We start from the raw sequence: 57,671 nt of genomic DNA, 5'->3' as shown, positions 1-57,671 counted from the left end.
TCTCAGCCTGGCAACTTCATGATGATATTAATATTTCAATGATGGTGCAGGCTGTCCAATCTATTGTTGAAGCAATACCGGATTTGAACGTACGTTATGAGCTAAATGATGACGGTGAATTGTATAAAACCCGAGCAGTTAGCTGGCAGTCGTGCCTTGAGTTTTTCCATGCCAATTCACATTCAGACATGCTCAAGAAAATGCTAACTGTGCAAGCATCTGTCTGGCTCCCTGAACAAAATCCACCCTTCAATGTATTGATAATACAAAGAAATGAGAAAGTTGTTTTAGCTCTGATCTTGCACGAAATACTGGCACAAACTTGCCATGAAACCGAAATTCTCGAAATGCTGATCCGCGCTTATGCCGGTCACTTAGTAAAACTTCCACCGCTAAAACGCGTTTCTTTATTACCTTACGATGGAAAGGCAACTTCTGTTGTTTCCTGGCTATGTTGCCGCAACAATGAGAATGCCACCATTCACTCCTCTTTTGGTAAGGAAACTGACCTGAATAAAGACAGGCTCGCACTGCGTTGGAAAACCGGGCTTAAAATTAATGAACTGGAAAAATCTCTTCCTAGCAACAGATTACCTCACTATGTGCCAGCTCTTATTTCTGCCCGATTTGCCCAGTTCATCGCTCTGCTTGGAAGCCAGAAAAAGCTAACACTGTGTCTGTTACAGTCGGACGGGTTCCGTCGCCTTGTTATCGAACCTGACATGGCGGAAACCCAAATTATCAGCTCCATCATGGATAAACTTCAGGCTCAACCAAACGAAGACCATTTTCTCTCCGATGCTCCGGTAACAGGGAGTGATGAACCGGAGGTATATGTTCGGTTGTTATCTCGCCCGAACGATCTGATTGAACAACAGAGATTACTGAGTCAGTCAATACTGTTACCCACCTATGAAATGCGACCCGATTTTGAGCTGGCAATGGAGTATGAAAGTACAGAGGAAATTAGTCTTATATTAACAACCGGCCAGTCGGTTTCCAGCCATGCCGGAGAGTTCTTGATGAGCCGTTTTGTATCTTTTCTTAAAGGTACTGAAGATGCCATGATGAGCTTAGCCGTGAAATCTGTGTCGGACTCAGAGATACCTTCTACGCATGATGCCACCAGCAAAGAAATCTCCGTTGGCACTGACGAAATAGCAACAATAATCCTGTCGGAATTCCGTGAAGCGTTGGCGATTAAAGATATGGCACTGGAGGATGATTTTTTTGATTGTGGCGGTCATTCCCTGCTGGCAACACGTATTATCGGTAAATTGCTTGGTACGCACGGTCTGGAAGTACACTTTGGTGATTTCTTCAGCCATCCTTCAGCTACTGCTTTGGCATCCCGTGCAATCAGAAAAAATCAGCATAAAAGCGCCATCTGTTCGGCACAGAATGATCATTTAACCGCGCCATTGGCACTTGCACAAACCTCGCTCTGGAATGCCTATAAGGCCTATGAGTTTGGCACTATCTTTAATCTACCATTTGCTCTGGATTTTCTTGATGAGGTTGATGAAACAATCCTTGAACAGGTTTTTTCTGATCTTATAGAACGCCATTCCAGTCTGCGTACCCTGTTCTATGTTCAAAATGGAGAGGTTTATCAGCAGATTGTCACGATGTCGGACATGAGTGATTATAAATGGTTCTGGTTCAGTCACGAAAATCAGGGTGTACACCTTGATGATGAAGCGGCTTATACGTTCGATCTTTCCCGTGAATTGCCAATCAGAATACGACTACTCCGCAATGCAGAAACCGGACGTCAGATATTATCGCTTCTGGTCCACCATATGGTTATTGATGAATGGTCGCTGAATGTTCTGATGGATGAACTCTCCCAGGCTTACTTATCACGCTCTTCCGGTGTGGCCCCTAGCTGGAAAAAAACCGTATTATCATTCCATCAATTTGCTCTGCAACAGCAAGCAAACGGTTTTAATCAAAAGCATCTCGATTACTGGACGAACATGCTGCGTGATGCAACTCGCGGATTAGAACTCACCTTATCTGACAACCAGAAAACGGTTGCAGCGCATGAAAGTTCATCGAAAGCTGGCTGGATCGAGTACAAACCCAGACCTGAAATCACTCATCATCTCTATTCCTTTGCCCGGCAAAATAACGCATCCCTGTTCAGTGTCGTCTACGCTGCAATTGCGCTTTCGTTGCATAAGCTCGGTAATCTGAAGGATATCGTAATCGGTACTTCTGCATCGGGCCGAACCGAACACGATACTTATGAAACAGTCGGCTATTTCACCACCATGGTTGCACACCGGCTGCAATTCTATCCGGAGAAACCCGTCGGTACACTGATCGAAGACACCAGAGATACAATCAATAATTCAATGCCGTATGCAGATGTACCGCTTGATCTTATTCAACAATCGTTGGGGATGACGCCTGAGGAGGGACTGATCTTCGATGTTTATATTCAGATCCATGCCAATAATGCACTGAATGGTGTACTTAAAACCCCGCTTGGTCACAATATACGCTATCGACAAATCGATCCCGATAAAAAGGAATCCATGTTCGGTCTTCAATTCGAAATTATGGAAGATGTCATTGATGGTGAAAGAATCATGCGGTTGGTCATCACTTACCGTGAAGAGCGTTACCCTGAAGAACTTATCCAACGTCTCTGTAAAACAATAGAGAAAGTTTTCTCATTCTTCACCACACCTGGGGCCTTAAGCCTTCCCCTTGCTCAAGTTACTGTGTGATATCTATAACAACCATGATTAACGTGAGTCGGTCAGTGTTTGCTGACTGACTCATATAACCCTGATCCGTTCTGAAAGAGAAAACATTATGCGATCTGCTATTACTGTAATATTAATGTGCCTAATGGGAACATCGGCCTTTGCCGCATCACGGCAGGTTACGGATACCTTAGGGCGGGATGTCGTTATTCCTGAGGAGCCACAGCGTATTGTGGTTATGAGCGAGCCAGCTATCGGCCTGCCCTTAATGGAGCTGGGTGTTGAACCTGTAGGCAGTTACGGGCGCACGGAAGATGGTATCTACCAGCTTGGAACAGATTTCGTCGATACTGTACTGGGTGAAGGGCGTACAAAACCAAAAGGCATCGGTGCTGGCCGGGAGATTGATCTGGAAAAACTCTACGCGCTGAAGCCCGACCTGATTATCGGAACAGAATTTGATATCGACAAGGTAAAACAACTTTCAACGATCGCCCCTGTCTATCTGCAAAATTTCCTTTCTGGAAAATCCCACAATTTTCATATTGAAGAAAATCTGGCTCAACTGACCGGACGTGAGCAGAGCTTTCAAAAACGACGGGATATATATTTGCAACGCGTTGCCGCAACGCGCGCTCTCTTGCCGGAAAATCCGGCTAAACAGACTTATCTGCCGATCCTTGTCACAGATCAGATCAATGTCGTTGGCGAAGCAACCGGTTTCACTCAGGCATTGGAAGATCTGGGTTTCACCCGTCTGAACCTCTCGAAACAAAGCGGCCTTTCTGCCAATTCATCCCAACTGCTTCTACAGTTGAGTGCAGATAAATTAGGCGAGCTTAACCCGGACGTTCTGGTCGTTCTCAACAGTTGGGGCAGTAAGGAACACGATGAGAAGGCCATTCGCTCCGCGCTTGATCGGGTTGTCCCCGGATGGGCGCACTATATGAAACCCGCCCGCGAAAAACGGATTGTTTTCCTTAATGCAGGTGAAGTCTTTACCCCCACGTTTGCCAGTGCGGAGCATACGCTTAAAGCCGTGGAAGAATGGGCTAAGTCGAAGCAATAAAATGATCTTGCTCGCCAGAGGCTGCTCGCATTCAACCTATTTTTATACTTGTACCTATTAACAGCATTTTTCAACCACGTGAATAAACTATGAGAGAATTAACGTCAATGCAGGCAGCCTACTGGGTCGGGCGTCATGTTCAGGCCGATCTGGGAGGCGTTGCCGCGCACCTTTATGCTGAGTTCGATGGCGATGACATTGAAGTGAGTCGATTTAAACAGGCTCTGGAACGCGTTTGTTCTCTACACCCTATGCTAAGACTCTGTGTCGATGCTGAGGGTCTTCAGTCTGTGACTTCATTCAGTGAATCGTTATTGCCGGAGGTCGAAGATTTTCGCGGATTATCAGAACAAGAAGCGGAGAAGTTACTTCTCGTTAAACGTACGAAGTGGACGCATCAGAAACTTGATCTTTCTTCTGGTCAGGCATCGAGATTCTCGCTCAGTCTGCTAAATGACGGAAAATTTCGCCTGCATATTGATACAGATATGATAGCTGTCGATCCTTCCAGTTTCCGGGTATTAATGGAGGATCTGGCGATATTTTATGATAATCCAGACCAGCCAGCTCCGGTAGTCGCATCATATTTCGAATGGTGCGATCAACTGCGCACCGATCCCCACCTGAAAGCGGCCCGTGAAAGGGATAGAATCTGGTGGCGTTCACGTATTCCACATATTCCACCAGCCCCTGCTCTGCCTATTAACAAAACTCCGCCCGATCAGGTTCACAGCCACCGCTTAGCGGCATGGCTCCAGCCAGACGAACGTCAGGCGCTGAAAAGACTTGCCCGTATACATAAGATAACTATGTCGAGCCTGATGTTGGGGCTTTTCTCCATTATTCTTGGAAAGCATACCGGAGATAAGCGGTTTCGTCTCAATGTGCCGATGTTCTGGCGCTCTCCCCATGTAGATAATGTAGAAAGAATTGTCGGCGATTTCTCTAATGTGCTTATCCTCGGCGTTGATATCAATGGAGCTGAAAGTCCTGCTGATCTTAGTCAACAGCTTAGCGAGCAACTGACAGATTTGCTCGCTCACTCGGCTTATCCGGGTGTGAATCTGATGCGTGACCTTTCCCGGCATCATGGTGCAACGCAATTAACTCCAGTCGTCTTCACCGCAGCTTTGGATATGCCGGGGGAAGAACTTCTCTCAGATCGCGTCAAGCAGGCATTTGGTTCTATGAACTGGGTTATCTCACAAGGCCCGCAAGTTGCCCTTGATGCGCAAGTGGCATCTGCCGATGGCGGTATTCTCATCAATTGGGACATTCGTCTGGATATACTGCCAGAAGCATGGATAACCTCAATGTTTGACAATTTTGTCAGTTTCGTCCGTGAAATCGCTACACACCCACAACAATTCGATGAAGCAATACAATTTTCATCCAATAACGTCGCAGCCCTATCATCAATAATCAGGAGCAAACCCGCTGATTCTACCGCGCAAATTGATCTGAAAAACAATATTGGCCTGAAAAACAATATGGAAAAGATAGATAACACGGAAAAACCATTAACCGCTCTTCAACTGGCGTATCTGCTTGGGCGACGAGCAGAATTACCGCTTGGTGGCGTCGCAATGCAAGAATTTCGTGAATACCGCGGAAGCATGGAATTAGCGCGTTTGCGAAATAATCTGGAGGATATGGTTCAGCGTCATGAAAGCTTGCGCACCCGAATCGATGCCAAGAGACTTGTCCAATATGTTTGTGCAGATGCAGATATCAATTTACACCAAGTCGACCTGAGCGCTATGTCACGGGAAGATGCTCTCCGCCATGTAGAAAACCACCGTGAAGAATATGCCCATGCACTTTGCAATTTAGAGCGCTCTCCGTGGGATATAACATTATTTCGTTTACCAGAATGCCGTTTACCAAAGAATCAATCAGAAAAGGAAGAGCTAGTCGCGTTTATTCGTTTCGACGCGCTGATCCTTGATGGGCGTTCGATAGCTGCTCTGATGGTAGAACTTTTCGAGGGCAAAGTATCACTTGTCGCGGATACCAGTGCCTCCTTAAATGATGACGATATCTCTGAAAAGCGCAAAATAGATGAAGCGTATTGGAAAGCAAAGCTTGAAGCCGTCAGTAGCGCCCCAAGACTTCCGTGGATAAAACCATTGGTGCAAATTGGCACATCCCGCTATGCACGACAAAGCTTGATTGTAGCCCGGGAAGATTATGCCGCAGTATCAAAAGCCGGTACTAAGCAAACGCTTTTTAAGAATTCCACTATTATGGCACTGGTGCTTGAAGTTCTGTCTCATTGGAGCGAAGAGAAGAATCTATCTATCGGTATTCCCGTAGCACCGCAGATCTCTGGTGTTTTGTGTAATCGTTCAAGTTTTATTGTGGTCAACTGGAATGCTGAGCAAGGCAACCTTTCTGAACGGGCCAGTACCTTACAGAACGATGTGATGGAAGGGATTGAACACCTTGCATTTTCAGGTATAGACATTACCCGCATGCTGGTTGAAAAAAATGGGGCTAGCCCTGTTTTACCTGTCGTCATTACCAACGGACTTTCATGGCCGGTATCAGGTCAGGATAGTGGTATGCAGTTGCATCGCGGTTTGACTCAGACACCACAAGTCGCAATGGATATCCGTTTTTCAACTAATGCGGATAAAGAGCTTGTTTTTGACATCGATTATGCAACTGCCGCGATTGAATCCACTTTCATTCAGGACATTTTACAGGCTCTAAGCAAGGCGATACAGGCCATCGTATCATCAGGCGTATTCACCCTTTCAGCGCAGAATATTATCGATACAGACCACTATCGATTAAACGGTGTCGAAGCTGATTTTCACTGCGGACAATTTCTCAGCCGGATAGCCGCCAATATTTTCGACAACAAAAACACCAAAACGGCACTCATCTGTGGCGACAGACATATCAGCTACGCTGATCTGGGGCATGATGTACGTCGAATAATGAGCGCTTTCAGGGAGAAAGGACTTTCCGAGGGTAGCGTTGTCGCCCTTTGCCTGCACCGTGGGCCTGAACATACAGCAGTAACCCTAGCCTGCGCATTAACAGGAGTGATCTGGGTTCCGATAGACGCAGACTCCCCCTCAGAGCGACTGCATTATCTCCTTGAAAACTGTCATCCGGATCTTGTCGTAACGATAAAAAGAGAAGGTATTGAACATCCGGCGGAAATGCCTGAAACACTCTTATCAGCTGAACCTTTAGCAGAACTCCCACTTCCGCTTGACGCTCTCTCATCAAGTGAAACGCCCGCTTATTATCTCTACACATCAGGGACAACCGGAAGGCCAAAGTGCGTTGTTTTATCCAATAAATCAACATCGAATGTCATTACCAGTACCCTTAAAGAGTGGTCTGTAACACATCAGGATGTCTTCATTTCTGTAACGCCTTTACATCATGATATGTCAGTTTTCGACGTTTTGGGGTGCCTGACCGCCGGTGCAACACTGGTTCTTCCCGTTGTCGGTGAAGAAAAGGATGCCCTGTGCTGGAACCAGTTAGTTGCCAGACACAAGGTCACATTATGGTGCTCTGTGCCTGCTATTTTGGAAATGCTCCTCGCATGCCGTCAGGGTGATGAATTGAAAAGCCTGCGGTTGATTGCTCAGGGTGGCGATTACATCAAACCTGCTGTGATTGGTAGCTTACGTACACTGCTACCGGCAGTGCGGTTGATTTCGTTAGGGGGACCAACCGAAACGACTATATGGAGTATATGGCACGAAATTGGGCAGGATGATATCAGTCAAATCCCTTATGGAAAGCCCTTGCCTGCTAACAGCTACTTCCTGTTAAACGAGTGTGGTAACCACTGTCCGGTGGGTGTGACTGGCCTTATTCATACGGCTGGCGTCAACGTCGCATTGGGTTATCTGGAAAACGGGAAGCTCACCCAGACCAATTTTGTCACCATCAGGGATACAAACGGAGAAGACATCCGAGCGTTCCGAACCGGCGATCACGGGCATTATCGTCACGATGGCATCATTGTTTTTGATAGCCGTGTCAACGGTTACGTCAAGGTGCGCGGAGTGCGTATTTCGTTGCCGGATATCGAGAATGAACTGGTTCGTCATCCATCAGTTAAGCACATTCTTGTGGTGAATTATGGTGATGAAATGCATGGTGAAACCTCTATCGGCGTACTTTATGTACCGCTAAAAGAAGATGCCCTGTCAGGAGCAGAATTGCGCAAATACGCCAGCCAATGTCTGCCTCCATCACATATTCCCACACGGTTCGCACAGGTCACCGAATTACCGCTCTCACCAAATGGTAAACCTGACCGCCCGAAAGCACGCAGCCTATTGATGGAATCTGTGCATGAAGCATCGACTATTCGACAAGATCCTTCCCCTGAAAGACAGGCAGAGATAGAAGAGACTGGAGTGAAAAAGAAAGTGCTGGAAATCTATCTGGACGTACTCGGCAAATCACAAGATAGTCATTTTGATGGTTCCAGCGACTTCATCAGCATGGGATTACGCCCCCAGCATCTGAAAATAATTTCGGTACGAATCTCCGAGGAATTTGCTATCGATGTTTCGTTACTACAATTGCTGCGTTGCCGTAATGCCGCAGAGGTTGAACAGCAACTGAACGCATCTCTGCGCTTTTGAAAACAGTTCGGATTATTAACATGAATAATATTGACCTTATCGGTATTGGCATCGGCCCCTTCAATCTGGGATTAGCGGCCCTGCTTTCGTCACACTCTAATCTGACCAGCCTTTTCCTCGATCGCAAGCCTGAGTTTCGCTGGCATGAAGGTCTCCTGCTACCGGGGACAACGTTACAGGTTCCATTTCTGGCCGATCTGGTCACGATGGCAGATCCTACACATCCTCTGAGCTTCCTGAATTATCTTCATAAGCACGACCGTATTTACAAATTCTATTACTATGAAAAATTTCAGATCCCTCGTCAGGAATATGACCATTATTGCCGCTGGGTGACACAACAACTTCCCTCCTGTCAGTTTGGTGAAAATGTCATTGATGTGGCTTATGACCTGACATCTGAGCGTTTCATTATTGAAAGTAAGACTCACACGCGTTCAACGCATCAGTACTACAGTCGTAATCTTGCCATTGGTATAGGAACAGCCCCGTTCCTGCCTGAATGGGCTAACATCCAAACTAAAGCACCTATCTTTCATTCGGCAGACTTCATCAACAAACGAGCACAACTCTCAACATGCCGACGTATCACCGTGATTGGCTCAGGGCAAAGTGCTGCTGAATGCGTGCTGGCACTCTATAGTGCGTTGACTCCTGAAATGATAGAAGACGGTGCTTCAGTCCAGTGGATTACCCGCTCTGCCGGTTTCCACCCGATGGAATCATCGAAACTCGGCCAGGAATGTTTTACGCCTGCTTACATGAACCATTTCCACAGCCTAAGCAGAGAAAAACGCCGCACGATCGCATCGGGTCAAGGGGGGCTTTATAAAGGTATCAGCGTCTCAACTATCGCAGATATCTTCGATATTTTGTATGAACGTTCCATCGGCGGTCGTGATCCGGGTCTTTCCCTTGTTTCAAACTGCGAGGTTGAGCAGGTGGAAAATATAAGAGACTCCGGGGCACTGCGGATCGTTTTTCGCCATCAGCAGCTTGATGAAGTCAGTTTCATTGAGACTGACGCCATTGTTGCTGCTACAGGTTATAAGCACACCAGCCCCAAATGGCTAGAAGGACTCAAGAAGACGGTACTTGCCACCGATGATTATGGTGATTTGATTGTGAAAGAGAACTTTAGCGCTCAACGCCTTGATAAAGGAAAAGGCCTTATATTCGTACAGAATGCTGAGATCTTCCAACACGGCATTGGTTCTCCCGATCTGGGACTTGGCGCATATCGTAATAGCATTATTGCCAACCAGCTTCTTGGCCGAGCGCATTATCGCCTGCCTCAGAACTCATCATTCCAGAGCTTTGGTCTGCAAGAACATCACAATATCGGAGATAAAAATGACGTTATCCCTTGCCGATAAGGACAGGCTAGATGCATTTTGGTATCACTGTGTTAAAAACCAGCATTTCAATATCGGTTATCCTGAATCCTCAGACTTTGATTACTCTTACTTACAGCGGTTCATGCAGTTCTCTATCAACAATTGCGGGGACTGGGGAGCAGAGTGCAACTATCTTTTAAACTCCTTTGAGTTCGAAAAAGAAGTCATGGAATACTTTGCTGAACTGTTCAGAATCCCTTTTGAAGACAGTTGGGGCTATGTGACCAACGGGGGAACGGAAGGTAATATGTTCGGCTGCTATCTGGGGCGGGAATTATTCCCGGATGGAACGCTCTATTATTCAAAAGATACTCATTATTCGGTGGCAAAAATCGTCAAATTATTGCGTATCAAATCTTGTTTAGTGGAATCCTTACCCACCGGTGAGATAGATGATCATGACCTGCTACAGAAAATCATCGCTCATAAAGAACCCCATCCCATCATCTTTGCTAACATTGGCACGACATTGCGCGGTGCGGTGGATAACATAAAAATCATTCAACAGCGTATGCAGCAAGCGGGTATCGCCCGCGAAAATTACTATCTACATGCTGACGCCGCCTTAAGTGGGATGATCTTGCCATTTGTAGATAATCCACAACCCTTCACCTTTGCCGATGGTATCGACTCAATCAGTGTCTCCGGGCACAAAATGATAGGCTCACCCATTCCTTGCGGAATTGTTGTTGCGAAACGGAAAAATGTCGAACGTATTTCCGTTGATATTGATTATATTTCGGCTCAGGACAAGACTATCTCCGGTTCACGTAATGGCCAGACGCCACTGATGATGTGGGCGGCTATTCGCAGCCATTCGTTCGCCGATTGGCATCACCGCGTCAAACGCTGTCTGGAAATGGCACAATATGCCGTCAAGCGTTTCCGATCTGCGGGGATAGATGCCTGGTGTCATGACAACTCTATTACAGTGGTATTTCCCTGCCCGTCTGTCGCTGTCTGGAAAAAGCATTGTCTGGCAACATCAGGAAACACGGCACACTTAATAACCACACCACATCATCACGACAGTAGTAAAATCGATATCTTAATCAATGACGTTATTGCTGATTCCCGCCAGATCGTTAACGTGCGGAATGTTGTATGTGAGCAGTAAAACAATAATAGTGAGGCTGATTATTTTCAGGCTATGCGGCATTAAGGACGCAGAGAATGGGTCATCCATAAGATAAAACCGTAACCTGACTGCTCGTCAGATAAACGATAACAGCCATCATTTTTCTGCTGTGTTATGGATAGGGTGATTTTGGTATTCTGCCTGAACCCTAACCATGTCACTGCAATTTTTTTTATATATAAGATAACTGAAGGAGCTTTTGGTGCTTACAGCAAAAAATATCACCGCAACTTACGGTAAAAAAACCGTATTGCATGATTTGTCAGTAGACTTTGCCCAAGGGCGCATTACCGCACTCGTCGGGTCTAATGGCTGCGGTAAGTCAACACTTCTGAAGTCCATCATGGGCTTCATTCCACTGAAAAGCGGGGAAATTTTACTGGAAGGTAAGCCGATTACAGGAATAGGCCGCAAAGCGCTGGCCCGAAAGATCTCTTATCTGCCACAGGAATGCCACTGCCCGGACTACATGACACTGGGAGAGTTGATCGAACTGGCTGCTTGTGGACGCCATTCTCTTTTCGGCGGGGCATCTGCGCGGGATCGCAAACTGTTTCATGATGTGCTAGAAATCGTCGGCTTGGCTGATCAGGCCAATTCTCAGGTCAGTTCCCTTTCAGGAGGACAACGCCAGCGGGCCTGGGTGGCGATGGTGCTTGCACAGGATACTGACATCATTCTTATGGACGAACCCGTCAATCACTTAGATATCAAATATCAGTACACCGTGCTAAAACTGATCCGTGATCTCTCACTTCAGCACGGAAAAACTATCGTTGTAGTGTTACATGATTTAAATCTGACAACCACTTTTGCCGATGATGTTGTGATGCTTAATACTGGCAACGTCGTTGCCGCGGGCGCTGTGAGTAAAACAATAACCGTAGATAATATCCAGCGTGTATTCGATATTCCGGCTGATATTTTCAGTTATAACGGCAGCCTTATCTGTCAGCCTTATCCGGGCATAAACCAACCTGAAAATTGGTTCGGAGTATAACGATGAAACCGAGTCTATTCTTTATATTCGCACCTTTTTTATTACTGCTGATCTTCTTTTTTAGTCTTTCTTTCGGTGCAAATATTGCGTCATTTTCGCAAATTTATGCCGCTTTAACCCAGTCTGAACCACAAAACTATGAACAAGCCGTTATTTTATACCAGCGACTGCCACGTGCGCTGATTTCTGTCTATGTCGGAGCGGTGATGGCATGCAGCGGTCTTGTTTTCCAGGGGCTTATCCGCAACCCGCTGGCTTCTTCATCAACATTAGGCATCAATGCCGGTGCAACCCTGTTTGTCGTAGCTGGTGCAATCGTGTTTTCGCTCGACCTGACATTACAAGGCATAGCGGCCCTTTTAGGTGGGCTATTTGGCTTTTTGTCATCTCTTTTAATATCTCGTCTGGCGGGCGTTAACACCGTTTCTCGCGACTTGCTGCTGATACTGGCTGGCACATTAATAGCGATGCTTTATCTTGGGGTAAGTAATGCTGTTCTTCTTGCTTATCCTGAAACGCGAACTGAATATTTGAGCTGGCTAGCAGGGGCTATCAATCATGTTTATATCACAAGACTGCACCATTTCTGGTGGTTCGGACTGCTGGCCTTAATCGTGCTTTTATTACTGGCTCGTCCTCTGACGCTCATTCTGCTCGGTTACGAAAAAGCGCATTCGATTGGTGTGAATGCAACGCTTATTTCGCGCATTGCGCTAATTGCCGCCATAGTTGCATCCAGTTCTGCCGTTGCCATATGCGGGCCGATCGGTTTCGTAGGGCTGGTTGTACCCCATATTGTCAAGCCTTTGGTTGGACAGAACTTTATGCTGTCGCTGCCAGCCTGTGCTCTGGCAGGAGCAAGTGTCTGCCTGATCGCTAATCTTTGTGCGCAGACACTCTTCCAGCCTTATGTCATACATACCGGTATTCTGATGGATTTTTTGGGCGGGCTGTTTTTTATCTGGATCATCAGAAAACGCTATCTTTCAACAACATCAGCGAGATTGTTATGAAGTTCAGTCAGGCAATAGACGGAAAACGAGTATTACGTTTCGCGAATGGATTACAAATGCGTACCCTCGATATAAAAGTCGGGTTATGTCTATTTACCATTACGATCATACTCGTCGTTATTTCTTTAAGCGTGGGAGTTACGGACGTTGGTGTCTATGAATTCTTGCATATGCTTTTCGGTAATTCGCTGGAACACCAGCAGTTTTATGCACTCTGGGTTGTACGGATCCCGCATATTTTATTGGGGCTGATGGTTGGTTGGTGCGCGGCCCTTGCCGGCGCTATTCTACAACCGATTGCTCGTAATCCATTGGCCGACCCCAGTCTTTTTGGCATAAGTCAGGGGTCTATGACAATGATCATCATCTTGCTGGCGTTCGTTCCCACCGCACCTAACATACTGATCGTCCTTGCTGCACTGGCTGGTGGGCTGGCTGTTGCATTGTTTTTGACTTTACTCGTCGGCAATAATCGCGCAAGTGGCTTGGCAATTTTATTGATGGGAATTGCTGTCTCGTCCGTTCTCGGTTCAGTCAGCTCTTTTCTTATTCTCTATCTTCCAACAGAGTTATCCCTGCATCTTGCCGGATGGATGGAAGGATCACTATTTCAGGCAAGCTGGTCAGTTATCGCATCATTCATGCCATTATTTTTATTGAGTATTATCGGCATTTTGCTCATCGGCCCCGCGTTAAATCGCTATGAACTTGGAAACGAACTTGCTTTGTCCCTTGGAGAACCTATCAAATATTCCCGCCCTATGCTGATGGGATTCTCTGTCTTGTTAAGCGCTGCATCTGTCACCGCAGTAGGGCCATTGAGCTTTCTAGGGATACTGGCACCACATCTGGCCAGTTTTATTTCATCGGCTACCGGACGCGCCCGTTTGTTTCTTTCCGCTCTGGTGGGCGGCAATCTAGTCATTGCAGCAGATATCATAACGAAAGCAGCACCAGCAGGCGTCTTTATCCCTATCGGGCTGAGCTTCACACTTATTGGTGTGCCCCTGTTCATCCTGACAATGCGGCTTCGCGCACTGCGTAAACACTAAATATTTGCTGTATCTATTGTGGAATGGTGCCCGTTATTCATCTATGTGTCATTTAAACCGTCACTGAAAAGTCTTCTTCTGAATAGAACACTTTCAGTGATGGTTTTTTCTATTTTGGAAAATATCTCAGGTGTGATCAATTATTGTCAATCACATAATTCCTTAAACTTTATTTTAGACTAAAATTATATATCCTTAGTTTAATAACTAAGTATATATAAAAGTGAAATTAGAAATTCAATTCGTTAATAATAAAAGATTAATCTGCACAACACTTAATTAACAAGTGAGCGACAGGGCTTCCTATTGCATTTTTTAAAATTAAAACTTTTATCATTCTCAGTAGAAATAAAATAATTAACTCCAGCTACCTGATCCATAACCACCACCTGCTACCATGGAGAGAGCTGCACCCTGGAAAGTTCCAAGAAAAGAACCATCTGCACTGTAGAAACTCAGAGTTAAATAATCGGTAGCTCCGAAAAACCAAAAATTTGTAGTATCAGAAAAAAGTTTATCTAAATTGCTTGTTAAAATAACGCCAGCTGAACTGCCTACACCTAGAGAAGCGAATCCCCATGAAGAACCGTTAAAAACCTCTGTATAATCTATCAACCCGACTTTAAAGTGCTGACGAATAATGGAACTATCTACAGCAACGAAAGCAGCGTAGCCCTCTATTTCCAAAGACGTCATTTCTTTTACTGTTTTATCAATGAGCTCAGGCTCCCATTTACCTTCTGCTTGTTTTTTAAACTCTTCAATCGTTTTTAAATTTACTTTTTCACTCATAATATTACCTATATATCGTATGAAATTAAAAAATATAAAAAATAATCCCACTCCCTTATTGGATACTATTTTTAATAGTAGCAACCCCTTCTATGAAGGTAATTTACCCCAAAGGAAATAAGCATCATTAAATTTATCTCTCTATCTATAAAAAAATTAAAATGCATTACAATAACAAGTATGGATAATTTCAAATTACACACTAAATATCATTTTATTATATTAAAAGTATTTTCATACATAAGTGATTATATTCCATTTTGATGACTTAGATTTACAAACCTTAACCCATCCTTATGAATTCCCTTTATCTTTCCCATCTGAAATACTTTTTAATATAACAATTAATAAATCTCTCTATCGAAATCTAACTCATATACTGACTATCTTATTAAATTAGATAATTAAAACATATTATCTATTGATCTTTTTAAGAAAAAAGTTAATTTCTGTTATGCAGAAAAGTATCGCCTTTATATAAATCAGATTTAAAATACTAAAGGAGATCTTCATGATAGATAAAATTTTGTCCTCCTCTGAAGTAAAATCCCTACCGTGGAGAAACAATGATGCTCCATTATTAATTGTTCTTGGGCAGTCAAATAGTTACGGTCACGCCACTCAACTGGCACCAAATGAAGCAATTACTCAGGGTTTAAATAATGTATTTACTCTGTCTCTGCCGGAAGTTTATAGCGTAAATTTTTCAACTATTAACTGGACAGGCCTGACGAGTTTTGGCAATGCCAATATCGGGGCTCCGTGTGGTTTACAGCGGGGTAATCAGGATCATCCGGTTAATATCGCCAATCGTTTTGCCCGCTATTGGCAAAATCATATTAACACCGGTAATACTCTTCATTTACCTGATCTTTATGTCATTCTTATGGGGTACGGTGGGCAAGGAATGTATTTACCCGATACTCCTGATAACCGTTGGGCTCCAGAGCGGGATCCTGATGATGTAGAATCCCTCTATCCACGCGCAGTCAGGACATTACGGATGGCGGTGAATTCTCTGCGTAAAATGGGTAAAAATCCCCGTATACTGGCCGTTCACTGGAATCAGTGGGAAGCAGAAACTGAAAGTTTAGCCGCAGCAAAAGCCGCAGAAATGAATTTTACCCGTATCGTTACCGGTCTCAGTGATGCCATAGGCTCGCGCAATATACCGTGGAGATTTTATTACCCGCTTTCAGTCTGGTTTGACCCCCTTAATACCAGTTATGTTTCCGAAGCAATGAATAGTGTGATTGTGGCTAATCCTGAGTATCGAACACTCGTCGATGCCAGAAATGCACCAAACTATAACGGGATCTCCACCCAATTTGGGGTATTTACTCCCGATGATATGCATTACAACGCAGAGACCCAAAAATGGTTTGCCCGACAGGAATGGGCTCAGATTATGGCTGGTTATAAAGGTGTTGAGTTGTAGAATGTATTTATACTTTTCATCTTTCAAATTGCCTTTTTATCGGACAATAGGTGGTGTAAAAATACCACCTATATTTCCACACAAAATCGCTGCATAAGCACCCTTCTTCCTGTTTCTGTCAACGTCAGCTCCCGACTATCCAATTGCCGGATAGCCCATTTTTTCTGCAAAAAAAGATTCAGCAGCGATGAACCCAGAAAACCACCAAGATGGAAATATCGCTCACTCCAGTCAAGACAGGAACAGGCAAATTTCCGTCCGGAAATTGTTTTCGCATCCAAACTTAGACCAAGAGAAAAGAAAAATTCTTTACCTTGTGGCGTTAAGCGGTAATCATCCGTTATCCAAAAACGGGACAGCAAACTGTTATGAATTTTTACGGCGACTTCTCCGGCCATATGGTCATAGCAAGTTCGGAAGGAACGCAATGATTTTGGTGTCGACGTTTTCACAACCCCGAAACTTTCACTATTCACAAAACACATCATGCTTTCCAGCAATACTGCGACTTCTTTACTATAAATTTTAAAATAACGGTATCGCCCCTGCTTAATACAGCTCACCAGATTTTGTTCTACTAACCGGCTTAAATGTGCACTGGCTGTCGAAGGTGCTATATCAGCAGCAGTGCTTAATTCAGTCGCTGTGTAAGCGCGTCCGTCCATCATCAGAAATAGCATACAGATACGAGCACGATCCGATAATAATGCAGAAACTACAGTGACTTTTTTCTCCAGAGTTAATTCACACATATCTACCCCATACCCGATACAGCCAACAAAGAGGTTACTTGAAAAACGAAGGATATATTTCGCTACCCAGCGAAGTAACCGTCAAAACGGCAATATATGATTGCGTTTTCTATTCTTCAAGGAAACGATAATGTTAGCAGTTATATTTGAAGTCGAAATCGCAGAAAACCAAAGTGAGCGTTACTTTGACACCGCAGCCATGCTAAGGCCACTACTGGATACTATTCCGGGCTTTATTTCTGTAGAGCGCTTTCAAAGTCTGTCTCAAAATAATAAATATCTTTCATTATCCTATTGGCGGGATGAGGAATCTGTTAAACAGTGGCGGAATACCTGCCAGCACCGGGAAGCACAAATATTAGGACGCAATGGGGTATTTGCAGATTATAAATTGAGAGTCTCAGCCATTATTCGTGATTATGGCATGTATGAACGGGAAGAAGTGCCAAAGGAAGATTAACCCTGAGCTATCGGGAGATCGGTTGCCAGCATCTCCCGATATACTCGCCACCTTTTAAGTCATAAATTGTCTTAGCCACAGCTAATATACAGCAAATGAGCACCCCATTAATCGACCAAAAAACATCCAGTACCAGTATCCTATTACAAATCCTGCAATCAACATATAGCTGATCGATTTGAATTTACATACTGAAAAAATTTTTACTCCTTTTACGATAAATATCAGTATAAAAGGCAGCAAAAAAAACAGACATAAAGGTGCAGTCAATACCCTGTCATCATCAATAACAAAAGAGCTGACGACATCACAAACGGTATTTATTCCTTCCTCTCCGATTGTCCATTCATAATCAACAGTTGACAAACAACCTATCAATATCGTACTGAACAAAATAAAAGTAATACAGGCGAGTATATTTAGAGTTTTCATGCACATTTGTTTTTCTTATCTGTTTATAAGGCATAAGACGAGATTTAATCCTTTCCTAAGTTCACTAACTTAAATCTGAAACGTTTATATCAAAAAACTTAATACGTGATTCTTCTTACCTATCAAAGATAAGATCTCGATCACAAGATAAAATAATATAATAAGAAAAAAAGAAGGGATTTACTGAATGCAAAAGAACTCAATACACATTAAGAGGTATAAGCCATTAAAACAATTAATAACAAAGCGTTATTAAGGAACCAAAGAGGAAATAAAAGGCTCTTATCGCAAACCGATAAGAGCCAGAAATCACAGAATTAAATTAGAATATATTATCTATACATCTCAAACAAAGACATTCCTTTTAGATCAGTAAATGCTTTGAAAGAAGCCTGCAAAGAAGCCTGTTGCTGATAATAATTGGAAATCGTGGAAGTCCAATCCACATCAACTAACTCCCCTGAGCGAACTTTGTTGGCAATACTGCGCTCACTACCCAGAGAATCCAGCTGTTCTAGTTCCTGAAGCTGTAAACCCAGTACCGCTTCAACAGAAGAGAGGTTATTCAGGCTATTGCGAATACCACGGTTAGCTTTGTTGATAAGCTCCGCTGCTTGGTTTTTTTCTTCTTCAGTTGCTGAACTGTATGGCTCTTTTAAAGCTTTGATGGCCATATCGATAGTGGCAAAAATATCAGACTCACTATCAGTTTTGCCATCAGGTTCTTTGATTGGATTCGGAGGCGAGGATAAAAAGACCTGCTGTCCTGTATGAGCGATAACCATTGAGCGGTTATCATCCACTTTCTGAGTGATTTTTTCAGACCCACCAACATAAGTGACTTTGCCATCTTTATCCGCCGAAAAAGGCGGCACATCGGTTTTATAGCCGGCAAAAATATAACGGCCATTGCCATCGGTTTTATTGGCAAGGTTTAACAGCTCGTCTTTAAAACCCTTCAATTGCTGTGCATAGGATGAACGATCCTGATCACTTTGTTCATCTGCTGCTGCCACTAAAGTTTCAAACACATTCGTTGTTACCTTAACGGCGTTCGCTGTAATACTCAGCTGGGATGACATTGCATTTTTGGCAAAAATACGCGCAGTGGTAAATTGTTGGTTTTTCGATTCAGACTGAGAAACCATAATATTCTGCGATGCCGCCAGAGGATCATCAGATGGGTTAATAACCCGACGTCCGCTGGACAATTGTTCACCATATTTCATCCATTTGGATTGAGCGCCAAAAATCCCATCCATTTTCTGGCCGTATAATTGATTCGTACTTACACGCACAGTATCACTCCTTATTATTCCTTTTATCAGCGAATGCCTAAAATAGCATCGAACAACGTCGTCGCCGTCTGGATCACACGGGCGTTTGCCAGATAATACTGCTGCATACGCTGCAATTCGCCGTACTCTTCATCCATATTAACGCCGGAGATTGATTCACGGGTTTCTTTCAGCTTATCAACAATATGGCCCTGTGTTTCAACGCTGATTTGTGCGCTGTTGGCTTTACTACCGACTGTACTCACCAGTGATGCATAAGCACCGGAAAAAGAAGCCTTGCCATCCACCAGACGCTTATCCTGTAATTCAAGGAATTTCTTCGCGTTGCGGTTATCACTTGGGCCAGCACCTTTCTCACTGGCGGTTGCCAGTTGGGAAGAATCCTTAAGATTCACTTCCAGTGTTGCGATAACATTGCCGACAGTTTTCAGAGTATATTTATCGTGTTCCTGTACATCAGGCGCTGTGATTTCGACTTTCAGTCCATCGAATTCCAGCGTATTGCCATTTTTGGTTACAGCAACCATTTCACGATCAGAAACACGCTGGACTTTCCAGTCTCCACCTTCATATTTGAGGGTGTAATCGCTGGCTTTAACTTTCGTGGAATCCGCATATTCCACCTTAATCTCAGCTGTGCCTTTGTTATCGCTATTTGAAATAATTTCTGACGATTTGAAATTAAAGAAATCAACCCCTTTCTCGCCTTTCAGATCAAAACCACCGTGTTGTACCTGATTAAACTGATCCGCCATCACCAGCGCCAGTTGGTTCAGTTCATTACGGGTTGAATCAACCACTTCGCTACGAACACGCAATGCACCACCCAACGCGCCACCAGAAATGAAACGATCATCAATTTCTCTCGTGCCCACTGTGCCGTTGTTATAACCCAGCGTAATACGGCCGCTGTCAGCACTGGATGGAATAGCTTCCATACGGTAGGATTTACTGCCTGATACCAGTGACATGCCACCACCGAATGAGACGTTATAAACGCCACCATCCTGCTGTGTCACATTCACTTCCACCAACTGGTTTAATTTATTGACTGCCAGATCACGTTTATCCAACAATGCCAGCGGTTCACCCGTGCCAGTACCGCGCATACGGATGATTTCATTATTCAGCTTGGCAATTTCTTCTGCATATTTGTTGATTTCTTTGACATTCTGCTCAATCTGAGAATTGATGCCACTATCAAGCTGACGCAGAAATTCATCAGCTTCTTTAAAACGACTGACCAAGCCTTCAGCTTTGCCTAAAACCGTGGTTCTTGCCGCGCTGTCTTCTGCATTGCTCTCAACGGTACCAATGCTTTTGAAAAAATCTTCGAAAGAATTGGAAAGGCTGGTGTCTTTATCAGCCAACAGATTGTTGATCTTAGTTATCTGTTCGTTATATGACTTTAACGCAGAATGTTTGGTCTGAGCTGAATTGAACTGCTGGTTAATAAATTCGCTGTATTCACGGTTAATAGTCGTAACCGCTGTTCCGTTACCTATAAAACCCACCGGGGACATAGTTCCATTATTTTGCGTCATGACGGTGTTCTGTCGGTTGTAGCCCTCACTTTTGGAGTTGGCAATATTATTACTTACTACACCCATTGCCACCTGAGCGGCATTAATACCGCTCATCGCAGTATTCATAAGACTGTTGGACATGTGTAGATCCTTTTACGTTTTCGCTCTGCCTCTATTCAGAGAGACATGACTGCTATCGTTATCGGTATAAATTCTCTGTAAAAGTTATCGGCAGAAGAACCTGAACCTTGAACAAAAATGATTTAGACGGTGACTCAGAACAAATCATCAAAATCGTAGGTGTAGGCTTTTACCATCTGGGTGCCGTTACTCTTTAATTGCTGGATCAGTGATACCAGTTTCTGGGCATAACCGGGGTCTGTGGCATAACCTGCTTCTTGCAAGGAATGAGCCCCTTGCTCTGCGGTCACTGACTGTGCGACTTTGGCGTAGCGGGGGTTTTCCGTCAGCAGCTTGACGTAATCCGTGACGGCTTCCAGATAAGAATCATAGACCCGGAAACTGTCACGCATTTTTTGCGGCTCACCATTCACATACTCGGTTGTCATGATATTGGTGACCGCCCCCTTCCAGCTTTTACCCGCCTTGATACCAAACAGGTTATGGCTCGGTTTGCCTTCTTCAGTCAGTATTTCCCGCTGACCCCAGCCAGATTCCAGCGCCGCCTGTGCAATAATCAACAAATGAGGAATTCCGCTTTGCTGACTGGCTATCTGTGCCGGTATGGAAAGCATGGAGACAAAACTGGAACTGTTTATTGGCAGGGATTTTGATTGCGCCCCCCCTGAAGAAGATTTATCAGACTGGTTTTTGTCGGGCATCGCCCGGCGTAGAAACTGCTCCAGCGCTTGTGTCGGCAGAGTATGCAGGATGTCATTGCCCAGCGGCATCGGCACGGTTCCGGCCAGCTCACTGGGAGCACTGTTCGCACCGGAAACCTGTTTAACGATCATATCGGCAAATCCCAGCCCCTTTTGGGAGAGATCCTGCGCAATTTGCTGATCGTACATCGAAGTATAAAAACGCGTCTGGTCACTGCTTAACATGCCGTCCTGCGGCAACGAGGAACGCATACTTTTCAGCATCATCTGAACAAATACGCCTTCCAGTTGTTGGGCTACCTGCCGTAGCCCCTGTTGTGGTTCCTGTGACAATTTGGCTTTCAGTGAATGAAGTGAATTCACATCATAAGCCGCGGTCGGCATCGACAGAAAATCATTCATCAGATAATCTCCAGCTTCGCCCGCAAACAGCCTGCACTTTCCATCGCCTGTAGAATCGACATTAAGTCTGTCGGTGTTGCACCCAATGCGTTCAGGGCACGGATAACTTGAGTCAGATTTGCGCTGGAATTGACTTTCTGTAGTACACCGCCCTGCTCCTGAATACCAACACCTGTGTTGCGTGTTACGACAGTATTACCTCCCGCCAACGGAGTATCCGGCTGGCTGACTGCGGTCTGACGTTCGACAATCACAGACAGGCTACCATGCGCAATCGCACAACTATCCAGTGTGACATTACGGTTCATCACCAGCGATCCGGTACGGGAGTTGAAAATCACTTTGGCATCACCGGCATCAACGCGAATATGCAGATTCTGCACCTGTGACAGAAATTTCACCTGCTCACTGTTTTCTATCGGCAGACGCAGCTGTACCGTGCGGGAATCCAGCGCTGTTGCCGTACCCACACCTTGCAGGCGGTTGACCGCATCACTGATTTGCTGCGCCAGACTGAAATCATCCTCATTCAGTTGCAGATTCAGTGTTCCTTTCTGGCCGAATCGCGTTGGTAACTCCCGTTCAATAACTGCACCATTAGAAATGCGTCCGCCTGCCAGCTGGTTGATTTTCACGCTGTTACCACCGGCACTGACACCAGCCCCGCCAACCAGAATATTACCCTGAGCCAGTGCGTATACCTGATTATCCACCCCTTTCAGCGGCGTCATCAGCAATGTACCGCCTCGCAGGCTTTTGGCATTACCCAGTGAAGAAACCACCACATCAATATTCTGCCCTGAACGTGCAAAAGGTGGCAGCTTAGCTGTCACCATCACAGCAGCCACGTTTTTAAGCTGCATATTCGTGCCGGGGGGCACAGTGATCCCCAGCTGTGACAACATATTATTCAGGCTTTGCGTGGTGAACGGTGTCTGCATGGTCTGGTCACCCGTTCCATCCAGCCCCACCACTAAACCATAACCAATCAGCGCGTTATCCCTGATACCTTCAATCGTCGTCAAATCACGAATGCGTTCAGCGAAAGCGCTGGTTGGTGCGAACGTATTGAACAGTACCAGCACCAACGTAAAAAGGCTGGCGACTAATTTTTTCATCCTGACCATCCTCTTTTAAAACGGTGAGATATTCATAAAGAAACGTTGTAACCAGCCCATATGCTGCGCTTCATTAATATAACCATCGCCAACATACTCAATGCGAGCATCCGCAACCTGATTGGAGCTGACTGTATTGCTGCCGCTGATGGTGCGAGGATTCACAACACCGGAGAAGCGGATAAATTCCGTTCCCTGATTGATGGCAATTTGTTTTTCCCCGATAACATGCAGGTTACCGTTTGCCAGCAAGTGATCCACTGTCACAGTGATTGTGCCCCGGAAAGTATTGTTGGCATTCGCTCCACCTTTGCCGCCAAACTCACTGTTACCTTCCATCTCAATATCGGTTTTCCCCCCACCAATCACACCCTCTAAGAAACGAGGCGTTACAGCAGCAAGGAAACCCGTTTTACCGCTACGACTGGCATTGGCGGAAGAGTTTTTGCTCGCACTGACATTTTCTTGCAGGATAATAGTTAGCGTATCACCGATATTGCGTGGACGACGGTCTTCAAACAATGGCTGATAACCATAGTAAACTGGCTGGACGGTCTGAAAAACAGAACCATTCGGCGCTGGCGCAGGTGCTTCGGTTGGCTTGGCAGTTGTCACCCCTTTCACCAGTGGTTTGTGCGGCATATAAGCACATCCCCCTAATGTCAGTACTGACAATGCGAGTACCGCCGCAGTTCTGCTGATACGCCGCTTATTTCCCCGGTTTTTCCGTAAACCGGCACAGCTATCAGCCATAGGATTTTCAGTATGGCTTTCAGCAACGGGCATTGTATCCATCTTCGATGCTCTTATGTTTATCGCAGTAATCATGAAGGGTTTATACCCTCTGGGTATAAATCCCTACTGATTAATGATTAGATTATAACTGGGTAAGTTTTTGCAGCATCTGATCAGATGTTGATACTGCCTTACTGTTAATTTCGTAGGCTCGCTGAACCTGAATCATATTGACCAGCTCTTCCGCCACGTTGACGTTAGAGGTTTCAACATAACCCTGATACAACAATCCGGCACCATTGATGCCCGGCGCGTTTTCGACCGGAATACCGGAACTGTTGGTTTCCAGATACAGGTTCTCACCAATACTTTCCAGACCACTTTCGTTAATGAAAGTCGTCAGTGTCAGTTGCCCGATCTGCTGTGGTGCGTTCTGCCCCTGTACGTTGACGCTGACAATACCATCACGGGCAATGCTCATTTTGGTGGCATTGTCCGGAATAATGATGGCAGGCATGACCTGAAAGCCGCCCGCTGTCACCAGCTGACCATTCTGATCCACCTGAAATGAACCATCGCGGGTATAGCCGGTTGTGCCATCAGGCATCTGGATCTGGAAGAAACCCTGTCCTTTGACTGCCACGTCCTTGCTGTTGTTGGTCTGAGCCAGATTACCCTGACTATGCAGTCGTTCAGTCGCTACCGGACGAACCCCAGTACCAATCTGCAAACCGGATGGCAGGTTAGTCTGTTCAGACGACATCGCACCAGGCTGACGTTCAGTTTGATAAAGCAAATCTTCAAACACCGCGCGCTGACGTTTAAAACCATTCGTGCTGACGTTTGCCAGGTTGTTGGCAATAACGTCCATATTTGTTTGCTGAGCATCCAGCCCAGTCTTAGCAACCCATAAAGAACGGATCATGAATTTATCCTCTGTTTCCGACTCAGCTCATTGCGAGAATTTGATTAGCTCGCTGAGCGTTTTCATCGGAACTGTGTATGACTTTCATCTGCATCTCAAAACGACGCGCGTTGGCAATCATATTCACCATGCTTTCCACCGGATTTACATTGCTGCCTTCCAGTACACCCGGCATGATTTTTACTTCGGTGCTTGCTGCCAGCTCATCGCCCTGCTGTTCCCGTGCCTGTTGCGTTAAATGGAATAATCCATCATCACCACGCACAACCTGACCCGCTTCCGGTTTGACAATTTTCAGTTTGCCAATCTGCCCCAATAAAGTCGGAGGATCGCTGGCAATCAGAGCAGAAATGGCACCATCTCCGGCAAGCGTCAGTTCAGCCTGTGGCGGAACATCAATCGGCCCGTTCTCGCCCATCAACATGCGTCCCTGTACCATCAGTTGCCCTTCCGGTGAAATCTGGATGTTACCGTTACGGGTATAGGCTTCTGTCCCGTCTTCAAGCTGAACAGCCAGATAACCGCCTTGTCCGACAGCAACGTCCAACGGGCGGGAGGTATAATTCATCGGCCCCTGACGGCTATCCATACCGGGAGTCGAAGCCACAACCAAAGTACGGGTTGGCAGGGTTTCACCTTCAATGGGGACAGCACGCAGCGCAGCAAGCTGGGCTTTAAAGCCCGGCGTTGAAGCGTTAGCCAGATTGTTGGTAGTAACAGCCTGATGCTCCAGTGTCTGGCGCGCGGCTCCCATAGCGGTGTATATAACGTGATCCATAAAGCGATCTCCAAAAAAGCTATCCGCCTGAGATTATTAACGCATGCTGACCAGAGTTTGCAGGATTTGATCCTGAGTCTTGATGGTCTGGGCGTTGGATTGATAGTTACGCTGAGCGACGATCATATTAACCAGTTCCTGACTCATATCGACGTTTGAGGCTTCCAGCGCGCCGCTGATCAGCTTACCGAAGTTACCAGAACCCGCTGTACCCACAACCGGACTGCCGGATGCACCGGTTTCGACCCAAACGTTATCACCCTGTGATGCCAGACCTTCCGGGTTAGAGAAGTTAGCCAGAACAACCTGTCCCAGAACCTGAGTCTGCTGGTTAGAATAGATACCGTAAATTTTGCCGTCTGCATCTACACGGTAATTAGTGAAGTGACCGGCTTCATAGCCGTCTTGTTGCAGGTTAGAAACAGAATCCTGCTGAATGCTCTGCTGTTTGCTACCGTTAAAATCGATAGTGATCGCCGCAGGATTAGAGCCATTCAGTGCTGGCATATTAAATGCAAATGCGTTGTCATTGCCTTTAATACGACCATTATTGTCGAATTCCACATTACCCAGTTTCTGGGCCGCAGAACCTGCTACAGAAGTATCCTGTGCATAAATTTCCCATTTGTTATCTTCGGTCTTAACAAAGAAAACATTCACGTTATGTTCATTACCCAGACTATCGTATACGGACATACCCGTGCTGTAGTTAAAGCTGTCTTTTTTGGCTGGATCAAACGGGTTTGCAGCTGCGTCGATAGCTTTATTCATCGAATTCAGGTTAGTTGTCATCGTAACCTTCGTAGTCGCTTTCGCATCCAGCATATCTGTTGCGATAGCGATCGGTCCCGGTGCTGCACCACGTTGAATTTCAGGCCCGTTTGGTCCCTGTACGGCCGGATAACCCGTTAGTTTCATGCCCTGCATATTGATCAGGGTACGGTCTGAGTCCATTTTGAACTGACCATTACGGGAATAAAAAATGTTACCGTTTTCATCCAGCATGCGGAAAAAACCGCCCTGCGTGATGGCCATATCTAATTGACGGTTAGTAGTAGTGGTTGAACCATCTTTAAAGTTCTGAACCATGCCAGAAACTTTAACGCCCAAACCGACATCAGAACCGCTGAATACATCAGCAAACGCCGCTGAACTCGATTTAAAACCGAATGTCGCTGAGTTCGCAATATTGTTACCGATTACGTCCAGGTTACTTGCTGCGGCATTTAAGCCACTGACTGCCTGTGAAAAAGCCATATGTCCTCCGTTTTGTTAAAGAATCTGACGAACTTTATCCATGGTTACCGTACCCGCCAGCCCTAAATCTAATTTAGTGCCATCCTCACCCCGCGTAACGCCGTTTACTTCGGCAGATACCAACGGAAGTGTCACTAACGCTTGATCTCGATAGCTTGCGGAAACTGTGAAACTATAAGCACTGTTTTCCACTTCCTTGCCATCTGCGTCTTTGCCATCCCAGTTAACTTTATGTATACCGTTTTGTACTGATTTTGATTCTATTTCCCGAACGACTACACCACTCTTATTTCTGATGGTCACTTTTACGTGTTCAGCAGGACGAGCCAGTTCGAAACCGAATGTCGATACACTAATGCCTTTATCTTCACTGGGACCGGTTAAAATCTTATCGCCTGGGATCATGACCTTACGACCGATCAACTGGGTCGTCTGCATGGCCTGATTGCCTTCCATCTGGCTGACAACAGCGCCCAGCGATTTATTGAGTTTTTCAATCCCCTCCACTGTACTGATCTGCGCAAGCTGCGTAGTCAGTTCATTGTTTTGCATGGGATTGGTTGGATCCTGATTCTTAAGTTGCGCAACCAGCAGATTCAGAAAGTTATCTTTAATATCATTGCTGTCTTGCTTTTTTTTGGGGCTACTGGCTAATTCACCAATCGTTGAATTATCCAGAGAATCATTGATTGAAGCAGTAACTGCCATAATGGAATTCCTGTTACTGACCCAGAGTCAGGGTTTTCAGCATGATGGACTTGGTGGTATTGAGTACTTCAATATTGGCCTGATAGCTGCGGGAAGCAGAGATGGTATTGACCATTTCTCCGACGACATCCACATTCGGCATACGCACATAGCCTTTTTCATCCGCCAGTGGGTTACCCGGCTGGTATTCAAGGCGGAAAGGTGTTGGATCATCCACCACTTCGCTGACACGCACGCCGCCAACCTCCTGCCCTGCGGGAGCAGCGACACGGAAGACCACCTGCTTGGCGCGATAAGGCTCGCCATCCGGCCCGACGATACTATCGGCATTCGCCATATTGCTGGCACTGACATTCAGTCGCTGGGACTGAGCAGAAAGCGCGGAGCCGGCAATATCAAAAATACTGAGTAGAGACATTCCCATTATCCTTGTGACTGTAGAACTGACATCATGCTTTTGATCTGAGCATTCGTCATCGTAAGTTCAGCCTGATATTTCAGACTGTTATCTGCAAAATTGCTGCGTTCCATATCCATGTCAACGGTATTTCCATCCATAGCCGTCTGATGAGGAACCCGATACAACAGATCCATCTCCAGACGTTGCTGGGGCTGAATGGGAATATGTCGATTGGAAGTCAGAGTCAGCCCAATTCCATTCCCAGTTACCCGCCCGTGATCCATCACTTTTTTTAACTGAGCGGCAAAATCGATATCGCGTGCCTGATAGCCGGGGGTATCCGCATTGGCAATGTTTGCAGACAGAATTTCCTGCCGCTGGTTGCGGAGCACCAGAGCTTCCTGTCGAAAATGAAAGGCGGCGTCTAATTTATCGAGCATATTCCTCCCTCGCCTGTTTTTAAGCCAGATTTATGGCCTTTCTTGTAGGGCTAATTCCGTAGAACCAAGCCCCGTAACGCATTAAGAGCGATAACAGCATAAACGCAGAAGAAAAAGCCGATTCGAAGAATAGACACAAATTGATTTGCTATTTATCCCATTAACTAATAATCAAGCGCGTTACACTATTAATTAGTCAGATAGAGTTAATGAAATGAAGAACGGCAACAGGTACTGATTATTTTTTGCAATCATGGTCTACCCTATTAGAGTTGGGTATCAGGTATGTCAGGTAAGGAAAATTAAGGTGATAAAATGTCTGTATTAAAATTTATCGTATCCGTTACTTTTTTCCTTAATGTATTTTTAGGCTGCTCTCTGGCATGGGGAAGTGATTTGCCTCGCTCAATAAATGATTATTTCAGACAAATTCACCACGGCACGAACTATAAAGTTTCCGTTGAAATCAAAACACCGGAACAACAATGGCCGACGTGTGAATCGCCTGACATACATCCCCCTATGGGCAATAAAAACTGGGGCAATATTTCACTGCCTGTTAATTGTGGTCAACAGCGTCGTTTTATGCAGATTTACGTTAGTGTTACCGGCCCGTATCTGGTCTCAAACCGGGCTATTCAGCGCAACGCTGTACTGACAGAAAAAGATTTTCAGAGCAAGACGGGTCATTTGGACAAACTACCGAATAACATCATTCATAACAAAAAGGCCGTAAAAAATGGAATTGCCATCCGCAATATCCCCGCCGGACAACTCATCACAAGCAATATGATCCGGCGTCCGTGGGTGATTAAAGCCGGACAAAATGTCATCGTCATCGTAGATGGGCAAAATTTCCGGGTACGTTATGAAGGAAAAGCGATTAACAATGCTGCCAGTTTTGATAATATCCGTATCCGTTTGGTTTCCGGGCAGGTTATTACCGGTGAAGCTCAGGAAAATGGCAGTGTAAAAATGATGTTATAAGTGTCTAAAGTTTTATTGCTTTCAGCCGATATAACCATCAGACCATGATTTACAGGCATGCCAGCGGTATATCGCCTGCTACCTAAGACAAATAAATAATGCCTGAATAAAGGATTACGATTATGAGTATTGAACGCACTCAACCTCTACTGGCTATTGCGGCTTTACAGCAACGCAATTCCAATGAAGGTGTCCATAGCACTCGCAGGACCGTGGCTGTTGCAGAAAAAAGCGCCGATACGCAGGTTAAACTGAGCGAGGCACAGAAAAAACTGGTTCAGCCAAGTAGCCAAGACATTAATATCCAGAAAGTACAACAGCTGAAAGAAGCGATAGCGAAAGGAACTCTGACCATGGATAGCGGCAAAATTGCTGATGCCCTAATCAGAGAAGCCCTTGAAAACTGATAATACCTCTCGTCTTTCAAGCTGTTTCTTTGTTGGCTGCACTCGCTCACCCCGGTCAGCATTTTTATGAATATACGGTTGCCTATGCTCCCGGGGGATTAACGAGAGGCTCAGTCTCTCATCGGAGGCCAGCCTTTGGCTGAACAAATTCGTTCCCGACGAATTTGTCGCTCCCTTGCTGCCACAATGCAACTTGAAATCCATTAGGTATACTTTCAGTGGTTGTTTAAAACAGATAAACCAGCAAAATCATAAAGGCCATAAATGGAAGAACTTCAACTGTTGCTTGAGCAGCAAAGCGCACATTTAAATTCGCTTTCGATAACGATGGCAGAAGAACAACGTATCCTGAGTGAAGGCTTTATTGAAGCGAATCATTTACATCGTGTGACAGAGCAAAAAACATTCTTACTCTCGGCACTGGATCATTCTGAGCGAAAACGCCAGCAATTAAATGAAACGCTAAAAGTAAGTGCCCCCTATGCCGATCATGAAATACTGGTTGTATTGTGGGATCAAATCAGCCAGACGGTTGAACGTATCCGTGATTTAAATGCCCATAACGGATTTCTGCTGGAACAGCATATTGATCAGAATAGTCAGGCAATCGCTTTTCTCAAGAGTCATCACAGCCCCTCTTTTTATGGTGCTGATGGTCAGGCTCGCCGTAATTCTGCATTATCAGGTCACAAAATCAGCGTTTGATTTTTAAAACCTTTTAATCCATGTGTTATATACAGACCTCTTAGTGTATCAATGGTGATAAGGGGTCTGTTTTTGCTTGTTAGCACCCTCTTCTTTCGGATTATCCCCCACGTTAACTTGATTCAATTGTCCCATTTTTTATCGCTATAAACATAGAATAACCTGTACCCCATAGATGATTACACAACTTCTAGTTTAGATTAAAAATCAAATAGCTGGAAAAATGAAAGAGTATAATAAGCTATTATCATTATTGTTGTGACAAAGAAAACACTGAGTTTTTTCTATAAAAAATAACAAAAACACCAATCAGGTACTATAATAAACAATAGATATTAAATTTCTTAAAAGTGCTGTTTTGCTCATTTCACTTTAAAAATTAATGCATTTATTAAACATTCTTATGTAGTATCTCTTTTAATATTATAGATAAAAATTAAGACAGGGATTTAAAATCCAAATTAATTAGACCGTCGCAATAAACCAAATAAAATAAAAACATTAGGAAAAATCCAAAGCATTAGATAATTAAATCCAAATACATTAATAAAAATAACATATCTACCACATTATAAAAATAAGAGAATATAATATGAAATATATTGTGCTAATTTTATCTTTATCAGTATCTTATGCTTATTCTTATGATCCCTCTGCCTACTCAAACCCTAATAGGCACGTCTGTTCTATAGCTTTAAACAATCAAATCTATAACCCATCTGATTTTTTTAATAATAATTTAAGATATAGAATAGCTGAAAATATAGGATCAGTGACAATTGCTATTCATAATGATGATGGAACAACAAGAAATATTGCTATCGAGGTTGCTCCATTAGTAAGAGATGCGGCAGATATGTGGAATCAACGCCTTATAGCAAGGAATAGCCCTATTCGTCTTACAGAAATACCTCAGGGCTCATCTAGTGATACTGATTTTCAAATTACCAGAGCGAATGATGCTCAACAGACAAGTTTGGGTTCAGATTTAGCTGAAACAACTTTAATTTTACCACCGGAAGTCCAAGGGCATATAACAAATCAAGTTTTTAATAGACCTGGAATAGTCCTAACTAATACATTCAATTATCCAAGAGAAACTTTCGACAACATTAGAAGAACGTTAAATGAACATTATTCAGAACACCACGTTGCAAAAATATTGGTTTACCATACCATAGCTCATGAGTTTGGACATGCTTTAGGTCTGACGCATCCTGGATTGCTTGAATTGGGGGAGCCGAATGAAAAAGAACGTCAAATACAATTAGATAGTTCAAACCCCGAGCACTTTTTTGCTGTAGCGATTACAGCAGAACTTGAACAGGGACAAGCAAATGCCAGAGTACCATTAATGACAGGTAATGATACCTATTTTCTCCGATTACGTAACCAATTAGGTAGGCAATTAGAATATAACGATATCGCCCCATCAGAATTAGAGCTAAACGCTATAGCAACAGAAAATGCATGTGGTGGTTCACCTTCATCTCAGTCTAAAATAAATATTACGGCCTCAGAAATTTGTAAAGAAAAACCCCGTATATTTTACCCTATAGCGCAGGCACTGATACCTGTTTATCAAGCACAGTTATTTTAATTAGATTTTTCATATTTAAGATAATAAAAATAAACATTATCTTCCTTGAAGATAAAGTGAAATATTTTTTATTTAATCGGTTTTTACCTTGCGCAGTATAACACGAAATTGAAATAGATAATCCGAATGTAAAAATACTAAAATATATATGCTAGTTAGATACTATCTATTGGTATCTGTCCTTCATTAATTACGACACAAATGAAGAATGGATGAACAAAAATAGCGATGACCAAATTAAGCTATTAAACGAAAAAATCACTATTGCCCATATGTGCCCCAATCAACTAACTTAAAACAACAAATTTTTACAAATCAATTTATTATACACCATGAATTTCAAGATGCGTCGCGACGGCAAGGGAGTTCATCCCCGGGAGCATAGGTAACTATGCGACTGGGGTGAACGAACGCAACCAACAAAGAAGCAACGTGAAAGACAAAGTGTATCTATCGTTAAACTTGCATATTCATCACTTCGTGATACGCACTGACCAGCTTGTTTCTGACCTGAATACCCATTTGCAGTGAAATAGTGGCTTTCTGCATATTGACCATCACGTCATTCAGTTCCACGCCCGGTACGCCCAGTGTGAAATCCTGTGCCTGTTTAGCTGCTTCTACGCGGGACAGATTTATTTTTTCTACCGCGGCGGTGAGCTGGCTGGCAAAGCCTCCTTTTACCGGCATAGGCTTGGCAATACTTGCTGCCTGTAATGCCTGCGCCTGCATCTGTTGCAATACACCTTCAATTGCCTGAATTGACATAAAAACCTCGTGTTAAATCACCCTATTGATTACGTGATTAAATGCCATATTAGCCGTGGGCTGGTTGGCAGTTTTTTCAGGCTGCCACCGTAACATAGCCCTTTCAAACTAAAGCGGGTAATTAACGTAAAAATTCGAAGCTTATTGTGCCATTAAAAGATGTGTGAACAGCGAATAATGACGGGATTAATTATATCTATTGTATTTAAGTTGCATCACGGCGGCAAATTAAGCAATTCCCGGTGACACAGATAACGATGTCACTGAGGCGGATGCAGTCAGCAAAGAGGCAATTTGTAATAAAATGAAAGGTATAGAGATAGTTTTTTCGCTTGCGTATGGGGAGTCTGTTTTGTTACGCCACGCTTTTAGTATTCATGTTGACCAGCAAGGCAAGGATCGTCTATGAGTGCAGCAACAACCGACGCTGAGAATCCACAGAAGGGTTTCAGCGCTATCATCAACAGGATAAAAGCTGATCCAAAAGTTCCATTATTAGTTGCTGGCTCTGCTGCCATCGCTATTATCATCGCCCTTTTTCTCTGGTTGCGCAGCCCTGATTATCGGGTGCTTTACAGCAATCTGAGTGATAAAGATGGCGGCGAGATCGTTACACAATTAACTCAAATGAATGTCCCTTACCGGTTTGCCGAAAACGGCGCCGCCATCATGATACCGACGGATAAGGTACATGAAATCAGGCTTAAACTGGCACAACAGGGCTTACCAAAAGGTGGCGCTGCGGGTTTTGAGTTGTTGGATAAAGAAAAGTTCGGCATCAGCCAGTTCAGTGAACAGGTTAATTACCAACGTGCGCTGGAAGGCGAGTTGGCGCGCACTATCGAGTCTCTCGGCCCGGTGCAAAGTGCCCGCGTTCATCTGGCATTGCCAAAGCCTTCCCTGTTTGTCCGTGAGCAAAAATCACCTTCTGCTTCCGTAACAGTCGGGTTGTTGCAGGGCCGTGCTCTGGATGAAGGGCAAATCAACGCCATTGTCCATATGGTTTCAAGCAGTGTGGCCGGATTGCCACCAAGCAATGTCACTATTGTGGATCAGGCCGGACGCCTGCTGACTCAATCCGATGCCAACGGGCGGGATTTGAATACCACCCAGTTGAAGTACATACAGGAAGTCGAAAACCGCTTCCAGCATCGCATTGAAACCATTCTGGCACCTGTTGTCGGTCGTGGCAATGTTCATGCTCAGGTCACCGCGCAAGTCGATTTCTCCCGCCGTGAAGAAACTGCGGAAGAGTATAAGCCTAACCAGCCACCGAATCAGGCAGCCGTCCGTTCTAAACAGACCAGTGCCAGCGAACAAAGTGGCGGACCATTGGTAGGTGGTGTTCCGGGAGCGCTGTCGAATCAGCCAAGTGCCGCACCAAGTGCGCCAATTGAGAAACCAAAAGGTAATGGTGACGACAAATCTGCTCAGGGGCGCAATGGCAATAACAGCTATGAGCGCATGATCAGTAATAACCGCAATAATCGTCATGATGAAACCATCAACTATGAAGTGGATCGCACTATCCGCCATACCCAGTTACAGGCTGGCGGCGTGGAGCGTCTCTCTGTTGCGGTTGTGGTCAACTATGCCACTGTTCAGGGCGAGAATGGCCCGGAAACTCAGGCGCTGACACCAGAGCAGTTATCCCAGATTGAGTCACTGACCCGTGAGGCAATGGGCTTTTCTGCCGACCGTGGCGACAGCCTGAACGTCGTCAACACACCGTTCAATAATACCGCCGAAGTGATAGAAACGCTGCCGTTCTGGCAACACCCTGTCCTGCTGGAGAAATTATTGGAGCTGGGCCGTTGGTTGCTGTTAGCACTGGTTGCATGGCTGCTGTGGCGCAAGATGATCGTGCCGCAAATTGCCAGAAAACGTGCTGCGGAAAAAGCCGCACTGGAAGCGCAGAAGAAACAGAATAAGCCTGCGACTGAATCCAATGCTGAAATGGATGAAAAAGTGCGCCGTCAGTTGGCTCGCCAGCGTGTCAATGCTGAGATTCAAAGCCAGCGTATCCGTGAACTTGCGGAAAAAGATCCTCGCGTAGTTGCGCTGGTGATCCGCCAATGGATGAGTAACGAACAATGAGTCTGACCGGAACAGAAAAAAGCGCCATTATGTTAATGACTCTGGGAGAAGATCAGGCGGCTGAGGTGTTCAAGCACCTGAACTCCCGGGAAGTACAACAATTAAGTATTGCAATGGCGGGGATGAAACAAGTCTCCAACCAGCAGCTGGCTGAAGTCATGGCCCAGTTTGAGGAAGATGCTGAGCAGTACGCAGCTCTGAGCATCAATGCCAACGACTATCTGCGCAGTGTGCTGGTGAAAGCACTGGGCGAAGAGCGGGCTTCCAGCCTGCTCGAGGATATCCTTGAATCACGCGATACCACAACCGGCATCGAAACACTCAACTTCATGGAGCCGCAGGCAGCGGCTGACATGATCCGCGATGAACATCCGCAGATCATTGCCACGATTCTGGTTCACCTGAACCGTGGTCAGGCCGCAGATATTCTCGCCATGTTTGATGATCGTCTGCGTAATGATGTCATGCTGCGTATTGCCACCTTTGGTGGTGTTCAGCCAGCCGCACTGGCCGAGCTGACCGAAGTTCTGAACAACCTGCTGGATGGTCAGAATCTGAAACGCAGCAAAATGGGTGGTATTCGTACTGCGGCTGAAATTATCAACCTGATGAAGAGCCAGCAGGAAGAGAGCGTTATCGATGCTGTCCGTACCTATGACGGCGAACTGGCACAGAAAATCATCGATGAAATGTTCTTGTTCGAAAACCTTATCGGTGTGGACGATCGCAGTATCCAGCGTCTGTTGCAGGAAGTTACTACCGATTCGCTGTTGGTTGCATTGAAAGGCTGCGATCAGGCACTGCGCGATCACTTCCTCAACAATATGTCGCAGCGTGCTGCTGAAATTATGCGTGATGACCTGGCAACCCGCGGTCCGGTTCGTATGTCTCAGGTGGAAGCTGAACAGAAAGCCATTCTGCTTGTAGTTCGTCGTCTGGCCGAAAACGGGGAAATGATCCTGAATGGTGGTGATGATACCTATGTCTGATAATTCGAATAATGGAAACTGGCAGCGATGGCTGCCGGGTGAATTGACTCCGTGGGAAACATTACAAGCGAAACTGGAATCATCGGATGATATACAGGAGCTTACCGAACAGGAGCGCTTGCAGGAGCAGGCCAGAATACTCGACGAACTGAAAGAACAAGCGCGTCAGGCTGGTCACGAGCAAGGTGTTGCTGAAGGTCATGCCCGTGGATATGAGCAGGGTGTTGAAGAAGGCCGGAAAGCCGGCTTTGAACAGGGACTCAAGGAAGCCGGGGAACAACAGCAGGTTGTTATTGAGCAGTGGAAAGATCTGCTGAGTGATTTCAGTCATTCACTGGATGGTCTGGATACGGTTGTTGCATCACGCCTGATGCAGCTTTCTCTGACGGCCGCGCAACATATTCTCGGCCAACCGGCGGTGTGTGACGGCACTGCCCTGCTGAACCAAATCCGTGAATTTATTCAGCAGGAACCCATGTTCAGTGGCAAGCCTCAATTGCGTGTTCATCCGCAAAATATCCCACTGGTTGAACAACAACTGGGCGAGATATTGGCTCTGCATGGCTGGCGTCTGGTTGCTGATAATAAATTGCATCCGGGAGGCTGTAAGGTCAGCGCTGATGAAGGTGATCTGGATGCCAGTCTGGCTACGCGCTGGCATGAGATGTGCCGTCTGGCGGTATCAGGAGAACTGTGATGACTGCGAGACTTGGGCGCTGGCTGGCGACATTAGATTGCATGGAAAAACGTCTGGAGAAAACGCCGAAAGTACGTCGTTACGGACGTCTGACCCGCGCCACGGGTCTGGTACTTGAAGCCACAGGTTTACATCTGCCACTGGGAGCAACCTGCCTTATTGAACGGCAAAATGGTAATACTCTTGAAGAAGTCGAAAGTGAAGTGGTCGGCTTTAATGGTGAAAAATTGCTGTTAATGCCTTTGGAAGAACTTGAAGGCATTGTGCCGGGTGCCCGTGTCTATGCCCGTGCTTATGGTGAGGAAGCGGGTGGTGGACGGCGTTTACCTCTGGGGCCGGAATTACTCGGCAGGGTGCTGGATGGTGCAGGTCGCCCTCTCGATGGTTTACCTGCCCCGGATACCGGATATCGCGCCCCCCTGACCACACCACCCATCAATCCCCTGCAACGTACTCCCATCAGCGATGTACTGGATGTGGGTGTACGTGCCATTAATGCTCTGCTAACCGTCGGGCGTGGACAACGAATGGGGTTATTTGCCGGTTCTGGTGTCGGTAAAAGTGTGCTCCTTGGCATGATGGCCCGTTATACGCAGGCAGACGTTATTGTAGTCGGCCTGATTGGTGAACGTGGCCGGGAAGTTAAAGATTTCATCGAAAATATTTTAGGTGAAGAAGGACGAGCCCGTTCCGTGGTTGTTGCGGCACCTGCTGACGTTTCGCCACTACTGCGAATGCAGGGAGCTTCCTATGCAACCCGTATAGCAGAAGATTTCCGTGATCGCGGGAAGCATGTGTTGCTGATTATGGATTCTCTTACCCGTTACAGCATGGCGCAACGTGAAATTGCACTGGCTATTGGTGAACCACCGGCAACTAAGGGTTATCCCCCTTCTGTGTTCGCGAAATTACCGGCGTTGGTAGAACGGGCGGGTAATGGTGTCAGTGATGGCGGTTCAATAACCGCATTTTATACTGTCCTGACCGAAGGTGATGACCAGCAAGACCCGATTGCTGATTCAGCACGAGCTATTCTGGACGGTCATATTGTCCTGTCCCGTGCCTTGGCTGAATCCGGGCATTATCCGGCTATCGATATTGAAGCATCAATCAGCCGTGCCATGACATCGCTGATTGATAATACCCATTATCGACGGGTGCAACATTTTAAACAGCTGCTTTCCAGCTACCAGCGCAACCGGGATCTGATTAATGTCGGTGCTTACGCTGCCGGCAGTGATCCTTTGCTGGATAGGGCAATTGAGTTGTATCCGCATATGGCTCAGTTCCTGCATCAAAGCATTGAGGAACGCAGTGAATACGATGCAGCATGTGCCCAACTGCAACAGTTATTACCAAGTTAAGAACGCAACTTAACTATACCCAATGGATTTCGGGTTTGCATTGCGGCAGCAAGGGAATGACAAATTCGTCAGAAACGAATTTGTCCAGCCAGAAGCAGCCTGAAAGACGAAAGGTATAAAACGCTGAGGATAGACATGCAACAACACTCCCCTCTTGTGACTTTGCGCGAACTTGCTCAGGACGCAGCGGAAAAAGCCGCGACCCAACTGGCACAGATACGACAAAGCCATCAGCAAATGGAGCAACAACTCACGGCGTTAATGAGTTATCAGGATGAATATCGTACACGTTTGAACGACACACTAAGCAGCGGCATGTCCAGCTCGACCTGGCAGAATTACCAGCAGTTTATGAAAACACTGGAAATGGCAATCGAGCAACACAGATTACAGCTCAACCAATGGAAAAAACGGCTTGAGCAGGCTATGTCGCAGTGGCAGGAAAAACAGCAGCGTCTGAACGCGTTTGATACGCTGCAACAACGGGCAGAACATAGTTTGAAGTTACACCAGAATCGCATGGAGCAAAAACAAATGGATGAGTACGCACAACGTGGTGCACAACGGAGAATGAAACAATGAATCTCACTCTTTTGCCTACTGATTTAACCCTTGAAAAAAGTGTGGGGAAAAATCAGCAAGCACTGAACTCCTCTCAGGGCAGTAACGCCCCTAAAGAGCAGTTGACTGAATTCGGCCAGTTTCTCAGTGCAGAACAAAAAACCGCTGTTCAGACCGCTAAAAATCGCGCAGATGGCAGCAATAGCGAATCTGGAGAGAAACGTTCCACTGATAACCGGGACGAAGAAAAATTATCTTCTTCACTGACTGTCGCTGGTCAGGTCGCCAGACTGGATCAATCTTCTGTTTCAGGCGCTTTTGCATCCGACAATGATGCAGAATTCACCTTATCCGAAGAGGATGATCTTCTGTCTGCTGAAATGTTAATCAATGCGATGCCTATTCAGCTGGCGGGATTAATCAACCATCGTCCGACCGGCGAGGGTTCAGAAAACTCAGATGATTTACTGAGTACTGAAAATAGTCTTGAAGATACATTATCCGACAGGAAACTCTCTGGTAAAAAGACTAAAGCCGATATGACGTTGATGGCAACAGATCCGGCTGAAGAAAATGATTTGGATAGCGATATCCGTTCTTTTACCGCACAGCATACAGCCTCAGCCACAAACCGTGCGGCTCTGGCAACAGCTACCGGAAAAGTAAAAGCCACGGCTAACGGCACTGAGCAAAATTCAGAATCATCAGTTAGCGGAAAAGGGGATATCGTGAAGGCGTTTCTATCAACACAAGGAGCAACAGCACTGGCTTCAGCTGCTGTAGAAACGTCCTCTTCAAATACACTACACAATCTGTTCAATGCTCCCCTGCTCGCTACAGGCCATCAGGCTAACGGACAGATCCAGTTGAATAATGCTCCCGCACCTTTACTGAGCGCTCACCTCGGCAGTGAAGAGTGGCAGCAGCAACTCAATCAGCAGGTACTGTTTTTTAACCGGAACGGGCTGCAACAGGCAGAATTACGCTTACATCCACAGGAGCTGGGCGCACTGCATATCCGTATGAATGTTGAAGATAATCAGGCACAGCTGCATTTTGTTTCTGCACATCAACATGTTCGTGCTGCTTTGGAAGCCGCTCTGCCTAACCTTCGCCACTCACTGGCGGAAAACGGCATTCAGTTGGCTGAAAGCAGTGTGGGCAGTGATACATCAGGAAACTGGCAACAGGAACAGGCCGCTGATCCTCAACAGCATGCCAATACCGGTAGCCATACTGAAAATCACAGAGCACTGGCAGCAACACAGGCACCGGCAACTCATGAATCCACAATCCGGCTAACCCCTCAGCAACTAGCTTCAAGCCGGGGAGGCGTTGATATTTTCGCCTGATTATCTGCCTGATTTCATCATTTGCTATCAGAACACTGCAAAAAAATGAAACAGAGCCGATAACAAACGAGTGAGTTAATGGTTTTTTCCGCGCTTTTTCCTGCCATTGCCGGAACAAAGACGCGGGATAATTGATGTTGAATTTGTTGGATAAGGAACTCCGCCACGGAATGCGCGGTGCCTTACTCCACTACAGAAAACAGGAATTTGTCTGTCCATGTCTGATTATAGCTACGAGCGTAAGCGCACAAAAACAATTTGGATGATACTGCTAATACTGATTGCCGTATTGAGTACCGCCATCGGAGGATATAGCTGGTGGACAATGAAGCAATCCGGCAATAACAGTACAGAAAAAGCCAAAATCATAAGTACTCCGGTATTCATGACACTGGAACCTTTTACCGTCAATCTGATAGACAACGAAGATCATTTTGATCGCGTTTTGTATGTCGGCGTGACGCTGCGTCTGTCTGATGAAATAACTCGTCAGCGCTTCCATGATTACCTTCCTGAAGTTCGTAGCCGTATGCTGCTGTTACTATCCCGCCAGAGATCAACTGATCTGGCAAAAGATGACGGCAAAGTACGTTTAGTGGAAGACATTAAACAGACACTGAGCCCAACACTGATCCCCGGTGAACCTGATCAAGAGATCACCGATGTGTTGTTTACTACGTTTATTCTGCGATAATCACGATGAGTGACAATATTCTTTCACAGGCAGAGATTGATGCTCTGCTCAATGGTGACAGTGCTGCTGCGGATGACGTAGAACAAACTACGTCGTCAGTGGAAAGTGAGGTTCGTCCTTACGATCCGCATACACAGCGCCGTGTTGTACGCGAGCGTTTGCAGTCACTGGAAATCATCAATGAACGCTTTGCCCGCCAATTCAGGATGGGGCTGTTTAACATGCTGCGCCGCAGTCCGGATATTACGGTCGGTGCCATTAAGATCCAGCCTTATCATGACTTTGCCCGCAATCTGGCCGTGCCGACCAACCTCAATCTGGTTCACCTGAAACCGTTGAGAGGAACCGCACTGTTCGCTTTTGACCCCAGTCTGGTTTATATCGCCGTTGATAACCTGTTTGGCGGTGACGGACGCTTCCCGACTAAAGTGGAAGGCCGTGAATTCACCTATACCGAACAGCGGATCATCAATCGGATGCTGAAACTGGCACTGGATGCCTATCGTGACGCATGGGATTCCATTTTTAAGATTGACGTGGAATATGTGCGCTCTGAGATGCAGGTGAAATTCACCAATATTACGACGTCTCCTAACGATATCGTGGTCACCACGCCATTTACAGTGGAGATTGGTGACCTGTACGGGGAATTCAACATCTGTATTCCATTCGCCATGATTGAACCTCTGCGTGAACTGCTGACGAATCCTCCGGTGGAAAATGTACGGCAGGAAGACGGGCAGTGGCGTGACATTCTGGTGAAACAGGTTCAGAACTCCGAACTGGAACTGGTGGCAAATTTTGCTGATATCCCTCTGCGGTTGTCAAAAATTCTCCAGTTAAAACGCGGAGATGTTTTGCCGATTGAAAAACCTGAACGTCTGATCGTTCACGTTGATGGTGTGCCGGTGCTCACCAGCCAATATGGAACACTCAACGGGCAGTATGCCCTGCGCGTTGAACACCTGATTAACCCTGTTTTAAATGCTCTGGATGAGGAAAAGCCCAATGAGTGATGCTAAACAACCCGCAGATACCAGCTTGACTGAAGACTTGTGGGCAGAGGCGCTGGAACAACAGGCTGCACAGCTTGCCTCTGACAGCGGCTCGTCAATTTTTGAAAGCCTTGAACCGCAGGATGCGCTTTCCCAGCTTTCTGATATTGACCTGATTATGGATATTCCCGTTAAGCTCTCTGTTGAGCTGGGACGCACCAAAATGACTATCAAACAACTGCTGAAACTTTCTCAGGGTTCTGTTGTTTCACTTGATGGTCTGGCGGGTGAGCCACTGGATATCCTGATCAACGGCTATTTGATTGCACAAGGAGAAGTGGTCGTCGTATCTGATAAATACGGTATCCGTATTACGGATATCATTACCCCTTCTGAGCGCATGCGTCGCCTGAGTCGTTAACCATGATGGCGAACCAGCCTTCTCTTCATACTTCTTTCCAAAGTGGTGCGGCATCAGATGCCGCACCAATTGGTACAGCAGTAACACATACCCCTCCCCTTTCGGCCGGTCAGACACTGATGCAGGTCAGTAGTGCTCTGGGCGGGATCTTGTTACTGATATTTTTCATAACTTGGTTTATCCGCCGTCTGGGGCTTGCTCCTGCTAAAAATAAAAATCACCGGTTACTCAACATAAAAGCCAGTTGTTCACTTGGGGCAAAAGAGCGGGTTGTCGTGGTTGAAATCGAGGATAGCTGGCTGGTACTGGGTGTCACACCTCAACAGGTCACTATGCTACATCAGTTGCCTGTACCACCTGATGACACGGAAAAGGAAACCGTGCTCAAAACACTTCCTTTCGGTCAGTTATTAAAAAATAAGCTTCAGCGAAAAACCAGAAACGACAGGGACGGCGATGAAAAATAGAGTTTTCCTTATGATAGGCAATCAAATAAAAAGCCGGAAATTCGCCGCACATATTTCTCCGGCGCGTCTGGCATCTGTGTTTATGGCGCTCTTGCTGCCTCTGTTTCCCATGAATGCAGCCGCAGAGTTACCGGGCATCATCAGCCAGCCACTGGCAAATGGCGGCCAAAGCTGGTCATTGCCGGTTCAGACTCTGATTTTCATTACTGCACTGGGATTTATTCCCGCTGCACTGCTGATGATGACCAGTTTTACCCGCATCATCATTGTACTGGGCTTACTGCGTAATGCACTGGGAACACCTTCTGCCCCACCGAATCAGGTAATGCTGGGCTTAGCGTTATTTATGACTTTTTTCATTATGGCCCCGGTATTCGATAAGATTTATCAGGATGCCTATCTGCCTTTCAGTGAAGATAAAATCACGCTGGAAACGGCACTGGAAAAAGGTTCTCATCCTGTACGCCAGTTTATGCTGCGTCAGACCCGGGAAAACGATCTGGCACTGTTTGCCCGTTTGGCGAATCAGGAAGCATTTGAAACTGCCGATTCTGTCCCGATGCGGATTCTGGTTCCGGCTTTCATTACCAGCGAACTGAAAACGGCGTTTCAGATTGGTTTTACGCTTTTCATTCCTTTCCTGATCATCGATTTGGTTGTTGCCAGTGTTCTGATGGCTCTGGGGATGATGATGGTTCCTCCCGCCACAATATCGTTGCCATTCAAACTGATGCTATTTGTTCTAGTGGATGGCTGGCAGTTATTGCTTGGTTCGTTGGCGCAAAGTTTTTACGTCTAACAGAACTTCTCTTAAAAAGATCGAAAACGGTTTGAAAAATTATGACTCCAGAATCGGTAATGGCACTTGGTGTTGAAGCTATGAAAGTCGCATTGGCGCTGGCCGCGCCACTGCTTTTATCTGCTTTGATATGTGGTTTAGTGATCAGTCTGTTGCAGGCAGCGACACAAATAAACGAAATGACGTTGTCGTTTATTCCTAAAATTCTGGCCGTTGTTGTCACAATTATCGTTGCCGGCCCGTGGATGCTCAATCTGTTGCTGGATTACATGCGCACACTTTTCAGCAGTATTCCTACGATTATTGGTTAATCATGATCCCGTTTGACAGTGAAACACTTTCCCGCCTCGTCAGTGATTTTTTCTGGCCACTGGCGCGCCTTCTGGCCTTGTTCAGCATCGCCCCGATTTTTAGCGAAAAGCAGATGCCGATAAAAGTCCGCATCGGGCTGGCATTAGTGATCACTGCTCTGCTGGTTCCGACTATTCCATCACCCCAAATTCCGATCTTTTCCGTTGCCGGAATTTGGGTTCTGATCCAGCAAGTGCTGATTGGCGTTGCTCTGGGGTTAACTATCCAGATTGCCTTTGCTGTGGTGCGTCATGCCGGTGAAGTTCTGGGGTTACAGATGGGGCTATCTTTCGCCACATTTTTTGATCCGACCGGTGGCCCGAATATGCCAATCTTAGCGCGTATTCTGAATATGCTGATGATGCTGCTATTTCTGGCTTTTGACGGGCATTTATGGATATTATCCATTCTGGCTGATACCTTCTATTCCATCCCTATTCAGACTACCCAGTTAAATTCAAAAAGTTTTCTGTTACTGGCGCAGAGTGCCAGCCTGATATTTATCAATGGCATGATGCTGGCAATGCCACTCATTACTTTATTGTTAGTTCTGAACTTCTCGTTAGGTATGCTGAACCGCATGACGCCTCAACTTTCCGTGTTCGTAGTTGGCTTTCCCCTGACGCTGACAGTCGGCATTTTCACCCTCTCCCTGCTGTTCCCGATGCTGGTACCATTTACAGAACGGTTATTCAGTGAAATGTTCGATCGTCTGGCAGTGATTATTAATTATATGGTGCTGTAAAGAGCACCATTTTTATTCCCAACGCAGTAATCTGCTTTAGATTTTATTTTGATATACAGTTTACTGATACTGTATTTTTATTAGCCCGTTTTGATGCTTTAGCTCAAGGCTATCAGGTTCTGATGTTACTTTTAGCTGGGCTTGCCTTGGTCTCAACCCTCATCTGCTATTCTCTGAATCGAAAATAACTTCTGGGGCTCGCTTTGCCCGAGCCTCACTCATCACAGTACCTACACTTAAAATTAACTTTTCTTCAACAAAAAATATCGACATCTGATATTAATTTCAGTTAATTTAATTTTCTGAAGTTATAGTTCATTAAGTATTTTACATGGATATCGTCATCCAGCCTTATTATATTCCTTTGCATCAAGGTTAGTCTAAGGCGATATACATCTATTTTTCAAATGGATAAGAATTAAAGTCGGACTCTTATCAAGGAGAAATGAGAATGTTACATGAGAACTCTTCACAAATTACCTCAGCAATTCGTGATAAGCATCAACCTATTTCGAATACCTATCCTCTTAGCTCTCCTCAGCAGGCCATCTGGTTTGATCAGGCTCTTCGGCCTGACTCTTACGACTACCATATCAACATATTTATCTGTGTCGAAGGTGAGTTGAATGAAGAAATATTTGTCCGCGCCTTTGAACAGGTTGTTTATAGTAATGATTCTCTGAATCTGCAATTTATCAGTACACACGGCTTACCCGCGCAAAAGGTTGTCAGGCCACAATCTATTACCATGGATATCCTCGATTTTTCATTATATTCTGATGCAGAAATCCGAGCGAAAGAGCATATAAATGCTCAGTTGATACAGCCATTTAAACTGGATGATGTGCTGTGGCGAGCCAGTTTACTGCGAATAAGCAATACCTGCCGATATTGGCAGTTTTGCTGCCATCATTTGATTATTGATGGTGCAGGTATGTTCATATTCTCTGAAAAACTTCTCGATACCTATAACCGACTGGTGCAAGGGGAAATACCGGATAAGGTTGCTTTCTCTTATCTGGATTTCGTTGGAGATGAGCTCAATTATTTTTCTTCAGAACACTATTCTCACGACATGCAATTCTGGTTACAACGGTATGAAAAATTACCACCTCCATTACTTAAACCCGTCCACGTCAGTCATCCGTCAAGTGAGAAACCACCCGCACCTATTGCCACACAACCCGTTATCTGGCCACTGGAACAGGCTCTTTTTAAGCGCCTAGAAAAAGCTATAGGCGGGCGGAGACGACCACTCCTGTATTTTATGTATGCTGTTCTGGCCTGTTATTTTGCACGGACAACAGATATCAATGAAATTGTTATAGGTGTTCCCCTACATAATCGCAAAAATCCAAAACAAAGGCAGACTGTAGGGATGATTGCGGCAGTATTCCCGATTGGCATCACCATTGAGCCAGAAGATACTTTTCATGATCTCATGGATAAAGTCGCCGCTGAAATGCAGTGTTGTCATAAACACCAACGTTTCCCGATTGTAGAACTTAACCGACAACGCCATTCCCGGCAAAAAGCGGAGAATACGAAGTTATTTCATATCACCTTATCTCTGGAGTCGATTGAAGTTAATTTGGGGATAGAAGGACAGGATACCAAAATCAAGCTTTTTGACATGCAGTCCGGGATACCTTATCCACTGACTGTAAAAATAAAGCAATATACAAATATAGCCTGCTCTAATAATACCCCCCCTCCTATTTCCATTGAGCTCCATGCTTCTCCTGATTATCTGAGCCATCAGGAACTCATAATACTCCGCTCCCGCCTTGCCGTTCTGTTTGATGCCGCTCTCACTACACTGGAAACACCCTCTCTAAAAAATACGAAAATAGTTAACCTGCCTATTCTGTCCGATATCGAGCGTCAGCAGGTATTAGTGGATTTCAACACCACTCAGGCGAAATTTCAGCAGGATGCCCTGATTCATCAGTTGTTCGAAGCACAAGTACAACGCACTCCAAATGCAATTGCTTTGGTTTTTGAAAACCAGTCATTAACCTATGCCGAGCTGAATAAACGAGCTAATCGTCTGGCACACCACCTGATTACGCTTGGTATCCGGCCTGATGATCGTGTCGCTATTTGTATTGAACGCAGTCTGGAAATGATGGTCGGGTTATTGGGGATCCTCAAGGCTGGTGGTGCCTTTGTGCCCCTCGATCCGGCTTATCCGAGCAACAGGCTGATATATATGTTCAATGATGCAGAGCCTGTCGCGCTGGTGACTCAATCAGCAATAACAGAAAAATGGAATAAGAACCTGCCAACCATACTGCTTGATAACCCGCCATATTCAGTTTTAGATGAAAACTCGGCAGAAAACCCGAATATTCAGGCACTGGGACTCACCTCCCGTCATCTGGCTTATGTGATTTATACCTCCGGTTCAACAGGGCAACCAAAAGGTGTCATGGTTGAGCATCGCAGCCTGTGTAATCTGCTTACAACTCAGCAGAATCTTAACATCACGCCAGAAAGCCGGCTTTTACAATTTGCCTCAAATAGTTTCGATGCCTGTATTTGGGAATGCGGCATGGCATTACTGGCCGGAGCGCGTCTCTACCTCGCCAGACGGGAAGACCTTCTGCCCGGAAAAATCCTGTCTCATTATTTAGAAACTCATGCCATTACTTTTGCACTGTTATCCCCCAGTGTACTGGCGACAATGGATTCTCTTCCTGCAACGCTGCAAACTCTGCTCGTGGGAGGTGAAGCGTGTCCGCCTACGTTGGTTAAGCGCTGGGCGCAAGGGCGACGGATGATCAATGCCTATGGCCCGACAGAAACAACTATTTGTGCCACCTTGTACCAGTGTGACAGTCAGGAAAGCCAAGCACCTCCGATCGGCTATCCCATCGCCAATACCCAAATTTATATTCTTGATAAATACCACCAGCCCGTTCCTCCAAATATTACAGGAGAGATTTATATCACTGGTGCCTGTGTTGCCCGTGGCTATCTGAACCGTCCCGAACTGACTGCCGAGCGCTTCCTCACCGATCCGTTTTCTGCTGATAGCGGGGCTCGTATGTATAAAACCGGCGATCTGGGACGGTGGCTGCCAGACGGTAGAATTGAGTATCTCGGCCGCAATGATTTTCAAATTAAATTGCGTGGCCTGCGTATTGAGCTGGGTGAAATCGAGGCGAGGCTACATCAATGTGATGGCGTACACGAAGCCGTGGTACTGCCTTATGACAATACTTCTTGTGAGGCGCTTGCCGATCAAGACGCACCGGATGAACATAGTTCAGTATCAAAACATCTGGTTGCCTACCTGCTGCCTGAAACCAATGCCAGACTGGAACCCATGGCGCTACGGCAACAACTCTCGCAACACCTTGCAGAATATATGATACCCAGCGCCTTTGTGACACTTGATGCTTTTCCTCTGACTCCCAGTGGAAAATTGGATAGACAAGCTCTGCCCAAACCCGATCACACTTCAATCGTCACACGCAGTTATCAAGCTCCGGTAGGAGAGCTTGAAACAGTGCTAAGCCAACTCTGGCAAAAATTGCTCGGAGTGAAATATATCAGCCGCTACGATCACTTTTTCGAACTGGGCGGGCACTCACTATTAGCGGTGAGTCTGATAGAGCAACTAGGGAATATGGGCTGGGTTACCAGCATCCAGACTGTATTCGCTAAACCAGTACTGAATGAGATGGCTCAAGCGATACTCTCAGCTCAGCAGTATGCCACTCAGGGAAATATGAAGCAGGAAAACATACCTGCATTCACTGTACCCGCTAATCTCATTCCTGACGGCTGCACTGCCCTTACTCCCGACATGCTGACTCTGGTTTCTCTGTCTCAGCATGAGATTGATACCATTACTGCTGCCATTCCCGGAGGCGCTGCCAATATTCAGGATATTTATCCTCTCACTCCGCTACAGGAAGGGATTTTGTTCCATTATCTGTTGCAGCAACAGGGCGATACTTACCTGCTACGCAATTTGCTTGCCTTTGACAGCCGTGAACGACTGGACCGCTTTTTGTCAGCCTTACAACAGGTTATTAATCGTCACGATATTCTGCATACTTCTATCTTCTGGCAAGGATTGGAACAACCCGTTCAGGTTGTCTGGCGTCAGGCTCTTCTGAGTATTAAGACATTTTCGCCAAATCGTCATTTAACAAATAGTGAATCGGATATTCCTGAACAATTACGGGCACACACTGATCCTCATCAGTATCGCCTTAATATCAGTCAGGCTCCGTTATTCTCTGCTGACATTGTTTATGATCCATTACGTGATGAATGGTTACTGGCATTGTGTATCCATCACTTAGCCTGTGATCATGTAACACTGGAAAGTATCATTAATGAAATCAGCGCATTATTAGACAGTCATGCTCAAGAACTGTCTCCGGTATTACCTTACCGCAACTTTGTTGCCCAATCCCTGAATGTTCCGGCCTCATCTCATGAAGACTATTTTCGTGAAGTCCTCTCTGATGTGGAGGAACCAACGGTATCTTTCGGGATACTGGATGTTCATAGCGGAAATAAAGAAATCGCAGAGGCCAGACAACCTATTGATGCCAAACTAGCCAAAGCTATCCGTACACAGGCCAAACGTCAGGGAATAAGCCCCAGTATCCTGTTTCATACCGCGCTGGCTATGGTTCTGGCAAAAGTCAGCGGGCGCGATGATGTCGTATTCGGCACGGTTTTATTAGGGCGAATGCAGGGCAGCACCGGTATCAATCAGGCGATGGGTTTGCTTATCAATACCCTGCCTATCCGGGTTAAACTGGCGAATAACAGCGTACAGGCAACTATTCAGGAAACCAGCCACAGCCTGATAAGATTGCTGGAACACGAGCAGGCCACTCTGACACAGGCTCAAAACTGTAGCGGCGTGGCGCCCTCTTTACCGCTCTTCAACACCTTGCTTAACTATCGTCATAGTCAGTCGAATTTCACTTTTAATAAATGGGAAGGGATTCGTTTGCTGATGCAGGAAGAGAGAATTAACTATCCGTTTGGTCTGTTTGTGGATGACTGGGGCGATGGGTTCAGTCTGGTTGCTCAGAGCGTATCAGATATAGAACCCGTTCGTCTGATCAACTATATGACTACCACCCTGACGGGGTTGGTCAATGCGCTGGAAACCGCACCCCACCAGCCAATTCTGAGTATTTCGATTTTGCCAGCCAGAGAGCGACAACAACTGCTGGTGGATTTCAACACAACACAATCCTATCAAGAAACACAAAATTACCCGAATTTGGTATTTCCCCTCCATACAGCTACCGTTTCCCAGCAAAAATTTATTCATCAGTCAATTGAAAAACAGGCTCAGCATATGCCTGATGCGATTGCGGTGATCTTTGAAGAACAGTCATTAAGTTATACCGAACTAAACCGTCAGGCCAATCGGATTGCTCATTATCTGCTGACCCTCGGTGTACGCCCTGACAATCGGGTAGCCATCTGTACTGAGCGCAGTCTGGAAATGATCGTAGGATTGCTCGCAATTCTAAAAGCCGGAGGAGCTTATGTTCCGCTCGATCCCCACCAGCCAACTGAACGTCTGGCTTACATGCTTGAAGATTCGGCACCTGTTGCCCTGATCACTCAAACACCCTTTGTTAATCTCACAAATCGGCTGACCGATAGCATACCGATTGTCAATCTGAGCAATTGTGAATGCTGTATCGCAGATATGCCAGAGAGTAATCCAAACCCTGACACTCTGGGTTTAACCTCACACCATCTGGCTTATGTGATCTATACCTCTGGTTCAACCGGTGTGCCTAAAGGGGTGATGAATGAACATCGTGCTGTGATGAATAGTTTATTCTGGGCACAAAAAACGTATCAGTTAACACCGCAAGATCGGGTTTTACAGAAAACACCATTCAGTTTCGATGTTTCGGTCTGGGAGTTATTCCCCCCTCTAATGTTTGGTGCCCGGCTGATTCTGGCTCGTCCGGAAGGCCATAAAGATCCACATTATTTATTGTCAGAGACAGAAAAACACAAAATTACCTTCATCCATTTTGTGCCCTCAATGCTACAGCTCTTTCTCAGTGCGATCCCCGCCGGTCGCTGTCTTTCGTTGCGTCATATTTTATGCAGTGGAGAAGCATTTCCTTATGCCTTACAGCAGAAATGTCTGGCCTATTTTGCCCACTGCCAGTTACATAATTTATATGGCCCGACGGAAGCAGCAATTCATGTCACTGCCTGGCAATGTGTGGCGGATCGGTATGTCGGTCGCATTCCTATCGGAAAACCCATCGATAATATCCGCATTTATCTGCTCGATAATCAGAAAAACCCGGTTCCTGTTGGTGTTTCAGGTGAGCTGTATATTGGTGGGATCGCTGTTGCCCGTGGTTATCTGAACCGCCCTGAGTTAACGAATAAGCATTTTATTTCTGATCCATTTTCTTCAGATCCTGATGCCCGTCTGTATAAAAGCGGCGATCTGGCTCGATGGTTACCTGATGGTAATATCGAATATCTCGGTCGTAACGATTTTCAGGTCAAGATACGAGGTTTCCGTATTGAGCTGGGTGAAATCGAAGCGAAACTGATGCAATGTCATGGTGTACGTGAAGCGGCTGTCATTGCCCGTGAAGACGATTCTCATGAAAAAGCCGCTAATTGTGAAAAAGCAGTGGGTGGTAAACAGTTAATTGCTTATCTGCTTGCAGAACCTGATACAAATATTGATCCCGCAAAACTAAGAGAACAACTCGCACAACACCTTGCCGAATATATGCTGCCCAGCGCCTTTGTGATCCTTGATACCTTTCCATTAACCTCGAGTGGTAAACTCAACCGCAAGGCACTGCCAATGCCGGATCAGGCTGCACGGGTAACTCGTCATTATCAGGCACCTATCGGAGCAACCGAAACAGAGCTGGCCAAAATTTGGCAGGAACTGCTAAAACTGGAGCAAATTGGTCGTTATGACAATTTCTTTGAGTTAGGCGGTCACTCCCTGCTCGCCATCCAGTTTGCCACGCGCATACGCCAGAAACTTGCGCGGGAACTGCCCTTACAGGAGATTTTTTCTCATCCTGTTCTGGCTGATTTAGCTGTGCTGATCGCCAATACTTCTGTGACAACTCAAACCACCATTACCGCCGCTGAACGCGACCAACTCCTGCCGCTCTCTTTCTCGCAACAGCGTCTGTGGTTTCTTACTCGCCTTAATAGCGAAATCAGTCTGGCCTATCAAATTCCGACTGTCCTGCATTTGAGCGGACATCTCGATCATGCTGCGTTTGCAACAGCACTTGACCATCTCGTCAGTCGACATGAAAGTTTACGTACCCGTTTTGTACTGGTGGATGAACAGCCTTATCAGCATATCGATAACGCGAATACCGGATTTTCTCTGACTCATCACGATTTACGCAGCTTAGATGAAACAACCCGCCTGAGCCGCATCAACGAACTGGTTAAAATCGAAAGACAAACACCGTTTGATTTCGCCAATGAATCCATGATTCGGGGCCAGTTACTGCAACTGTCTGATAAAGAACACGTACTGATCCTGATCCAGCATCACATCATTACTGATGGCTGGTCACTGGGAATATTGCTCCGCGAACTTAGCGCGCTCTACTCCACTGCTCTGGGAGAAAATAAGACTTCCTTGTCTCCGCTTTCTATCCAGTATGCTGACTATGCTGTCTGGCAACAAAAATGGCTACAAGGCGAGGATTTTGCTGTACAAAAAGAGTTCTGGCAAAACCAGCTTCAGGGAGCACCGGCATTACTGTCTCTTCCTACTGATTACCCACGCCCACCAGAACAAAATTACACAGGAGATCATATTCCTGTTCACTTGAGTGCTGATTTGCTCTCTGCACTCAAAGCGCTCGGACAACGCCAAAACACAACTTTGTTTATGACATTGCTCACTGCCTGGGGAATTGTACTTACCCGGCTAAGTGGGCAGAACGATATTGTTATCGGCTCCCCCGTTGCCAACCGTTCACACAGTGAACTCGAAGGATTAATCGGCTTCTTCGTCAATACCCTGCCTTTACGTATCGAAACTGAACAGTGCCACTCCGTGGCGGATTTACTCACCCATGTCCGTGAGCGCTCGCTTGCAGCTTACGCTCATCAGGAGCTGCCTTTTGAACAGTTAGTGGAAATTCTGCATCCTGAGCGCAGCCTGAGCCATAACCCGATCTTTCAGGTTATGCTGGCACTGAACAATACAACCATACCATCCCTCGAATTACCGGGATTATCCGCTTCATTAATGGAACAGCCGCACAGCACCGCCTATTTTGACCTGACACTGGCACTGACCGAAACTCAGGATGGACTCAGAGGTTATCTGGAATACGCATCAAGCCTGTTTGACAGAGCAACAGTTCAACGCATCGTGGGTTATCTCACCAATGTGCTGACAGCCATGACGTTAGACGAAACGCAGGCTATTAGCTTCCTGCCGATGTTATCGGTTGGGGAGCGTCAGCAATTATTGACTGATTTCAACAGTATTCCACCGGTTCAGTGTAATAAACCAACCCAAAGCCCTGTTACCGGTTTTTCACAGAATATGTTGATTCATCAGCTATTCGAAGAACAAGTACAACGCACACCCGATGCAACGGCAGTGATCTTTGAAGAACAATCATTGAGTTATGGCGAACTTAATCGCCTCGCCAATCAACTGGCCCACAGCCTGATTGCCTTTGGCGTTCGTCCTGACGATCGGGTGGCAATTCATATTGAGCGGGGGCTGGATATGATTGTTGGCCTGCTTGGGATTTTAAAAGCAGGTGCCGGTTACGTTCCGCTTGATCCGGAATATCCCGTCGAACGGCTGACATACCAGCTCACTGACAGTAAGCCCGTCATATTACTGACTCAGAAACACCTACAAACTCGCTTACCAATACAAAATATCCCTATCTGGTTACTGGATGATGAAACTCATCGGGATAAGATGCAAAAACAACCTGCTCATAATCCTGACCGCCAGCAAACAGGAATTCAGCCATATCATCTGGCTTATATCATTTACACCTCAGGTTCAACCGGAAAGCCAAAAGGCGTTATGCTCGAACACCGCAATGTGGTCAGCCTTATAGGCGCTCACTGCCAAATTAGTGAACCCGGCCCGAAAGATCGTGTGCTTCAGTTTGTTACCTTCGCATTTGATATTTCAGTATCAGATATTTTTCCTACCCTGGTCTCCGGCGCTACGCTGGTACTTCGTCCTTCTTATCTCAAAGTACCGGACAGTACTTTTGTCGATTTCATCCGTGCACAGAAAGTCACGATCATTAATGTACCGACTGCTTTCTGGCATCATTGGGGACAGGAGATAAAAGCCGGACGCAGCGGTTTCAGTTCTTGCATTCACACTCTGATTGTTGGGGGGGATAAAGTAGAACCCCGCTGTTTAATAGACTGGTTCTCATGCCCGGAAACAGCAGACTGCCGCTGGTTCAACGCTTATGGCCCAACAGAAATCACCATTACAGCAACTGCGACCATGGTCAACAGGGAAATGATGATGGGCAGCAACAATCATATTTCCCCCATCATTCACAGTATCCCGATTGGGCACCCGCTCTCCAATACTTGCGTCTATATTCTGGATACGCTTGGTCAACCTGTTCCTGTCGGTGTAAGTGGCGAAATCCACATCGGTGGCATGGGTGTTGCGCGGGGTTATTTAAACCAACCAGAACTGACTGCCGAAAAATTTGTTGTTGATCCTTTTAGCAAGCAACCCGATGCCCGTATGTATAAGACCGGTGATCTGGCTCGCTGGCGCGCTGACGGTAATATTGAATACCTCGGACGCAATGACTTTCAGGTCAAGATCCGTGGTTTCCGTATTGAGCTAGGCGAAATTGAAACCAGACTGCTCCAGTGTCAGGGTGTACGTGAAGCTATCGTGCTGGCCCGCGAAGAGAGTTCTTATTCAAAAGCAGGGCATGATAAACGCCTTATTGCCTATCTTATCGCAGAACCCGATACAAAACCGGAACCTGCGGAGCTACGCCGACAACTTGCACAATATCTTGCTGACTATATGCTGCCCAGCGCATTTGTAATACTGGATGCGTTCCCGCTGGCCCCTAATGGAAAACTCGACCGTCAGGCACTGCCTGCACCGGATCTGGCTGCTGTCGTTACCCGTACTTACATAGAACCGCAGGGTGAAGCAGAAACAGCGCTGGCTGAGATCTGGCAGGCATTATTGAGGTTGGAAAAAATCGGACGTTATGACCATTTCTTTGAACTGGGCGGTCATTCACTGATGATTATCAACTTAGTCGAACGACTACGCTGCCGTGGCTGGAGCCTTAATATCCGTGAGGTATTCGTCACGCCGATTCTGGCTGAAATGGCAAAAACGATGCAAGTCACAGAGGATAACCCAGCGACATTCGCCATCCCTCCTAACCTGATCCCTGATAACTGTACCGCGATTACGCCTGGCATGTTGCCGCTGGTTTCTCTGGCACAAGATGAAATTGATCTGATTGCTGCTGGTATTTCAGGTGGAGCCGCTAATATTCAGGATATCTACCCTCTTGCGCCATTACAGGAAGGTATGTTATTCCATCATTTGATGCAAACACAGGGAGATGTTTATCTACTACATACCCTGTTCGCATTCGATAGTCGTAAACGTCTTGATGATTTCCTGAACGCTTTACAACACCTCATTAATCGCCATGATATCCTACGCACCGCCATCTGCTGGGAAGGATTAGCTCAACCGGTACAGGTTGTTTGGCGTCGGGCATCCCTGCATATCAAGACCTTTATACCGGATACAGATAGTAGCGAAGGCATTCCGGCTCAATTGTTAGCGTACACTGAGCCTTGTCAGCACCGCCTTGATATCAGTCAGGCACCATTATTCTCCGTCGATATTACCTATGACCCACATCAGGATGAGTGGCTGATGGCTTTCTGCTGTCACCACATACTTAATGACCATATGTCGCTGGATCATATCATCGCTGAAATCAGGGAGCTGCTGCACCAACGCATTGAACCACTACCTCCGGCACTGCCCTATCGTCACTTTATCGCCCAGTCTCTGCGTATGCCGATAGCAGATCACGAAGCCTTCTTCCGTGAAATGCTTGCCGACGTGGATACGCCTACCGCTCCTTTCGGAATATTGGACATCTACAGTGAAAACAGGCAGATAACTGAGGTCATCAAACCACTGAGAGCATCTCTGTCCAGAGACATCCGTAAGCAGGCAAGCCGTCAGGGAGTCAGCCCCGGCGTATTATTCCACGTAGCACTGGCACAGGTACTGGCAAAAATAAGCGGACGGGATGATGTGGTCTTCGGTACTGTTTTACTGGGACGAATGCAGGAAAATGCCGGTATTGAACAAACGCTGGGGCTGTTTATTAACACCCTGCCTGTGCGTATTCGGCTGGTAAAAAACAGTGTGCAGGAAACCGTGAAAGCAACCTATCGCAGTCTGACACAGTTACTTGAACACGAGCAAGCATCACTAGCACAAGCACAGCGCTGTAGCAACATAGCACCACCTTTGCCACTTTTTAATACGTTGCTGAACTATCGTCATAGCCAGTCAAATGTCACCAACACGCTATGGGAAGGCATACATCTAGTGACCGGCAAAGAAAGAACGAATTATCCTCTTTATCTGGCAGTAGATGATTTAAGTAAAGGCTTCCTGCTGAGTGCTCAGTCAGTTACGGGAATTGATCCGGCCTATCTGATTACCTGTATGACCACAACGTTGTCCGATCTGGTACACGCACTGGAAAATGAACCACAAAAACCGATCATGGATATTTCTACTCTGCCGACCACTGAACACCGGAAATTACTGGAGGACTTTACCGCCGCTCAAACTGGCCTGCCACCCGCTATGCAAATTTCACCTCAACCTGCTGCTGTAGCCTATCAGGCGCCGCTTGGTAATGTTGAAATTGCACTGGCAGAGATATGGCAGGAATTATTGGAACAGAAACAAGTAAGTCGTCATGATAATTTCTTTGCACTGGGGGGCCATTCATTAACAGCGGTGCAATTATTAGCCCGTATGCAGAAACAGAATATGGAAATCCCACTCGCACTGCTGTTTTCTCATCCGACAATATGCGAATTGGCTGAAGTTATAGATCAAAATCATACTATTGGAGTAAATAGCTCTGATATTAATTGTTAGATAAGGTAAGAAAAAGAATTAGCTCCACTGTAAGTGAGTGGGGCTAATTCAATATTTATGAGCACCAATTTTCATTGGTCACTACATCTGAATCATATTTGTAGATAAATTAAAACTCTAAGTTACGGATAAAGCGGTAATCGGCAGATTCCGCCTTGAGACGGTACAAGTTAGCTGGGCGGCCTCTCTCATGGCGTTTCTTACCAGTATCAATCAATAAGTCGGCTTGCTCTAAACGGCGTCTGAAAGATTTTTTTTGTAATGTTTTGCCAATTAGAACTTCATGGACATGCTGTAATTCCGTCAGCGTAAAAACTTCAGGCAGCGCAAATCCTGGTACGATGGAATACAGTGATTTCTGTTGTAGTCTCTCCCTAGCTTGCTGATACAGCTGCGTATGGTCAAAGGCCAGCGGCATTGTTCCTATTTCGTCAATAGGAACCCATTTAACAGATTCGACAGCATCAATATGATGTTCACAGGATTGATAAGCAATCAGCGCGGTATAGCATACAGTGACGGACCAGCCCCGTTTATCGCGCTGACTGTTACCAACAGTACATAGCTGCTCAATATAGGGAGGGATCACGCCTGTTTTTTCTTTTAACTTCCTTAAGATCGTCTCTTCAAGTGTACCGTCCTTAAAAGGCTTGCATGATGAGTATCAATATTTCTTGAATAGTCTTCCCGAAAATCTCCGGAGCAGAGTGATGATTTGCCAAGGCCCGGATAATATTAACGAATTTTCTGATATAGTTAACCTCAGCTTCGCTTAAAAATAGCGATCTCATTATCCCGCAGATTCAAGCTCGGTTTTTTAGGTTGGAATGTATAAGCAATAAGGCCAGCAGCAACTTCCAATAAAAAACCGAGTTGACTGCGATGCCTTGAATGCTCTATCTGAGAAATATTCTTGAGCTGATCGATGACGGTTTCTATCAAAAACCGCCGCCTTAACATCAATCTATCCCAGAGAGATAATACCTTGGCTTTCATGTTACTCCGGACATTCGTGATTAACGTGACACCTTCCGCTTCCAATTCATCACATAAAGCCTGGGATAAGTATCCTTTATCACCATACAAACAGCCTGTTAATCCTTTTGTCAGCGCTTTGACTGGCTGGCGATCATCCGTGTTTCCTGCGGTGAGTTTCACGGCTAACAAT

Annotated in this window: 44 protein-coding genes and 1 pseudogene (1 of these 45 running past the window's edge); 28 read left to right on the top strand and 17 right to left on the bottom strand. The window is 45.8% G+C overall.

From position 1 onward, the window contains the following. From AACS92_RS02330 to AACS92_RS02295, 8 genes are all read left to right on the top strand, one after another. Nucleotides 1–2,738: the 3' portion of a condensation domain-containing protein gene (locus AACS92_RS02330; protein WP_206602241.1), read on the top strand. It extends 106 nt beyond the left edge of the window; only the last 2,738 of its 2,844 coding nucleotides appear in the window; its start codon lies beyond the left edge, outside the window; its stop codon occupies nt 2,736–2,738. Between the two features lie 88 nt (nt 2,739–2,826). Continuing rightward, a complete protein-coding gene (locus AACS92_RS02325) occupies nt 2,827–3,786 on the top strand; it encodes an ABC transporter substrate-binding protein (protein ID WP_099109762.1) in 960 nt (319 codons plus the stop codon). Between the two features lie 89 nt (nt 3,787–3,875). After that, nucleotides 3,876–8,411, top strand: coding sequence for an amino acid adenylation domain-containing protein (locus AACS92_RS02320; RefSeq protein ID WP_193756913.1), 4,536 nt, complete (start codon nt 3,876–3,878; stop codon nt 8,409–8,411). A 20-nt stretch (nt 8,412–8,431) separates the two neighbouring features. Then, on the top strand, nt 8,432–9,787 hold the full coding sequence (gene basC / locus AACS92_RS02315; RefSeq protein ID WP_099109760.1) for a putative histamine N-monooxygenase: 1,356 nt from the start codon (nt 8,432–8,434) through the stop codon (nt 9,785–9,787). Next, complete coding sequence (locus tag AACS92_RS02310; protein ID WP_099109759.1) at nt 9,765–10,925, top strand: histidine decarboxylase; 1,161 nt, start codon at nt 9,765–9,767, stop codon at nt 10,923–10,925. The genes basC and AACS92_RS02310 overlap by 23 nt, the downstream gene beginning before the upstream one ends. Before the next feature lie 223 nt (nt 10,926–11,148). After that, entirely contained in the window at nt 11,149–11,946 is a 798-nt protein-coding gene (locus AACS92_RS02305; RefSeq protein WP_099109758.1) for an ABC transporter ATP-binding protein, read from the top strand. A gap of 2 nt (nt 11,947–11,948) precedes the next feature. Further along, a complete protein-coding gene (locus AACS92_RS02300; protein ID WP_099109757.1) occupies nt 11,949–12,959 on the top strand; it encodes a FecCD family ABC transporter permease in 1,011 nt (336 codons plus the stop codon). Continuing rightward, on the top strand, nt 12,956–14,011 hold the full coding sequence (locus AACS92_RS02295; RefSeq protein ID WP_099109756.1) for a FecCD family ABC transporter permease: 1,056 nt from the start codon (nt 12,956–12,958) through the stop codon (nt 14,009–14,011). The genes AACS92_RS02300 and AACS92_RS02295 overlap by 4 nt, the downstream gene beginning before the upstream one ends. Before the next feature lie 357 nt (nt 14,012–14,368). Here AACS92_RS02295 and AACS92_RS02290 read toward each other — a convergent pair whose 3' ends face one another. Continuing rightward, nucleotides 14,369–14,803: a VapA/VapB family virulence-associated protein gene (locus AACS92_RS02290; protein ID WP_099109755.1), complete on the bottom strand. Its 435-nt coding sequence runs from the start codon at nt 14,801–14,803 to the stop codon at nt 14,369–14,371. Between the two features lie 511 nt (nt 14,804–15,314). Between AACS92_RS02290 and AACS92_RS02285 the strand changes: the two genes are divergently transcribed. Beyond that, a complete protein-coding gene (locus AACS92_RS02285; RefSeq protein ID WP_099109754.1) occupies nt 15,315–16,241 on the top strand; it encodes a hypothetical protein in 927 nt (308 codons plus the stop codon). 68 nt (nt 16,242–16,309) lie between these two features. Here AACS92_RS02285 and AACS92_RS02280 read toward each other — a convergent pair whose 3' ends face one another. Continuing rightward, entirely contained in the window at nt 16,310–16,993 is a 684-nt protein-coding gene (locus tag AACS92_RS02280) for an ArsR/SmtB family transcription factor (RefSeq protein ID WP_099109753.1), read from the bottom strand. A gap of 130 nt (nt 16,994–17,123) precedes the next feature. Here AACS92_RS02280 and AACS92_RS02275 point away from each other — a divergent pair, with 130 nt between their 5' ends. Continuing rightward, a complete protein-coding gene (locus tag AACS92_RS02275; protein ID WP_099109752.1) occupies nt 17,124–17,453 on the top strand; it encodes an antibiotic biosynthesis monooxygenase family protein in 330 nt (109 codons plus the stop codon). Between the two features lie 81 nt (nt 17,454–17,534). Here the strand turns inward: AACS92_RS02275 and AACS92_RS21815 are convergent, their stop codons facing one another. The 12 genes from AACS92_RS21815 to flgB form a co-directional block, all read right to left on the bottom strand. Then, nucleotides 17,535–17,885: a DUF2645 family protein gene (locus AACS92_RS21815; RefSeq protein WP_193756912.1), complete on the bottom strand. Its 351-nt coding sequence runs from the start codon at nt 17,883–17,885 to the stop codon at nt 17,535–17,537. Nucleotides 17,886–18,217: 332 nt separating this feature from the next. Then, nucleotides 18,218–19,183, bottom strand: coding sequence for a flagellar hook-associated protein FlgL (gene flgL, locus AACS92_RS02270; protein ID WP_099109750.1), 966 nt, complete (start codon nt 19,181–19,183; stop codon nt 18,218–18,220). A 26-nt stretch (nt 19,184–19,209) separates the two neighbouring features. Continuing rightward, the gene (gene flgK / locus AACS92_RS02265) at nt 19,210–20,850 is read right to left on the bottom strand and encodes a flagellar hook-associated protein FlgK (protein WP_099109749.1); all 1,641 of its coding nucleotides are present in this window, start codon (nt 20,848–20,850) and stop codon (nt 19,210–19,212) included. A 134-nt stretch (nt 20,851–20,984) separates the two neighbouring features. Beyond that, nucleotides 20,985–21,953 (bottom strand): flagellar assembly peptidoglycan hydrolase FlgJ, encoded by a 969-nt coding sequence (gene flgJ, locus AACS92_RS02260; protein WP_099109748.1) that lies wholly within the window; start codon nt 21,951–21,953, stop codon nt 20,985–20,987. Then, a complete protein-coding gene (locus tag AACS92_RS02255) occupies nt 21,953–23,071 on the bottom strand; it encodes a flagellar basal body P-ring protein FlgI (RefSeq protein ID WP_099109747.1) in 1,119 nt (372 codons plus the stop codon). The genes flgJ and AACS92_RS02255 overlap by 1 nt, the downstream gene beginning before the upstream one ends. A 15-nt stretch (nt 23,072–23,086) precedes the next feature. Then, complete coding sequence (locus AACS92_RS02250; protein WP_099109746.1) at nt 23,087–23,866, bottom strand: flagellar basal body L-ring protein FlgH; 780 nt, start codon at nt 23,864–23,866, stop codon at nt 23,087–23,089. Between the two features lie 82 nt (nt 23,867–23,948). Beyond that, nucleotides 23,949–24,731 carry a flagellar basal-body rod protein FlgG gene (gene flgG, locus AACS92_RS02245; RefSeq protein ID WP_099109745.1) on the bottom strand — a complete coding sequence of 261 codons (783 nt, stop codon included), beginning with the start codon at nt 24,729–24,731 and terminating at the stop codon, nt 23,949–23,951. Nucleotides 24,732–24,753: 22 nt separating this feature from the next. Further along, on the bottom strand, nt 24,754–25,509 hold the full coding sequence (locus tag AACS92_RS02240) for a flagellar basal body rod protein FlgF (RefSeq protein WP_099109744.1): 756 nt from the start codon (nt 25,507–25,509) through the stop codon (nt 24,754–24,756). Between the two features lie 36 nt (nt 25,510–25,545). Continuing rightward, a complete protein-coding gene (gene flgE / locus AACS92_RS02235; RefSeq protein WP_099109743.1) occupies nt 25,546–26,766 on the bottom strand; it encodes a flagellar hook protein FlgE in 1,221 nt (406 codons plus the stop codon). A gap of 15 nt (nt 26,767–26,781) precedes the next feature. Further along, on the bottom strand, nt 26,782–27,474 hold the full coding sequence (locus tag AACS92_RS02230) for a flagellar hook assembly protein FlgD (protein WP_099109742.1): 693 nt from the start codon (nt 27,472–27,474) through the stop codon (nt 26,782–26,784). Nucleotides 27,475–27,487: 13 nt separating this feature from the next. Further along, nucleotides 27,488–27,892 carry a flagellar basal body rod protein FlgC gene (flgC, locus tag AACS92_RS02225; protein ID WP_099109741.1) on the bottom strand — a complete coding sequence of 135 codons (405 nt, stop codon included), beginning with the start codon at nt 27,890–27,892 and terminating at the stop codon, nt 27,488–27,490. A gap of 5 nt (nt 27,893–27,897) precedes the next feature. After that, nucleotides 27,898–28,314 (bottom strand): flagellar basal body rod protein FlgB, encoded by a 417-nt coding sequence (flgB, locus tag AACS92_RS02220; protein WP_099109740.1) that lies wholly within the window; start codon nt 28,312–28,314, stop codon nt 27,898–27,900. 315 nt (nt 28,315–28,629) lie between these two features. Between flgB and flgA the strand changes: the two genes are divergently transcribed. The 4 genes from flgA (at nt 28,630) to AACS92_RS02200 (ending at nt 32,013) form a co-directional block, all read left to right on the top strand. Continuing rightward, nucleotides 28,630–29,301, top strand: a complete 672-nt coding sequence (gene flgA, locus AACS92_RS02215) for a flagellar basal body P-ring formation chaperone FlgA (protein WP_099109739.1) — start codon at nt 28,630–28,632, stop codon at nt 29,299–29,301. Nucleotides 29,302–29,423: 122 nt separating this feature from the next. Next, complete coding sequence (gene flgM / locus AACS92_RS02210) at nt 29,424–29,708, top strand: flagellar biosynthesis anti-sigma factor FlgM (RefSeq protein ID WP_099109738.1); 285 nt, start codon at nt 29,424–29,426, stop codon at nt 29,706–29,708. Nucleotides 29,709–29,972: 264 nt separating this feature from the next. Beyond that, nucleotides 29,973–30,413, top strand: coding sequence for a flagella synthesis protein FlgN (locus tag AACS92_RS02205; protein ID WP_099109737.1), 441 nt, complete (start codon nt 29,973–29,975; stop codon nt 30,411–30,413). A 592-nt stretch (nt 30,414–31,005) separates the two neighbouring features. Beyond that, nucleotides 31,006–32,013 (top strand): hypothetical protein, encoded by a 1,008-nt coding sequence (locus AACS92_RS02200; RefSeq protein ID WP_099109736.1) that lies wholly within the window; start codon nt 31,006–31,008, stop codon nt 32,011–32,013. Between the two features lie 456 nt (nt 32,014–32,469). On the opposite strand, the gene fliE is transcribed toward AACS92_RS02200, so the two are convergent. Next, nucleotides 32,470–32,781, bottom strand: coding sequence for a flagellar hook-basal body complex protein FliE (gene fliE, locus AACS92_RS02195; RefSeq protein ID WP_099109735.1), 312 nt, complete (start codon nt 32,779–32,781; stop codon nt 32,470–32,472). Between the two features lie 405 nt (nt 32,782–33,186). Between fliE and fliF the strand changes: the two genes are divergently transcribed. From fliF to AACS92_RS02125, 14 genes are all read left to right on the top strand, one after another. Continuing rightward, nucleotides 33,187–34,878, top strand: a complete 1,692-nt coding sequence (fliF, locus tag AACS92_RS02190; protein ID WP_099109734.1) for a flagellar basal-body MS-ring/collar protein FliF — start codon at nt 33,187–33,189, stop codon at nt 34,876–34,878. Continuing rightward, nucleotides 34,875–35,867, top strand: coding sequence for a flagellar motor switch protein FliG (gene fliG / locus AACS92_RS02185; RefSeq protein WP_099109733.1), 993 nt, complete (start codon nt 34,875–34,877; stop codon nt 35,865–35,867). The genes fliF and fliG overlap by 4 nt, the downstream gene beginning before the upstream one ends. Further along, nucleotides 35,860–36,564, top strand: coding sequence for a flagellar assembly protein FliH (fliH, locus tag AACS92_RS02180; protein WP_099109732.1), 705 nt, complete (start codon nt 35,860–35,862; stop codon nt 36,562–36,564). Before fliG ends, fliH begins: the two co-directional genes overlap by 8 nt. Continuing rightward, nucleotides 36,564–37,928, top strand: coding sequence for a flagellar protein export ATPase FliI (gene fliI, locus AACS92_RS02175; protein WP_099109731.1), 1,365 nt, complete (start codon nt 36,564–36,566; stop codon nt 37,926–37,928). The genes fliH and fliI overlap by 1 nt, the downstream gene beginning before the upstream one ends. 135 nt (nt 37,929–38,063) lie before the next feature. Next, a complete protein-coding gene (gene fliJ / locus AACS92_RS02170; RefSeq protein WP_086956259.1) occupies nt 38,064–38,510 on the top strand; it encodes a flagellar export protein FliJ in 447 nt (148 codons plus the stop codon). Further along, entirely contained in the window at nt 38,507–39,841 is a 1,335-nt protein-coding gene (locus AACS92_RS02165) for a flagellar hook-length control protein FliK (protein WP_099109730.1), read from the top strand. The genes fliJ and AACS92_RS02165 overlap by 4 nt, the downstream gene beginning before the upstream one ends. 217 nt (nt 39,842–40,058) lie before the next feature. Continuing rightward, nucleotides 40,059–40,535, top strand: coding sequence for a flagellar basal body-associated protein FliL (gene fliL / locus AACS92_RS02160; protein WP_099109729.1), 477 nt, complete (start codon nt 40,059–40,061; stop codon nt 40,533–40,535). 5 nt (nt 40,536–40,540) lie between these two features. Beyond that, nucleotides 40,541–41,551: a flagellar motor switch protein FliM gene (fliM, locus tag AACS92_RS02155; RefSeq protein WP_099109728.1), complete on the top strand. Its 1,011-nt coding sequence runs from the start codon at nt 40,541–40,543 to the stop codon at nt 41,549–41,551. Beyond that, nucleotides 41,544–41,951, top strand: a complete 408-nt coding sequence (gene fliN / locus AACS92_RS02150) for a flagellar motor switch protein FliN (protein ID WP_099109727.1) — start codon at nt 41,544–41,546, stop codon at nt 41,949–41,951. The genes fliM and fliN overlap by 8 nt, the downstream gene beginning before the upstream one ends. A gap of 2 nt (nt 41,952–41,953) precedes the next feature. Continuing rightward, on the top strand, nt 41,954–42,418 hold the full coding sequence (gene fliO, locus AACS92_RS02145) for a flagellar biosynthetic protein FliO (protein WP_099109726.1): 465 nt from the start codon (nt 41,954–41,956) through the stop codon (nt 42,416–42,418). Between the two features lie 82 nt (nt 42,419–42,500). Beyond that, nucleotides 42,501–43,217, top strand: coding sequence for a flagellar type III secretion system pore protein FliP (gene fliP / locus AACS92_RS02140; RefSeq protein WP_099109879.1), 717 nt, complete (start codon nt 42,501–42,503; stop codon nt 43,215–43,217). Between the two features lie 41 nt (nt 43,218–43,258). After that, nucleotides 43,259–43,528 carry a flagellar biosynthesis protein FliQ gene (fliQ, locus tag AACS92_RS02135; protein WP_099109725.1) on the top strand — a complete coding sequence of 90 codons (270 nt, stop codon included), beginning with the start codon at nt 43,259–43,261 and terminating at the stop codon, nt 43,526–43,528. Nucleotides 43,529–43,530: 2 nt separating this feature from the next. Continuing rightward, complete coding sequence (gene fliR / locus AACS92_RS02130) at nt 43,531–44,313, top strand: flagellar biosynthetic protein FliR (protein WP_099109724.1); 783 nt, start codon at nt 43,531–43,533, stop codon at nt 44,311–44,313. Between the two features lie 451 nt (nt 44,314–44,764). Then, a complete protein-coding gene (locus AACS92_RS02125; RefSeq protein WP_099109723.1) occupies nt 44,765–56,503 on the top strand; it encodes a non-ribosomal peptide synthetase in 11,739 nt (3,912 codons plus the stop codon). A gap of 109 nt (nt 56,504–56,612) precedes the next feature. Here the strand turns inward: AACS92_RS02125 and AACS92_RS02120 are convergent. Then, nucleotides 56,613–57,146: pseudogene (locus AACS92_RS02120) on the bottom strand (NUDIX hydrolase); the annotation flags it as partial. A 119-nt stretch (nt 57,147–57,265) separates the two neighbouring features. Then, nucleotides 57,266–57,671 (bottom strand): transposase (locus AACS92_RS02115; RefSeq protein ID WP_153044759.1); only part of this gene is annotated, 406 nt, incomplete at its 5' end.

The organism is Xenorhabdus sp. KJ12.1, from assembly GCF_963876495.1.
GTDB classification, from domain to species: domain Bacteria; phylum Pseudomonadota; class Gammaproteobacteria; order Enterobacterales; family Enterobacteriaceae; genus Xenorhabdus; species Xenorhabdus stockiae.
Note: the sequence above shows the minus strand (reverse complement) of the source record. Positions and strands in the feature narration are given on the sequence as shown.

Excerpts from the sequence above, each read along its gene's own strand:
- AACS92_RS02325 (WP_099109762.1), top strand. The coding sequence starts at position 2,827 with ATGCGATCTGCTATTACTGTAATATTAATGTGCCTAATGGGAACATCG.
- AACS92_RS02320 (WP_193756913.1), top strand. The coding sequence starts at position 3,876 with ATGAGAGAATTAACGTCAATGCAGGCAGCCTACTGGGTCGGGCGTCAT.
- basC (WP_099109760.1), top strand. The coding sequence starts at position 8,432 with ATGAATAATATTGACCTTATCGGTATTGGCATCGGCCCCTTCAATCTG.
- AACS92_RS02310 (WP_099109759.1), top strand. The coding sequence starts at position 9,765 with ATGACGTTATCCCTTGCCGATAAGGACAGGCTAGATGCATTTTGGTAT.
- AACS92_RS02300 (WP_099109757.1), top strand. The coding sequence starts at position 11,949 with ATGAAACCGAGTCTATTCTTTATATTCGCACCTTTTTTATTACTGCTG.
- AACS92_RS02295 (WP_099109756.1), top strand. The coding sequence starts at position 12,956 with ATGAAGTTCAGTCAGGCAATAGACGGAAAACGAGTATTACGTTTCGCG.
- AACS92_RS02290 (WP_099109755.1), bottom strand. The coding sequence starts at position 14,803 with ATGAGTGAAAAAGTAAATTTAAAAACGATTGAAGAGTTTAAAAAACAA.
- AACS92_RS02285 (WP_099109754.1), top strand. The coding sequence starts at position 15,315 with ATGATAGATAAAATTTTGTCCTCCTCTGAAGTAAAATCCCTACCGTGG.
- AACS92_RS02280 (WP_099109753.1), bottom strand. The coding sequence starts at position 16,993 with ATGTGTGAATTAACTCTGGAGAAAAAAGTCACTGTAGTTTCTGCATTA.
- AACS92_RS02275 (WP_099109752.1), top strand. The coding sequence starts at position 17,124 with ATGTTAGCAGTTATATTTGAAGTCGAAATCGCAGAAAACCAAAGTGAG.
- AACS92_RS21815 (WP_193756912.1), bottom strand. The coding sequence starts at position 17,885 with ATGAAAACTCTAAATATACTCGCCTGTATTACTTTTATTTTGTTCAGT.
- flgK (WP_099109749.1), bottom strand. The coding sequence starts at position 20,850 with ATGTCCAACAGTCTTATGAATACTGCGATGAGCGGTATTAATGCCGCT.
- flgJ (WP_099109748.1), bottom strand. The coding sequence starts at position 21,953 with ATGAATGATTTTCTGTCGATGCCGACCGCGGCTTATGATGTGAATTCA.
- AACS92_RS02255 (WP_099109747.1), bottom strand. The coding sequence starts at position 23,071 with ATGAAAAAATTAGTCGCCAGCCTTTTTACGTTGGTGCTGGTACTGTTC.
- AACS92_RS02250 (WP_099109746.1), bottom strand. The coding sequence starts at position 23,866 with ATGGATACAATGCCCGTTGCTGAAAGCCATACTGAAAATCCTATGGCT.
- flgG (WP_099109745.1), bottom strand. The coding sequence starts at position 24,731 with ATGATCCGTTCTTTATGGGTTGCTAAGACTGGGCTGGATGCTCAGCAA.
- AACS92_RS02240 (WP_099109744.1), bottom strand. The coding sequence starts at position 25,509 with ATGGATCACGTTATATACACCGCTATGGGAGCCGCGCGCCAGACACTG.
- flgE (WP_099109743.1), bottom strand. The coding sequence starts at position 26,766 with ATGGCTTTTTCACAGGCAGTCAGTGGCTTAAATGCCGCAGCAAGTAAC.
- AACS92_RS02230 (WP_099109742.1), bottom strand. The coding sequence starts at position 27,474 with ATGGCAGTTACTGCTTCAATCAATGATTCTCTGGATAATTCAACGATT.
- flgC (WP_099109741.1), bottom strand. The coding sequence starts at position 27,892 with ATGTCTCTACTCAGTATTTTTGATATTGCCGGCTCCGCGCTTTCTGCT.
- flgB (WP_099109740.1), bottom strand. The coding sequence starts at position 28,314 with ATGCTCGATAAATTAGACGCCGCCTTTCATTTTCGACAGGAAGCTCTG.
- flgA (WP_099109739.1), top strand. The coding sequence starts at position 28,630 with ATGTCTGTATTAAAATTTATCGTATCCGTTACTTTTTTCCTTAATGTA.
- flgM (WP_099109738.1), top strand. The coding sequence starts at position 29,424 with ATGAGTATTGAACGCACTCAACCTCTACTGGCTATTGCGGCTTTACAG.
- AACS92_RS02205 (WP_099109737.1), top strand. The coding sequence starts at position 29,973 with ATGGAAGAACTTCAACTGTTGCTTGAGCAGCAAAGCGCACATTTAAAT.
- AACS92_RS02200 (WP_099109736.1), top strand. The coding sequence starts at position 31,006 with ATGAAATATATTGTGCTAATTTTATCTTTATCAGTATCTTATGCTTAT.
- fliE (WP_099109735.1), bottom strand. The coding sequence starts at position 32,781 with ATGTCAATTCAGGCAATTGAAGGTGTATTGCAACAGATGCAGGCGCAG.
- fliF (WP_099109734.1), top strand. The coding sequence starts at position 33,187 with ATGAGTGCAGCAACAACCGACGCTGAGAATCCACAGAAGGGTTTCAGC.
- fliG (WP_099109733.1), top strand. The coding sequence starts at position 34,875 with ATGAGTCTGACCGGAACAGAAAAAAGCGCCATTATGTTAATGACTCTG.
- fliH (WP_099109732.1), top strand. The coding sequence starts at position 35,860 with ATGTCTGATAATTCGAATAATGGAAACTGGCAGCGATGGCTGCCGGGT.
- fliI (WP_099109731.1), top strand. The coding sequence starts at position 36,564 with ATGACTGCGAGACTTGGGCGCTGGCTGGCGACATTAGATTGCATGGAA.
- fliJ (WP_086956259.1), top strand. The coding sequence starts at position 38,064 with ATGCAACAACACTCCCCTCTTGTGACTTTGCGCGAACTTGCTCAGGAC.
- AACS92_RS02165 (WP_099109730.1), top strand. The coding sequence starts at position 38,507 with ATGAATCTCACTCTTTTGCCTACTGATTTAACCCTTGAAAAAAGTGTG.
- fliL (WP_099109729.1), top strand. The coding sequence starts at position 40,059 with ATGTCTGATTATAGCTACGAGCGTAAGCGCACAAAAACAATTTGGATG.
- fliM (WP_099109728.1), top strand. The coding sequence starts at position 40,541 with ATGAGTGACAATATTCTTTCACAGGCAGAGATTGATGCTCTGCTCAAT.
- fliN (WP_099109727.1), top strand. The coding sequence starts at position 41,544 with ATGAGTGATGCTAAACAACCCGCAGATACCAGCTTGACTGAAGACTTG.
- fliO (WP_099109726.1), top strand. The coding sequence starts at position 41,954 with ATGATGGCGAACCAGCCTTCTCTTCATACTTCTTTCCAAAGTGGTGCG.
- fliP (WP_099109879.1), top strand. The coding sequence starts at position 42,501 with ATGGCGCTCTTGCTGCCTCTGTTTCCCATGAATGCAGCCGCAGAGTTA.
- fliQ (WP_099109725.1), top strand. The coding sequence starts at position 43,259 with ATGACTCCAGAATCGGTAATGGCACTTGGTGTTGAAGCTATGAAAGTC.
- fliR (WP_099109724.1), top strand. The coding sequence starts at position 43,531 with ATGATCCCGTTTGACAGTGAAACACTTTCCCGCCTCGTCAGTGATTTT.
- AACS92_RS02125 (WP_099109723.1), top strand. The coding sequence starts at position 44,765 with ATGTTACATGAGAACTCTTCACAAATTACCTCAGCAATTCGTGATAAG.